A 53021-nucleotide genomic window follows, 5' to 3' on the forward strand; every position below is an offset into this window, starting at 1 on the left:
AGCGCGCGGCCTGACTCTGTGGTCAGATCCTGCACCCCGACCAACGCCCGGAATTGCTCCCGACTTTGGGGCATGGCGACATTCATATCGGCAAAGGTCGCGCGCAGTCGGCGCAACACCGTTTCGTTGCGCTCCGCTTCGGAATAGAACGCCTGCCAGTAGGTCGAGACACTGGCCGTCATCGCCTCAACACCACCGAACTGATCCACCAGCTGCGACGCCCGATCCGCGCCAGCCAACCCGGCAGTGAACAGCCGGTGCCCCAGCAGGTCCAGACCGTCGTTCGCAGCGCTCAGGCCGCCCGACAGACGGGTCAACGTGTCCATTGCCCCCTCACCTGCCCGGCTGAACTCTGTGGTGCCCAGGACAAGCATAGCCATGTCCTCAGACGCCGCTTCAACATGCGTGTTCAGTTCGGCTTGGATCTGCGCGGCGTCCTTGCCGTTCGTCCACAACGTAAACTGTTCATCGTTGAAATCGGCCAGTGCCGCAGACGATAGCCCCAACACAACCGCCGCCGAGGTCAGCCCCTTGGTGACACCGGACATGGCGGTGTCGAGCAGGGTCTGAACCTCGCCGGGAACATCCTTGAACACCGCCTTGTTGCTGCGGAACGCACCGCCTTTGTAGAAATCAAAGCTGGTGCCGTCGAACCCGTCGCTGCCCAATGTGCCGCGCAAGGCCGTGCCGGCATATTTCCGGCTGAACGCCTTGGACAACAGGGCAATGCCCCCCAGGACAATCCCAATCGCGGGCAACGCCGCGCCGATCGCGCCAGCACCGCCAACAGATCCGGTCGCCAAGCCGCCCAGATTGGCAAAGCTGGACCCGATACCACCACCGGACAACACCCCACCAATGCCCTGCCCCACGCCGCCCAGGAAGCTACCGCCGCCAAGCAAGCCGGAACCAACATTCCCCAGCAAACCGCCCAACAAACCGCCACCGGAACCACCGGAACCACCGCCAAGAACACCAGAAGCAACAGAGCCAGCCGACACGGTACCACCCAGACCAAGACCAACCATGATCCTGTTCCGGGCTGCTAGGCTGATCATTTGAGACAGCATGCGCTTGAAGCTGTTGAGAACCCCGTCCTTGAAGCTCTCAAAGTCATCAAAGCCGGAGACCACAAAGTCCCCCCAGGCATCAGTCACGCTCCCAATCCCACCGACAACATTGTTTTGCAAACTGTCAGCATAGGCTTGAGCGGCCTTCGCAGCGTCAGTCAGCTCAATCTTGTTCTTCGACAAGCCGCCGGTCAGGCCTTTCACTCCGTCGACAGAAACCTTGATCTGGCTGTTGAGCACCTTGCTCTTTTTCGTCATCACCTCAGTGTTCTGCATCACTCGGTTGGCGGCTTGATCCCGAGCAACTAGGGAGTTTTGATAGGCCTGTTCCGAAACTGTCAGGCGCGATTGTGCTCCATGCAGTTTGGCAGACATTTTGGCCTGCTCTTCCACGGTCAAATTGCGCAAATGGCCGTTGTCGACCATCTGTTGGACGCGTTCGGCTTCACCAGTCATAGTCGCCAGCTGAGCCGCGGCAGCTTCCCGGGCTGCTTTGGCCAACTGGAAATAATCGTTGGCAGCTTCGAGTGCCGCCTGACCAGCCATTGGCGCATAAGTTGCTGCAAAAGCAGCCAATTGCGTGTTGGCCGCATCTTGGGCCGCCCGCACTTCATCCATGGAAACCTCTGCAGTGTCCATCTGCGGGCCGAACTTGATCAGAGCCGCCCCGGCGGCTGCAACCAACCCCGCCAAAAGCCCCCATGGTCCCAGAGCGACCGTAACTGCGACGCCCATAGCGTAGGCCGAACTCGCTGCGGTCCCCATTAGGGTTACCATTGTTCCCAGAGAACCAATCATCATCGGGATCTGAGTGCCCACCAAGCCTGCGGCTGCAACAGTGATCAGATCAATGTTATCGGCAACAAAAGCCCCTGTGGTCACCACAGCTTCCAGTGCAGGCACAACAACGGTCAGTGCCGCGTTGCCCAACAGCAGTAGAGCATCCCGGCCGGCGGCTGTTGCCTTGGACCACCGTTGGTCAAGGCTGTTGCTCATCTTCTCGAACGCCGCAGCAGTCAGACCTGATTTATTGCTCATATCGTCAAGGATCTGGTTAAATGCCGCGCCCGCGCCGCCTGAGAACGCCAGAACAGCGTTCAGAGCCTCAACCGATCCGAACAGTTGCGCCAAGGCCGCCTCAGATCCGCCGGTCTTGGTGATCACATTTTCGAGGAAGCCGGAGAAACCTTGAGCCTTTAGAGCGTTCACATCGAACTGAATGCCCAATGCGGCCGCCACATCCGTTGCCTGCTTGGTAGGCGCAATCACTGACGCAATAGTTTGACGAATGCCCGTGGCGGCCATGGCAGTAGATTGACCTTGAGTGGTCAGGGCCGCCATTCCGCCGGTCAGTTCGTCAAAGGACACCCCAGCCGAAGAAGCAATCGGAACAACCGTGCCCAGGTTGGCCGACAGCTCTCCGATGGTGGTCTTGCCAGCGCGCATTGCTGCAAACATCGCGTCCGACGCTTGCAGGGCAGTCAGCCCCTGCGCTGAATAGGCATTGGTGGCAGTTGTGAGGGCATCGGTTGCAGTCACAACATCTGTCACACCGCCGATAGCAAGACGGTTTGATGCATCCAGCAACTGTGCTGCATCTTTGACTGTCCCAGCACCCGCCGAAATCGCTTGATAGAAGCCTCGCACCTGTACCGCGGCATCAGAACCATAGGCTACACCCATCCGGCGCGCCTCGGTTGTCAACAGGGCCATCTGTTGCGGTGTGCCTTTGATCAGGGTTGACGTCTCGGCCAGGGCAGAATTGAAATCCCGCGCCATAGTGACGCCTTGGCCGATGGTTTGAATGCTGGCATAGGCCGTGACCATTCCGACAACAGCTTGTGCGGCTTGTTTCATTCCGAGGCTCATAGCCTTGGCGTCAACACCCGCTGCCTTGAACTTTGGACGTGCGCGATCTGTGGCCTTCCCCGCCTTATCAACTCCTTTTGCAAGATCATCCGCTGCGTCATCCGCGCGGTCTGCTGCATCGGCAAGTTTGTCCAGGTCCTTTTCCGCGTCTTTGAGTTCCCGCGTTTCGGCCCCAAAGGAAAGTTCAGCGAAGTTCATGCACAATCTCCCGAGATTGCAGAAACGCCAAAAGACCCGTAGCTTTCGCTCACAGGTTGATTGGAGTTATTGATGTTTAGATTTTTAGGTGCCCTGTGTGGGCTGGTATTGGTCCCTGTCGCCCCAGTTTTTGGCGAAGACATGGAGCTGAAGCTGAAGTTCAGCGAGCGTTATCTTGCTTGTGCACGGGAAAACCTTGGTGATGATCCCGCTAGGCTGGCTTGCTTCGATGAGTTAATGCGCGACCTTCCCAAATGGCTCGAAGAAGGATTTGTGCCGGTTGCCTCGTGTGAGATTGAGGATTGGAAAATGCAGTTGCGAGGCAACCTGCCTTACATGACAGGGGCCACGACCTGTCCTTCGGGAAGACTCACTTACAGGATGTACGATGGCGAAACAGGCGAGTTTGTGACATCAGGTTTCACCTATTTCGAAGGATACGCTTTTCGCGATTACCCAGACACCGAAGCGTGGCCAAATTCAGTGGATCTGAAGTACACGATTTCTGATCGGTAAGAGCGGCCCAAGAGCCGCTCCTGTGGTTTTCTCAGGCGGCTCCGTCAGAATTATTTTGTATCACCTCTTGATACATGTATCTTGGCGTGATACATACTTCCGCATGATACAGAGCACCACTGGCAAGCTGATCGAGCAGGTAATAAATGGCAAACCCGGAAAAGGGTTCCCTGCTTCTATCTTCAAAGTAGCCGTTCGCAAGGTAAGCATGTTGAGCGCTGCGACGTCGCTAGAAGATTTACGATCCCCACCAGCCAATCGATTGGAGAAATTGGCAGGGGACCGGGCAGACCAATACTCGATCCGCATCAACGACCAGTGGCGTATCTGTTTCAAGTGGACCGATAACGGGCCAGAGGATGTCGAAATCATCGACTACCACTGAGTCTGGTTCACTCGGAGAAGGAGAGAACCGATCATGAAGATGATGAATGCCGCCCACCCGGGCGAGATACTACAGTCTGAATTTATTGAGCCATATGGCTTGAGTTCCGGCCGCGTGGCGAAGGCACTGAGTTTGCCTCGCACTCGGATCGAACGCTTGGTTAAGGAAGAAACCGGCATGACAACCGATACCGCTGTGCGTCTGGCTAAGTTCTTCAGAACCTCCCCTATGTTCTGGATGAACCTCCAAACCCAATTTGATTTGGCTAAGACCGAGTGCGAGATCGATGTATCGTCTATCCCTCGCTACGAGGGGGCAGCGGCCTAAACCGGCTATCGAATCCATGACCCAGTTCACCATAGGCACCAAGGTTCTTGTCACGCTCTACGGTGACCTGGGTGAACTGCCTGGTGAGATCATGGACGGCCCGATCCAAAAGGACGGTCGATTGGTTGTGAAAATCCAGCACTCCGATTTTGAGAACTGGTATCCAGTAGAGCGGGTGAAACCGTTTCTTTCGATTGTCCCAGACACCTGACGCATATTGCGATACGGGTAGTGGTAAGAGGTGCCTCCGATACCGCGTATCACATATGCCTCTTACCCCTCCCGTTCACTTGGCATGATGCTGAGAGGCTTCGCGCCTTCTTCCAGCCCTCGCAAATAGGCTTTGCTCATCAAGAGCACCGCCCGCGTTTCCCATGGTTCCGATATGGTTTCGGTCAGAGAGACGTAGGCAAAGATGTCCATCCATTCGAGGGAGGCCACCCCCCGCATTGGGTCGGATTTGAGCGGCCCTGCGTCGAACAAGGCATCAAACAGATATCCGCCGGCATGAATTGGCAGGTAAGGCGGCTCCTTTCCCGCCTCCCTGTATTCGCTTGCCCGGGAAACTCTTGGCCGATCCGCTTTGTCGCCATGATCGATACACGCGTCCAGCCAACCGGCCTGGTGCGCCGCGTCGATCAGCCGCCCGAGGTTTCGCCCAAAAAACGGGCGCCATCCTGTGCCGCGTCAATGACCTGTTGGGCAAACGTCTTGTTGGTGATGTCGAACTGAGGGGCCCGGGTTTCATTGCCCTCGTCATCCTTGACCACAACTTGACGAACGTTCCCGTCAGCGTCCTTGGCAAAATCCATCTGTGGGAACGTCATGTTCAGGATTTCGCGGATCTGCTCTTCGGTCTCGACCGGCTTGTCGCCAAGTTCCATATTGCGGGCACTGATGATGAACGGCATGGCACCTTCAATCTGGGCGCTGTGCATCGCTTCCATCAAGGCGTCCCGGTCTTCATCATCGTCGGCGCTTTCCACCTTCTTCTGCATTTCCTTCAGGCGGGCCTGAACGGAGGGTGCCGCCGATCCGCGGACAACAAATCCCACTGGTTCGCCCTTCTCTTCGATCGGTTCATCGGTGAACGGGTGGCGCAGCTGCAGAAAGATACCGTCTTCGGCGCGTTTACGACCGTTGAATACTGACATGTCCATGGTGAATTCCTTTGGTTCCAGGTTCCTGATGGGTTGGGGAAAGCGGAACCACCTCCCTCCCCAACCCTGTATCCGCCCCGAGGGGAGGCGAATTAAGCGGGCTCGGTGCCTTCAACTGTGAAGTTGTTCTGCTTGAACGAGCAGGTCGCGCCCTTGTGGGTGTTGTCCGTGCCCTGGTTCTCTTCATGGCTGTGCAAGTAGCCCTGCGCGTATTTGACGGCATCGCCGGTCACCAGTGCCGGACCATCGCCGCTGTCAGTGCCAGAGCCTTCAGCGATTTTCAGGGACACCAGACCGTCCTTGTCATTGGCTTGCGTTTTCACGTTGCCTTGGCCCGTGTCACCGGAGATTTCGCGGGTGGTGAACTGGCTTTCTCGGCCCGATCCCGCCCCTTTGGTACCGGAAGTGAAGCCAGTGGCCAGATCCGGAACATCAGTGTTGCTGTGGGTGACGCCAAACACGGGAAGGGTCTGGATGCCTTTCACCTGAACCCAAGTCAGGGCCTCAAACCCGGTGGTGTCATTACTGGCGGGCAGCGCAGTTGCCATCCAGAGTGTCTTGCCGATGTGATTGTCGGTCATTGGTATGTCCTTTCCATGCAGAAAGACCCCGCTCGCGGGGCATCATGTTGAGATTGTTGGGAAGACCCGCTTTGGCGAAGTGCCAGCCCGCGAGCGGAGGGCTCTTAACCGGCGTCAGCCGCCGGATTTGCGCGCTGCCAGCCTTTGGCCAGCCAAGCGTCAATATCTTTTTCCAGAACTCGGGCAGTGGTACCAAGTACACCGTTTTTCCGGTTTTGGTTCACCAGGTCGACGCGCGCAGGCTTGCGTGTTGCCCGTGCCTTCGGCTTCGGCTGCTTGTCCGTTTCATCACCCATCAGGGCCTCCTTTCAGTTGCTGGGAATGGCCTCAAGAGGCCTGGTAATGGATTTGCACGGGCAGACGCCACAGCGCCCCGTCCCGGTACCCCTGGCCGACGAATGGCGGCCGCATGATAGTGATCTTGCCACCGGTAACATCCAGCTTGGTTGTTTTCCTGAAACGCGCCGCGATCAGATCCCCCTGGCGTTCGTTTGGCCGGGCCCATTCGTTGAGTTTGCCCACCACAGACACCTGCAGGTAGCCCCGTTTTATCTCTCCGTCCCCATTCAGCGTTCGATCAATGGAAGGCATACGCACCAGCTCATAAATCAGATAGGGCGGCTCTGGGAACTCGGCGTCCTTGTTCTCCCACATAATCGGGTAAACATCGGTCATTGCCTCAAGATGGGCCCCGAGAACATCCGAGATATCGGTTTCGTTGATCATTTTCCCCGTACCTCTCGCACCCGAGCTTCGACAAACTCAGGGAACCGGGCCACATTTGCACCGACGAAATGACGCCCGGCTTGATTGAACTTGCGCCCCAGTTCATCCGTGCCGGTGAACCCATGTTCAACCCGCATGGCGTATTCCATTGGCCAGGCGAACCGCATGCTGTCACCAAGATCAAAGTTCGCGATTACTGTCGTGTAACCATCAGGCCCTTCGGTTTCGCCGCCCCCATTCAGTGAGCTGGTCAGGGAGTTCACCAGATCAGCCGTCAGACCGACAGGAATTTTACCCTCTTCGAAACCATCCGCTCCCCGGGTAACGCCCAGCTGGGTTGTCTGCGCCGCCTCAACCACGTCCTGAATGGCTTCGGTCGCCACATAGCGCATATCTTCCTTGGCCACGTCTACAAAGGCGCGGACCTGATTTGCAAATTTACCCATTTCGTTCAGAAGTCGAATTCACCGGCATCTTCTTGATGCGCAAGCATTTCAGAAACAGAAGATGCGACCAGAGATTTGTCGGATCCGGTGTATTTCTCCAGGAGCGCATCAGCCTTTGCGCGCCGCTCAGACAGCGGGGCTTTCAAAACTTCTGCAAAAAGATCATCAGCAGTCATTTTCATTTGGCGTCGAACTCCTTGTAGATGCTCAACAAATCCGGATGAATACGGAAGTGGTTTTCTTCCCCAAGCATATAGAGCGCAAAGGTTTCGGCCACATATTCATGCGAAACTTGGCCCCCATACTTGGAAACGAGAAGCGGCCAGCCGCTTTTCATGACATCAGACTGGGCCAGAAAGGCATCTATCCGAATAGATATGCGCTCATCGATAAGATGCAAGACATGGCCAAACTCGTGGTAGATCGTTGAACGCTTCTGCTCGGCATGATCGGCCAAGATATTGACGGTCCAGTTATAGTCCGCCTCATCCATTTTTGCCGCACGTTCTTCAACCCGATTGTCCAGGGCACCTTTTGCTTTGAGCCGCTCCAAAGCATCCTTACGCTGCTTTGCGTACACGGGCGCATTCTTCTTGGCTATGTCACGCTGCTTCTCAGCCTCGAACTTCGAACCAAACCGCAATGGCAGGTGCAGGAGCGCGGTCCTCTTGCCGTTTTTCCTGCCTGGGACAATTGCCGCTTCAGCATTCGGGATCGGCCCCATCTTGAACCGAGTTGACGGGCCCACTGCCGCTAACGGTGACAACCCAAACCGCTCTGTCACTTCCTGAGCCGCTCGAAGCCCTGGGTTCAATGCTGCAGTCGATATCCCCTTCAGGTTCGCAACTTCTGCAATACCGGAGGAGATTACGAACTTCTCTGCTTCCCCGTGATTTCTCAACGGGGTGAAGTTCTCATAATTGAACCGCGCTTTTGGGGTAGAAGGGGCCCGTTTCACCCGCACCCGATAGAACGCCATGCAGTTGCAGCCCAAGGTGTGTTTGGCCGGCGCATTCTCATCGTGGGGGTGGCGCATCTTTGTTCCGTCCTGAAACTCAAAGCGTTCTCCCACTTCAATCACTGTGCCATCCATTGCCAAGTGATCTTGGCGCGGTTCCTTGGACCGGTTGTGTTGCCAACGGGCCGTGACAGTCTCCACATCCGGGCGTTCAAGGATCTGCAGCATGCCTTCCTCACGCCCTGCAGCAATGGCCTGTCTGGATTCCTGTTTGGCAATCACCTTGCCCCGGTACCCGAGCGCCTTGGATTTGTGCGCGGCGATGATCTGATCCAGTTCTTTGCCCTTGATCGCGCGGCCTTCTTTGATGGCTTTGATCACCTGTTTATCGAACCGGCGGTCACTGAGCTTGTATCGCGGCTTCCAGCGCCCGGTCTTTTTGTCCTTCACAAAATAATCCCGGATCCGGTCTGGGTCGGACAGGATCGAGCGGGCGTTTAAAACATGGTCGGTCTGGTCCGAATTGAGCCCCAGGAACCCACCGACCCGACGCTTGCCAACCTTCCGCCCGGTGATCTCGCGGGCTACGGCCAATGAAGACCGACCTTCCCGCAATCCAGTTTCGATCACGCGGCGGGCGACTTGCACGTTTTCCTCTGAGATCGACTGAATCAACTGGGCACCACGTTCCCGCACCCAAGCTTCGGCCCGTTCATGCCCCCCGTTGAAGGCGTAGACACCGCGCAGGCCCCGATTGCCGATTTCCTCGGCCAACTGCCCCCCGGAGACAAACCCCGCCCTTTGGGCCTCGTGAAGCGGCCACAGGTAGGATTGATCAATGCGCAGGATCTCCGCGGCCTCTGCTATCCGGCCCGCCTCGATCAGCTTCACCAGCTGGCGTTCGTCAACTGCAGTTGAAGCATTGGCCAAGGCATCTTCAAACGCGCGACGGATCTTTGGTTCCAGCTTTCGGATCATATCGCGAAAACGGGATTGTTGGGTGGCCATGCGGACCTCCCTGATTAGGGTTCAGATTGTCGGGTTAGAGATCAGCTTTGAGCAGCAAGCCCAAACAACAGACCCCAATAGAAAGAGATCATCATGTCCTGATCGGGGCGGAAGAACATTTCGCGCGGAAATGCTGCGACCGTCTCAGCCTTGTGCAGATCGCCAAGCTGCAGGTGACGTGCAACGCAGTAAGCCTGCGAAGGGCTTTCCAGATCCGCGTAAAGGGATCGATGGGTTTCGGTCAGGTCAGTCAGGTTTCCAAATCCAGCTCGTACATCACAGCGACCCCACCGGGCGAAACGGGCCGCACTTCCATGATAAGGTCGAACCGAGTGTCAACGGTGACATCCACCGATGCAACCCCCACGGCAATTTCCTCGCCCTTCTGCGGCACGGCCCCGGTGGCGTTCACGGTCAGGGTGCGGAGGGTTTTCCCGATCAGGGCACCTGATCTGTCCCGTAGGTGCTTGTTGTCCTCGATCGCAGTCAGCTCATGCAGGGTCGGGTTAGGTTCCGGGGTTGCGTCGTGCGGCGACGTGGGGCCGCCTGAGCCGGGCTTTCGCAGCGTGCAGAGCAGTGGGCCGTTACCAACCGCTTCCCCCGCCTCTGCAAGCGCTGCGGCGATCTCTGATGCAATTTCGCTACCTGCGCTCATACCGTGAATGCTCCCGGCACCCGATTGATGTAGGGCGAAAGCATCGCCTCAATCTTGGTGCTGACCGGCGTTGCAGCTTCTGAACCAGTTGCGTCGCCAACGCGTTCCCACTTGATACCCTTCACCTCAACCAGCACCCTTTGCTCTGCCGGAGTGAAGGTCTTGGAGAAAAAGCCCGGGGTGGCCAATTCCAGCTTGGCCGCCTCGTAGGTTGCCTCATCAACATTCGGCGATGTGGCGTCATATCCTGCCATGAACCGGTTCACATGGTGAAATGTAATGTAGTCAGTGGCCCGGATCAGAGCCGACGCACTGGCTGCGTCATCCTCAACGACATCCCCGCGCGCCGCTGCATATGCAATCCAGTCTGTGACGGTTACTGCCATTGGTTAGGCTCCAATGAAAACGACTGACAACGCCTGTTCACGCAGCTTTTCTTCACCCAGGCGTTTGTTGACCTCGACCCCGTGCGCTTCGAGCAATTCGATCATTTCCGCTTTGCCCATCTCTGCGATGGATTCGCGGGTGGTTTCCAGAGACGGTTTCTTGTCTTCAACTTCAACGATCCAACCGTTTTCTTCCCATGCCTGAACAACCGGGCTGTTTGCCAGTTGTTCCAAGACGTCCTGATCAATTTCCAGCGTTCCGCCAGCCGGGACAACGTAGCCCTGCCCCAGCCCCAAATCGCCCTTTGTGGTGTTTCGAACTTCCATAATGGTTCCTCCTGTTAAGGGGGGTGAGGCCGGAGAACCCGGCCCCGCCAATCGCTTAGATGCCGTCGCCGTAGCTGACCGCCTTGGGGAGTTTGATATCCAGGCCACCCAATCGGAACATGCCCGGGATGGAGAACTGGAAACCCTCGACCTGTACCGGGAAGAACCGGTGCGGCATCGGAATGTGCAGTTTCAACACGTCCGGTGCCCGACGATAGGCGATCATCCGGGCTGTCGAGCCCGCGCCTTTGGTCAATAGGCCCCGTTTTGCGCGGATCGTTAGCGGGCGCCCAGTCTGTGCCGTGTACACATTGGCCTTCTGGATGAACTCCAAAATGGTCATGCTGGTGTCGGTCAAGCGCGTCGAGGCGATGTAATTGAACCGCTCGGTGGGCAGGATCAACGTGTCGGCCAGCTCGGTTTCCTTGGTCGCCGTAACAACCCCCGTCAACAGGTCGTTGACATCCCGGATAATCTGATCCGGCGTTTTGTTGGCCCAGAGCGTCGAAGAACCTGTGCCATCTGCAGCGACCGAAACTTGAGGGACACCGGTATAGCTGTAGAGCCCTTCGAAGTTCTTCTTCGTATCGCCATCGAACGAGACGGTGTAGACCATCTGCTCATAGGCACGACGAGCGATCCGGGCCTTCTCACCATCCAGGGCAACCCTCAACAAGCGAGCCTGGTTCACTTCTTCGTAGCCGTACCCATACCCGATGCCGGCACTATGGACCGCAGTCTCGTGCGATGCCATCTGCGCGCCAACCATGGGAACATCCTTCCCGTTGCCATTCAGCCAGTCAGCCTCGCCCGCTCCATCCATCGAATAGTAGGTGACGGACTTCACGAACTCGCCAGACGACGTGTCCACCGGGATCAGTTCAGCATAGTTCAGTTCGGGGTATTTGGTGCGATACACCCCCGCCTCAATGTGCGAGGTCTGATTTTGCGCAAAGCCCAACGAGGCCTGCATGGCATCATTGAACTGTTTTGTGGTCATTGCATTCATTGTTCAGACCCTTTTCTTAAGCGGTGCCAGCAACAGCCGGGACATCCAGGTTGACGCGAATTTTCGCGAGTTCACCGTTTGCAGCGCTGGTTTCCCAGCGGCACCCGGCCAGTTTCAGGGAGGCGCTACCACCTGCATCTGCGTTGGAGAACGTGCCATCGGCAACCAGCACCCATACGTCTTCACCAGCAGAGACACCGCCAGCATCAGTGACTGTCACCCACAGCACGCCCTTGCGCATTAGCAGCGCGGATTCGTATTGCGCGAACTTGTCGTCGGTTACCGATTGGTCACGCACCGTAATTCCGATCACCTGATCAGAGGCCGCGGCCACGGCACCACACTGATTGTCAGCGGTGCCCTGAATGACGGGAACAGCGAAACCGAAGCCTGCCGCTGGCTCAACATCCCGGGAAATCAGGGTGTTGGGTTCAGTGTTTGCGATCATGCCCAGAAAGGCGGCCGCCATATTGTCGGAGTAATTGGTTTGAACAGCCATTGATCAGGCCTCCTGCTTTGCAGTTTCGCCCATCCAGGCGTTGTTCATGTCGATCAGGCTCTCGGAATAGGCCTGGTCTGCGACGGACATGTCGGCTGTGGTGGTGATCACACCGGTTTTCAGCGCGTCAGCGAATGGGTCGGCTTCCTTGGTGTCGGCTGCGATCACTTTGAACATCCCGGAAACCTCGGCGTCCGAAGCGTCTTTGATCGCCTCGTCCCCCATCTTGGCCGCTACCGCTGCTTTGCGCAGATCGGCATCCGACAGACCGGTCGGCTTCACGTCCTTGGCGATCTTCGCCACGGTAGCGACCAGCGCCGCCCGGTCAGCCACCATCTTGTCCAACTTGGCCGGATCTGGCTGGGCATCCTTGGCCTTTTGGAGATCGGCTTTCAAAGTGCCGATTTCTTCGTCTTTGGCATCGATGGCGGCCTTATGGGCTGCTTCGGCATCCGAAAGGATTTTGGCCGTATCGACCTTGAATTGTTCGATGATAAGGGCATCAGAGGCCGCGACCTGCGCCGCCTTGTCGCCCAGCACCACCGTTTTGAGAGCATCGGACATGGTGTCCTCCTTTTTCCTGCTCGGGATGATTGGGCTTGCGCCCCATTGATCCGCACCGTCACCGATGCGGCATTCGCCACCCGCCCGGCCTTTCGGCACGATGGCGAGATGATTGATCCGGATGTTTCGCTGGATCGCGTCGTATGCTTCGCCACCAGGCGTCACACCATCCGTGAATTCGAGGGAACATGTGTACCCGGCTGATAGTTCCCGAGTGCCACCTTCGATCGCTGCAATGGCCTCGGCGTCTTTGACGATCAGGGGCAACTTGATCTTGTTGCCGTCCCATTCGGCTTCGGTCGATACCTCTCCCTTGGCCAGATCTTTCCAGTTGTCCGCCGTTACCTTCTCAGGGTGGCCCAGCGTTACAGGGGCATGGCTGAAAGTCCGAAGGCTATCAGGCGCTCTCACCTCATCTTCTGGACGCCAGACGCGCACCACGCCTTTGTCAGCAAGGCCCACCTCCGCGCCGGTATAACTCTGGATACCTGTACGGACAGCAAAGGCTTCGGCCACAAGGTAGCCGTCATCCGTTTTTCGTGTCCCGCTAAGGGTGGCCGCATCTGTGAAACGCTGCTCGGTCATTGTTCCTTCACTCCTTCAAACCACTTCGGGTTCACTTCTTCGAACACCTCGGGCCCAAGGATGATCTCCCCGGTATAAGGCTGGATTTCGTCCAGTTCCGGGGCATCTGCGGCGTAGGAAATGGTGACGTGGGGCTGGTACTCCGGATGATCCCATTTGGCCCCGGCCCGCTTGGTCTCTTCATGACGCCAGGACAGGTGCGATGATGCGAACAACAACACCCGGGCGTCGCCAAAGCGCTCCATCAAGCGCGGACCACCCGCGTTCACCTTGATCTCTTCGTCCCAGGCTTCACCCACCTTCATCCAGTCGACAGGCTCGCGGCTAAATGCGATTGTCACATGAAGGTCATCGGCTGGCAGAGTGGCTTTGAACCCCTGACCTTTTGCCCAGGCTAGGATTTCGTCTCCATTCAGAACCGGGCGACGAATGTACAAGGTTCGGGGCGCGGCATCGGCGGCGTTCAGGGTGTCGTCGCGGTCTTCATTCTCTTCGTTGTCACCATCAAAGCCACCCGCATCCTTGACATACCCCTCAAGGCCCGGGAATGCGCCGCTTTCAGTCGCCGCGTTCACAGCTGCTTTGACAACAGCCTCAATGGGGACCCCCAAGCGTTCCATCTTTTCCGCCGCAGTCATCAGCTTGTCGGCGTTTTCAGCGCGTTCCTTGTCACTGGGTTGCCAGAGAGGCTTCCAGTTGTAGTGAACATCCGCAGGGCGGTCGCCCAAGGCCGAACGGATCAGGCATTCGTCCAGGATGGTCAATTCCGGTTCGACATCGAGGGTTTGCCGCACTTTCACCCGGTCGTAGTAGCCGCGAGTGTCAGCATCACCAGTCGCGTTCAATCCGCCGGGTGACTGGCCATAGAGCAAGGTCAGGGGGATTTCTGCAGCAGCACTCACGCGCAGCGCAAACCTATCCATTAGGTCCGGAACACTGCCAAAGGACGCCTGTTTCTGTTCGTACTCTTCCTCGCTATCAAGGATGAATGCACCGTTGATGCCCTTGGCCAGGCTTGCAAGCTGGAACCTCTGCAAAAGCAACTTTTCATATTGCTCCCCACCGGAGCGCAGATTCTCGGTGAGGTTCTTCACCTTGAGAACATCGACCTTTGCCTCGAACAAAAGGCTGTCCGCATTGGCAGCGGCCCCATCGTCACGCTGCACCTGGGCCAGCACCGCGTTCAAAACGCTATCGCCCCACCATTGGCCGGTGATCTGCGAATGACCCGGCACCGTTGGCCCGCGAAACAGGACCAGTCGGGAATGATGGATGCGCAGGTTGGTATCAGCCGCAGTGATCGAAAAGAACTCGGGCCGCCCGTGGCCGCTTTCGCGCGGGTCGCGTTGGATTTCCTCCGGGTTGATTTCCCCTTTGTTGAGAACTGTCAGATACTTCAGGCCGCCTTTGCCCATTTTCGACGGGTCCAATGGTTCTTCGGTATCCGTGTCACCGGTTCCAATCATGATGGCAGAACCACCGCGGAAACGGGCAATGCGCAGCGCTTCGATCAGCTTGCCACGGGTATTCAGGCACTTCTCTTCGGCCTCAATCTTTGAGATATCAGCGCCTTCGGCTTGCCACTCTCGCCATTCGCGCCCGGCATCTTCCGCCGGCATATCGATAATCTTCTGTGCCAGCTTCGAAGTTCTGTATGCGGATTCGATCTGAACATCCGAAAGGAGATCCAGCGAATAGAACGAGTGAGACGCCTTGTCCCGGTCGGTCCCCATGCCGGACACAAGATTGCGCAGGCCATCACGCATGGGGATAGTCGCGCCGGTTGCCGTGCGGCGGAAATGCGGCTTGGTCAAAGAGCACCCTCCCAACTGAAGTTGCTGATGTTCAGTAATGTGTTGAATGCGCGACTGGTTGCGTCCGCGTCATCGTCGTGTGTGGCCTCTGGGAAGCCCTCTAATTCCGACAGCCACCGTTCATTCCAGGCTCCGCGCAGAAAGAATACGTTCCCAGCCTCGGCCTGAGCAGAGAAAGGGCTGAACCTGGTCACCTTGTCGCCGGTCTCTGGGCTTGATCGAACGTCATAGCCAACGAGCAGCTTGGTCTGGTAGCTCGTGACCTGTGATTTGCCCGCTTGCCCCGGATCTTGAGCGATACTGATTGTTGTTGCCCGTCCATCCTGTTCGGCGGTGTTCTGAACCAACCGCTCGACACCAGCCGGGCCTTGTCGGTCATAGGTATGATGCCCGACAATGAACCGACCATCAGGCGTTCGCCCCATCTTGTTCCCACAGGTCCAATCCGGGTCATTGCCTTCGATTTTTGGCGTTCCGGCCAAGTCCCAACCTCGGACCCACTTTGTACCCGCCGGCACTGCTTCGATCGGCTTCACCCATTCCCGCCGGAAATACAGTCCCGCGGCTGGCCGGATCTTCCAGTTTCCACCCAGAAGGCGTTCCCGTTCGACCAAGCTCAGGGCCATCAGGTTGGCCATATACTCCGGGTTAGCCGACATAAGCTCCTTATTGTCGGTCAGTTTGGCGGGAACGAACGTCACAGACTTTGGCGGGATCGGCACCTTGTTGCCGTTCTCGTCAATCATCGTGTGGTGTGCCAGATCTTGCGGCTTGTCTGCCCACATGATCGTATCACCGATCCGGACAAACCAGCGAAGCACCCCGCCCCGTTCGGGTATCGCGTAACCAGTGTCCTGATTGATCCACCATGCGATAAACCGGGCCACCCAGCTATCAGCATCCGGATTGCAGGTTGCGCGAATGTATGGCTTCACACCGCTCATGGAACGGTTCCGGCTGACCATGTAGAAGAACTGCTTTTCCGAGAAATGCGTCAACTCATCGAAGTTGATCAGCGGTATTTGCGCGCCTTGGTAATTTCGAACCGTCTTCTCATGCTCGAGGTGCGTGAACTTGATCTTGGCCCCCGATGGAAACCGCCATTCAAGCATGTGACTACGGGGCATTCCCCCGAGCATCGGGTAAAGCTCTGCGCTTTCATCCCACAAACCACCCTCGTTGGTGATCTGAGTTGTTGTGCGTCGAAAGAAAACCGCGCCAAACCTGCCATTGCTGACATGGCGCAGTGGCTCCATCAACAGCCCCCAGGTCTTACCGCCACCTGCGCTGCCCCCGTAGATCGTGATGTCGGCCGAACTTGCCAGGAATTGGGTCTGCGGTCCCTCCTGTGGCCGAATGATCCTACTAGCCGCGCCCATTGTCTGGCAGCTGGAAGGTGACAACTTGGCTCACCGGGGTCATTGATCCATCTGGCGATGTCACTTCGGTTTCGGATTTGTCAGTCTGTCCGAGCGTCTGCTTGCCCAACCAGATCTGCATGGTGACATTACCACCCATAGCCGACTTCCACTGTGCCCGGCGTAGGCTCACCTTTCCCCCGGAGGCATGCCTTTTATAGTACTCCGCAAAACCCTCTTCTCCTGCTTCTTTCAAACGCTTGTCGATCGTGTCCACTGAACAGCCGATGACATGGGCGCATTCCTCCGCGGTGCATTGGATTTCGACAAGGCTCTGCAGCTGTTCAAGATCGACATCGATACGAGGCCGACCGCCTTTATTCTTGGGGGGCATGGTTTTCGAGCCTCTACACAGTGATTGCGGCAATAACCGTGAATGTTGTGGCTAGGACCGTTTGAACCTCGGCACCGTTTGTGACCCGACACTGCAGGTCATAGGTGCCCGCGGCCCCTTGGAACGTTCCGGCCGCATATGTGACAGTGAACACACCACCCGCTGCGTTTGTGATCTGGGTTGTTCCTGCAATGGGGGCTGACGCACCGTTTTTACAAACCGCAGCGATGGAACACCCGGTCAGGTCATAGGCATTGCCGCTCTCGGTAACGGGGACCTCGATCGTCAGGCTGTCTGTTCCGTAAATTGAGGTCATGCAACATCCTCCCAGTGAGCGTTGGCGGTGTGGTGTGGCCATTCGGCTGCTTTTGAGTGCTGCGCCCAAACCCCGGGCTCTGCGACCTCCTGCCAGTCACCCGGCACAGCTGGAGTGGCGGGCCAAATTGCGGCTTCTACCGGTGTCGCCCGAAAAATTCCGTTTAGTAGATGAACAGCCCAGTCCCCGCGGACCGTCGGATTGTTCCAGACACCAGCCGCTGTCATTCGAATTTCACGATCAACTGTGATCTGCACAGCTGGCAGTTTTGGTGAAACCCAAAACCCAGTTGGGTGAAGCGATTGAATAAGCTGAGCGTGTGGTGAGCCCAGGGAGGGGGCCACAGACAGGCCATTCGCAACCAGTTCCGTTGGTCCGGAAGCGTCAGTAACGGCGAACTCATAGCCCGTGTCATAGGGCCATGAGGCGACTGAATAAGAATCGGTGGTTTCCCATGTCGCCCCGTCGTCAGACTTTTGAATATCAAAGCCTACCGGGGCCACACTTGTCAGCAAGGACCTAAGATAGACCTCCTGAACCGTTGTTTCGACACCAAAGTCCTGTTGAATCCAACAGGGATACCCCGCCTCGGCATACCAGCGAGTCGCGGTTGATGCGTCGAAGGCTCTTTCCGCAGAGTTGCCGTTCCAAACAGAGGATGCGCTTGCGTAAGCCTCAGACGTTTGATCCGCGCCGCCGGGGGTTGCTCGCATCTGAATGTCTGACAGTTGCGGCCTGGGACCGTTCCCGCTGGTAATATGGATGCGCCAATATCGGGCAGGCATTAGGCAGCGTCTCGAATGACGATATCAAAGGCGGCCAGATTGAACTGATTGCCGCTGGTAACACCAAGAGTGGCCGAAAGACTTCCTGTCGCAATCAATACCGATGATCCATCTGTAATTGCCCAGTGACTGGCATCTCCTGTTGCTGTCACGCTGGCCTCAGAAACAGCACTGACAGTGACTTTTCGTCCGTCCGGCGCATAATCGGCAGGTGCCACGACTGAAACCGTATCATTGCCCAGAGTATGGGTGCTGGTTGCCTCTGTGTAGGTGGTCGGCTCCTGCGAACAGATGTCGATCCGCGTTCCGTTGGTCTGGATCCAAGCAAGGCCGTTATCCAATACACTGTCGTTCAGATAGGCCATGCGAATTCACCTCCGGTCGCCCGGGCAGTGCCTCTTGTTGATTGAAAACAAAAAGCCCCAGCGTGAGCCAGGGCGGTTGGTTGCGGGCTTTCCACCCGCTGGGCCCAAATAGCCGGGCTGGCATTCACTTGTGTTCAGAAATGGGAGAACCCCAACAAAAAGGGGTGAACCGCTGTATCTCGCGAATCACCCCATTGTGTCATACATGACTCAGTAACTGACTCTCAGTCAAGGGCGTTATGAATTTGGTTCAAGTTTCTGACCTGAAACATGAGGCAAGGCACAACCAATTCAAAGGACTTCGATCACAGGGCGCGAGCCTGAGGCATAACACTAATATCCCGTCCGTGTATGCTCCACATATCCCCAGCTGACCCTGTACTTAGGAAAATCTTGGGGTGCTTCGAACAGATATAGCGCACACGATCTTCGGTCAGATTATTCCAACTCGCTATTGCCCGTGTGCTTCTAAACGCCTCCCCATCCTTGGGAGAAGTATTGTTTTCCATCCAAGAATAAACTCGCTCCTTTTCCTTGCGCTCTTGAAGACTTTTTGCTGCCCATCCCACCAGTAGAACAGTGAGGCCAGCAACAGCACCACCAGCTCCACCAACAATAATTCCCTCAATAGCACTCGTCATCTACCAAACCTATTTCTGCCGGTCTCATGTCGCAGGATCCAATCCGGTCGTTTCGGTGTCAATAACTGCATAACGCATATCTTTCTCCTATCTGCTGACCACTGTGAAAAACTGGTGTGGCACCGGGTATTCCCCATCGGTCCAGGCGTCATTGATGATGTCGATCGTGGTGCGCAGATGTTGTGCGAGGGCCTTCCTTTGCCGGTCTGGGACTGTTGGCCGCTGAAACTTGCCATCCTTGACGGGGATGCGGGTCCAGCCGTTATCAATGGCGACGTTTGAAAGGGTCTGTTGGTTCACGCATACCCGATAGGCCAGCCAAAAGGGCCGGATCCGGTTGTGCGGACCAAGGATACAATCGCCGCGGGGCTTCCCCTTAGGGTAGGTGAAGGCTTTGGCGGTTTTGAGGGCATTCATCGCGCATGTGATCATTCTGACCTTGTGCAACCGGGCAACGGATACACCGCCCCCATCTGTGGGCGAACTGTCGACATACTCACGAATGGCGACCTTGCCGCCCCCGGAAAGGGCTTCCTCATAGAACGCCCCAAAACAGTTTCCGACAGCGCGCTGGGTGTCAGTCAGGTCAAGCCGCGGATCTAACAGCTGGTGGACGTTTGTTTTCATGCCTGCGCCGGTCTGACGTTCCAGGCGGGAGCCTTGCCGGTCAAAGATTTCGGCTTCGGCCTGCTGAAAAACGCGCTGACCGCCTTCGCGAAGCTGGCGTTCGACGTTCTTTTTGGAAACTGCCATCAATTGCCCTTCCGCTTGCCATACATGCCGGTTGCGATGCTTTGAACATGCTCGCGGTCGATGTCGTTGAAAACCTGAGTGGGGTCGATCACAGCAACGCCCAATTGGTGCCAAAGCTGTTTCCGGGCCTCAAAATTGCGGCGCTGCGCTTCCTGTCCAACCGGTGCCGGGCTGTTGGCCTGATGGTAAATGCTGCTGATCTTGGCGTGTTTCATTCCACCACCTCATCATTCTCAGGATAGTCGGACGACAGCTCTAAAAGCTTCCGGCATGGCGGTATCCAATGAAACCTCGTGCTGCCCCTGTTGTCGTACTTGTTCCAGACCAACCAGCAATAGGCTGTCGCAGTGGAGCCCTTTGCGGAAAGCTTGCCCTTGTGCATGACAACACGCTCAGAAAATTGAAGAATGTCCGTCGGGGGGCACACGTTGAATAGTTTGTTGTACCGCCCCACGCCCTCAAGAAACGCGCTCCGGACAATAACAGCAGATCCGATGCGGCTAGTTTGCAGCGCGCGGTCGATGAACTGCGCCGCCAACCGAAAAGGAGGGTTTGTAATCGTCCAGTCAACCGCGGCTGGCGGTGGCCCAAAGAGATAATCAACCACCGGAAACCCGGCGCCGTAATCATGTACATCAGAGGCTTCAACGGTCCTAAAATACTCTAGAAGCGGGACAACCATATGCCCCCGGTTCGCCGCCGGTTCGCGACAGGTCAATTTGTACGGTTCGCCACCTGTGTGACTGATCCAATCACAAAGCGCGCGTGTAGCCCAAGGCGGTGTGGGGAAGTCGTCCAAGCTGCTGTTTGGCTCTTTCCGATTTTGCATGACTGCCATGCTGGTGTTCTGGACCATCACGCGCTCCTTTTCTGGGCTCTGGGTAGGTGGAGGTCTATCAAGTAGATCTTGAGTAGTGCGATCTGATGAAACATGGCCCCAGCGTCCCCAGGACCGACTTTCATCGCCGTAACGGCCTCTCGCTCTTCATTGGATACGGCTTCAACCGCTTCGACGGTCTGGCAAGCGCGCAGGCGGTCCTTGATGCGAGTGGCTTCCTTTAGAACAGAGGTCAAAACTCAAGTTCCTCCTGGTTGGCGGGGGCTTGCAGATCCCAGAATTGGTTTGTCGAGATTGCACAGCCGATCCGATCGGACCCAATGGCGCCCATTCGCTGCTTGGCAGTGATGACTTCCATGACGTTTTTGGATTGCTCGATTGCCCGCAGCTGGGCGTCCCGTTCTTCCAGGTCTTCTTTCGCGCGTTCCCTGCTCAGGTAGTAGCTCTCGCGGTAGCAGAACAGCACAACATCCGCGTCCTGTTCGATCTGACCGCTATCTCGCAGGTCAGACAACATCGGCCGCTTGTCTTCCCGGTTTTCAACCTGACGGCTCAGCTGAGACAAGGCGATCACCGGGCATTCCAAGGTCTTGGCGATGTTCTTGAGGCTGTTGGATACGTCGCCAACACGTTCATTCAGGCTGTTACCCTTGCCTTCGGCCAGCTGCATATAGTCAACGACCACCAGGCCGAGCCCACCCATGTTGGCAAACTGCCGGTCAATTTTCTTGAGGGCAGAGAATATGCCCCGAATATCGCGAACATGCGGCGGAACGATCTCGATCGGCAGGGAGATGTTTTCCTTTGCCGCGTCTACGGTCTTGCGGAAATCCTCTTCGCTCATTTCATGGGCACGGCGATAATTGAAGTATTCGACCCCGGACAACTCGGACAAGATCCGATGTGACAACCCCTCGGCGTCCATCTCGACAGAGACGATTCCCACCGGCACGTTTTGCCGCGCGGCGCGGATTGCCAACGAGGTTGCCAGCGAGGTTTTGCCCATCGACGGACGGCCGGCCAAAACGATCAAATCCGGAGAAAACAGCCCGCCCAGGCGTTCATCAAGCGCGGTCAGGTTGGTTTGAATGCCGGTCGGCTTGTCACCGTGGTATGCCTCATCAATTTTTGCGATCGTGTCGCTGAATGCTTTGAGTAGAGAAATAGAACTGTCTTTTCCGTCAGTGCTAACGCCGCTCAGAACTTCATCGACGTGGGATTTCACCTCCCCCAACGGCTTGCGGCTCCGGATCGCTTCCATGCCGTGCCGGAAGGTCTCATAGACCCGACGTTCTTCGGCAATCTGAATAACCTCTCGGGCGTAATCCTTGACCGCGAATGTCGATATGGCGAACCCGACAAGTTTGACCAGGTAATCGGCACCGCCGAGTTCCCCAAGCCCCTCATCGCCTTCAAAGTCCGATCGCAGCGTCACCGGGCTGGCAATCTTTTCACCTTCGACCCTGGCCGCAATCGTCTCCCAAATCTTTGCGTGAATCGGATCATAAAAATGATCTGCATTCAAAATCGCAGAGACTTCATGAAACCGATCGTTGTTGCTCAGAACTGCACCAAGCACTTGCTGTTCCAGCTCCACATTGGCGGGGACGTAAATTGGCTGCTGGATGTTCATGCGTTGCTGCTCCCGGCTTGAAATTCCTGCAACCGGCGGGCCGCAACACGAACGCATGACGTTTTCTTGCGGGCCAATTCAGCAATGTCACCGGGCATCGGGCGTTTGCGCCGATCTCCGTTCTCGGCACCCATCCACCAGCGGCAGGCGTCCTGGATGGCCCAGGCCGGGAAGTCTCTCAACTCGGCGTACCAGTCTTCTGCGATAGCCTGCATCATTTCAGCTGGAACCGACGACACGAAGTATTGGCTGAGAAGGGTCGCCACCCGCCCACAGATCCACTGTTTGCTGGCCGGGGTCGAAAGTTGGTTCACAATCGCTTGCTTGGTTTCCGCCTCCTGCATCGTCTGAATGGGCACATGCGGCGAAGCCATCAAGGAGGCTACCATGCGCTGAATTTGATCTTCCGTTGCTGGGTGACGGGCTTCGGTCAGGGCGGTTGTCATAGTTCCCCTCAATCAGTTTGGTGAAATTTGCGGGCTTGACCAGCCAATCGAAACAGAACCCTGTCCAATTGTTCTGGGATCGACCGCACAGGAAATCGGATTTTGCTGCTGATCGGAGAGCATTCTTCCAGCCCTCGATTCCCCCGCATTCTTTCAATCGGGCTCGAAGAGAGCGGGAACGGCTGGCTGTCAGCTTCTGCACCTTTGGCCAGCCGACGTGATTTGCAGCGATGTTGTAGGCTGAGACAGCTTCGGATGTCTGGCAGTTCTCGGCATTCGATTTGGGCGGGTCAGATTTCTGATCTGACAAGGATACGTCAGTATCCTTATTCTTATATGGTTCTGGTTCTGGTTCTGTATGGCTTAACTGTCGTTTTGCTAAGTTATTGTTTTTCCGTGGACCAGAGGCATTTTCACGCTTTTTATCTTGGAGTTTCGAGAGAGTTTCGAGCTCCGAAACTGCGCGTTTATTCGAAAGAAACTCGCCCGAGACGGTGATTTTCCCCCCGTCTATCAGCGTTTGACGGATGCTTTTCCACTTGCGAATTGAACACCCAAGAAGCCCGGAAATGTACCGATCATCATCAGGTAATTCGCCCCCTTGCATGTAGATCAGATCCAGGACCACTCGATACGCGCACTTGACCTCAAAAGGCATGCCAATTGTGCCTTCGATAAAGTCTCGCGGATAGGCTTTGTAATACGGCAGGCCATTCATTTCGCCCACCCCGCGATCTGATTGGGTTTCTGTTTGATCAGCTGCGCAGCGCCTGTTCTGGCGGCCGCACACAGGGGCCCAAGCCATCCATTGGCCCGTAGGTCGGAAATCTCGCCTCTGACGTCCTGCACGGGCCGCTCAAGGCGGATAGCGATGTCTTCGGCCCCTAGCCCCTCAAGCAGCAAGATACGGACCTGTGAGCGCCAATGCAGTTTCGGTTGACCGTTCATCCCTCGGCCCTCCTGTAGAGGAACCGACCGGGGGATTTCGGATCCCGCTCACGGGCTACCTTACCGGCCCGGGATAACAACATCAGATCCTGGCCACATGTTTGAATATGGTACCCAGTCTTCTCAGACATTTCCCGTGAGGACATGGTGCCTTTCAAGGCTTCAAAAATGACGTCTACTCGATGTGGCTTTGGGTCTGCCACTTTCTGGGGTATCGCCCGATATTCCCTTTCGTTCGTACCGCCTCTGGCCTCCAGATGTTTGCGCTTGAATAGCAGCGCAGCGCGCTTGCGCATGTGGGGCCTATTCCAGCCCAGCTTTTCGATAAGCTCCCTGACCGGGGTCCAATCTGCACAAAGGGCAAGAAGATCACGGCAGTTCTCTTCCGTAGACCCCAAGACTGGGGCCTTGCTCTCGGACCGGGGGGTGATCCCCATTCCTGCGGTCAGTCGATCTTCCCTCGCGCGGGATTCTTCGGGCGTGTACCGGCGAATCTTGAAGATCGGCGCGACCCCGCGCCCCTTGTCTGGGTTTCGAACACTGGCGATCTGTTGACTAGGTAGGCTCATCCTGTCCTCCGAGAGAGTAGAAGGCCGCTCTGGGCGGCATATGATGGGGATTGGTGGGCGCACATGATGTCGAACACGGCGCCCGCGTCGGATTCATCAAAGGACTGGGGGTTCCAGCCGAGCATTTGACACCGGCCCATGATCGCGCGCTTGCGGTTGTCTCGCCCGATCAGCTTCGCACCGACGAAATGCTTGTCGATGGTGCCAACCTCAAAGGTCACGCACGGCACACCTTTCAGCGCCGCCCAGCCTTGGATCGAAGAGACCAACCCAAACAGCAGGCGCAGCTTTTCCTTGCTGTCGCGCTTGGGATTGATGATCGGTTCTTCGATTCCGATAGCTTCGACACCGTGATCAGAAATCAGTTCATGGGCCAGCCGCATGGCATTGGAGAAACGAAGCTCGTGGGGCTTCCCTTGCCCAAGATCACGCGAAAGGAATTGTGGTGTCTGCCCCGGTTCCCCGAGACAGACGCCAGTTGTTGTTGCCACATCAAGTCCAGCGACAATCATGCCACTTTCCAGCCGCGGGTCGCGTGGAGTTGGAGCGTCTTGCCGGTTTGAGACTTCTTGAAACGGTTAAGACGCCGCTTCCCCCAACCTTCCTGAGACGTTTCACGGATTTTCCCGTAGAAAGATTGATCGGCATCTGGAAATTCCGGGAATTCAGGCACGGCAACTGAATTGAGGATCTTGAACATCAGCCCATCGCCCCTTCCATTTCGCCAGCCTGCTCATTGGCCTTGTCCACCATGTCTTTGAACTCGCCTTCCCACTGGGGCAGCAGAGCAGAGAACATCGGGGAGAAAGAGCGCAAGAAGTCAGCCTTTTTGTCCGGGCTCATCTTGTCGATCCGCTCGACAATCGACAGTGCGTCCTTGTGGCAATCCAAGCTTTCAGCTTCCTGTTTTCGGGCCTGAGCAAGGCTCGAAGAGCTTTCCGAACTGGATGTCGCTTTGCCGTGTATCCGATCCAGCGCGCCGCGCAGTTTCTGAGTGTCTACCGTGAATTCTTCGGTGGCTTTCGCCATGTCTTTGGGCATTCTGGTTCCTTTTCTCAAAAAGAGACCCGACCGCCTAAGCAGCCGGGCCAAATTCAACAGGGAGTGTTGATTGCGGGGCAAGTGCCGGCCCCGCGCCGGGGTCTTGCAGGAACGAAGCTGTAGCCCCGGCCCCATTGGGTTTTGACTTGGGCGCTCAAGGAACTCATTCACCTGCCCTCTGGTGCAGAGCCGCCCGGTAAGCCATGGCTGCTTGAACAAGCTCATCGACTTCCTTGATCGCGGCCTGGGCTTCCAAACGAGTGAAGTCATCCGGGTTCGATGAAACCTCTGAATGCGCTTTTGCGTGAACGCTCAGGACGTCCGAGAACTCTTTCGTCAGATCGTGAATATTTGAACGCAAAGCACCTTGGACCGGCAGCGGCTGAAACACCCCGCCGGCCAAACGCGCAAAATGAACAGCCACCGGTTCCGCGGACTGCGGGACGATCCGGCCCAGGCGATGCAGGTGATTAACCCCCAATCCCCCTGGCCGGTCCTCATCACAACTGGACGCGCGCGAAAGGCTGGACACCGCCAAGCCAAGATCATTGCTGGCACATTCAAGCCCGCCTGCCACCGAAATGGCATCGCGCACGACCTCCTGAATGGAGCCGGGTTTAACCGCCCTCATGGCAATATTCTCCGTGAGATTTGCCGTGCATTCCCGACGCCCTTGACGGACATTTGGTGCACAGTTGATTGAGTGAAAAGTGATGTTGAACAGAGGTCAGGCAGAGCCATTGAAGCGCCGACACATCCCGGTCGGGCTACCTTCCGCCGAATTGGGCCAAACCATGGGCCGGGGGTTTTTGAAAGTCCCGGCCCAATTCGGCAAGTGGCGAAGGAAGCGGCCCTGGTCATTGGGCCGCCTCCGGTTGGCTGTGCCGCAGATCTTCGGGCGAGGTTACTTCCTTGAAGCTAAACAGCCGCCGGAAACGGTCCTCATCGACTTCCAATCCGTCGCGTTCAACGATTTCTTGGCAAACAAAGAACCAAGACGAAGGCAGTTGCCCTCGCTTCTTCTGGTTCGAAATCTGGCTCTCGCTGACGCCAAGTTCAGTCGCTAACTTCGCCCGTCCTACATTCTCGATGAAGGTTGTGACATCTTGGTCAATGTGTGTGGAAACATCAGTCATGTTTCCCGTATCTCACATTTTGTGAGTTATTTCAAACCCACAAAATGAGATTTGTCACAAAAAGTGAGATGGCGCATTAATAACCCATGAGCGATTCAGACAAATATCCCCATGCGCAGATAGGCGAACGACTGAAGGCCATCAGGCTTTCTAAAGATTTGAATGTAAAAGAATTTGTCTCATTAATCGATGTAAACTACACCCGCTACATCAACTGGGAAACAGGGGCTCGCCGCCTGATGCCAGAAGACGCGGTAAAGTTTTGCGATCTGTTCGAAGTGGACCTGGATTTCATATATCGCGGTAAGCTGGATGCGTTGTCAGATAAAATTCTGAAAGCCCTGTCATCCATGCCACGGGACAGCGCCCACAAAACATCCAAAGACAACCCTGACACCTCCGCTAGATCAATAAGCTGATCAAGCTTTTCATCGTTATTCATACTACTCCCCGGCGTAAATTCGCTGGCCGGTTGACCTTTTCACATGCGGCTTGTTGCAGTCAACATTTACGTGCATTGTGTCAATATATTAGCGCAGAGGGTGAGTTGTGGACAAAACTCAGATCGCAAAACTCAAAGCATCATGGCGCGAACTCATTGATAACAAAAGAGTTCCGGGGGGTCTTGAGAAGCTATCAGTCTTAATCGGGAAAAGCCCCTCATACCTCAGAAATCACCTGAACAACTCAAGCGTTCCAGGTGTTGACGTAATAATGGGGCTATCAGAACACCTCAAAATACCCCCCAATGAGCTTCTGAACTACCACCCCTCAAAGCTACATCACGAATCAAACCTGGATGCGATGCAGATTGCCGACAGCATTGCTCAAGAGGTCTGGGGAATAGTAGTCAACAAGCTCACACAGGGCACAGACCGCCCAACCGGAAGAGATCTGATGCTCTGGTGGAAGAGTAATAACGGCAGACTGGAAGCATCCGACGCTTTTGCCGAATGCTTCGACTTGTACTACGAGCCCAAAGGAGAGACGCGCGAAATCAGGGCCCTCTCTCTAGGGCAGAGAAGTTTGGCAGCTGTTTCCCTAGGAGTTCATTCGCCGGAGGTTCTGAGAAACACCCTCGCTCCGCTCGGAACGGAATTCGCCCACCGGATCCTTCTTTCCCATTCCCAGTCGATCCAAGAAGGCCCTATTTCCACCCTTGAAACGCTGGACGTTGCCCACCCGAACGGCCTCAACAGAATTACCATAGAGTACATCAGAACCCTACTTCCGGTCACTGCTCCGGACGGAACGTCTTGTGTCCTCAATTACTCGGAGCTTCTCGGGAAACCTGGAATAATGTCTGGCCATATCCGTTAGGTCCGATCGGCTATTATAGACACAGAATTCCTTACTGCTTCTGGTCGGGGTTTCCACCAGCCACTCCTGCGGGCCCGGGCTAACTCTGGAAAACCCATATGACCAAGCACCTCCATTTTCGGCGCGGTTTTCACCTATGAAGCTGTACGCCCAGTTGCTGTTCCATTTGATGGCCGCCAGCATCTGCGCATACATTGTGAAGCATCTCAGGTGAGTTCCCCAAAGGCGATATTCCTTCTTCAGAATGAGATCACCGAAGTAGGTTACATCTCCCCTGACTTCCGCATCAATCGTTTCTGACATCGCTCTAACCCTCTCCCCCAAATCCTGGCCGTACTGACGTCGAAGGGAGCGCTGCCAGAAGGAAGTCAAAGATTCCTCTCCGATCCTATCCCGTCTGGCCGCTATCCCCCCAATTGGGTCCCCCTCATGATGGAGGATAAGCCAGAAGCAGTTATCTGACGAAAAATCATTATAGAACGGGGACATATTCGGTGTGAGGTACGTCTTCCCAGACGTCAAAAGAGTTTCGACAGCACGCTCAAAATCAACAGTTTCCTCAACTGAAAACTCTTCGTCGCTCAACGCTGCAAGGCAGAAATGTAGCACCTTCACTTTGGGAGTAATGAGCATAAAGCCCTCCTGTCATGTTTTCCAATTCGGACAATCTTACAGACACGCCAATCCCTCAATCTAAGTTTCCACATTTCAAGCCAGCCGGTTTAAAGAAACTCACATTTTGTGATTTTTATCTTGCAAGCTCACAATTTGTGATTTATCTTCATCCCCAGAAACGGGAGATGAGACATGCTTACCACCATCGAAACACTGCTTCCCAACAGCGGGTTTGACCGGAAGGCTGAAATGCGCCGGATCGCCATCCTGGGGGACGTTCAGCACATTGCCAAAAGCGTGTGGTCTTGGGGTCTGGGAGCAAGCAAGACACCCACGATGGAAGCAACCGTGAATTACTACGGGAATTCCCGGTGTGCCCCTCACGAACGTGTTCTGGCGGTTCATGACTACTTTGCGGACTTTGTTCCAAGTGGTCGGTTGGAAGACCTTTCCAAGTACTCCCGTGATGATCTGCGCGCGTTGATGATCACCATCCGCGATGCATCGGCAAAGCAGGAGAAGGCTGTCCGGGCCCGTATGTCCGACGCACGTTTTCTCGACCTTCTCCCTTTGGCAGCGGAGTGATTGACATGACACCCAGCGAACACAACGAAATCGCCATGACGATTGCCGCGGTTCTCATCGAAACTCAGGTGGACCCGCAGGACGTCGAAAACATTCTGGCAAACGCCGAACTGGATTTTGAGGCTTTGTATTCGAAGCGCGAAGCGGGACTGATTGAAGCCGCTGGCGACGACAGAGCCCATGCAGCGCGCGACCGCGCAAGGGGGCTGTGATGAGTGACCGATTGAAAACCTTCACCGAAATCCAGAAGCTTTGCAACAACGCCAAAGAAACAGAGACATTTTGGTCGAGGTACCGCGAGACCACGGCGAAAGACAACATCGACAAATACAAAGCTGGGTTCAGTGTTGATGACCGGAATACAAGCTTCACCGTGAAAACCAGTTTTTCCAGCTACACCGGCACATATGGGAGCTCATCTGTCTACCGCTTTGACGGAATGGATAGAGATTTGCTGCCGAAATACATGGTTCGCGCCATGAATGAGCTTTCGGAAGAGCTGTTCGCCAAGGCCGCGGAACTGATGCGCAATGACGCAGCTGCAAAGCTGGATAAGGCTCAAGAAGAAGTATCGGCCATGCAAGCGGCACTTGATTCGGTTGTTGCCGAAACATCCGGGGAGGCTTCCTGATGTACTCCGGCCCCGAACACAGACGTTTCAAGGCGACTGTCGAGCAGTTGTCGACCATGCGGTGCCCTCAAGCTCACGGAGCCGCAGAACCGGCGGGCGGGGGCAAGTCCTCCCTCCCTGCCCGTCGGAAGAACATCGAGATCCCCACGCAAGGTGGCGGAGGCCGGGAAGGAGACTACCGGCAATCAGAGACAGGTGTCTGGCATTCACCTGTTTCGCAGACAGCGGACGCCGAATGTTGTTGCAGCGACGTTCAACAAGGCCAAACCGCGCGGTGTGCCAGCACTCCCAGCGCCGAAAGCGTAGAGGGCCGTTTGATCGGCTCCCAGAGGGTGGGAAGCCCTCGCTTTCAGAAGATGTTGGAACGCCACAATTCGCAACAGATCCGCAAGGATGACTTGGACTGTTGGCTGACATCCAAGGAACCTCTGCTGCTGCTGCTGATTCTGGTGGTGTTCATTCTTGGCTCTTTGGCTGTTGCTCATGCTGGATTGCTCTACGCCCTGGCGTTGTCGTCATGATCCGCAGCATCCAGATAGGCGGCCCCAATGGCCCCATAGTGCAAGGCGAGTTGCGTCGCGAGTGGTCCGCGCCCCACCGACAGGCTCCAAACTGGACTGTCACGAGCGAAACCAGAGCCGTGATCGACGTCGACGGGAAACCACACGTCGGTCGGCTGATCGAGAGTTACCGAACACTCCCTGGGCGGGTCTCTTCCTGAACCTGCCCTTACTGCCCCGGCGGGCGCTGCTCGCCCTGCCGGGGGCTTTTAATCCCCAAGGAGATTGAAATGCCAGACCTACATGACGCTCTTAAAGCTCTCAACAAAGCCGCATATCACGCGATCCGGGCGGGCAGTGACACCACAATGCACCCGGATCTTGACCGCCAGTCACTGCGCGAAATCGCATGGGCCACAGACAAGCTTGTCGATGACAACGCGCCGACAGTCGAGACCACCTAACACCCCCATTCTGGCGCACCCCGTTTCATCCCTGCGCCAGATAACCCCGGCGGCCACGTCCTATCCAAACGCCTGTGTCGCCGGGGATCTATCAAAAGGAATGACGATATGTTCGATGTATCAGAATTTGAAATCCGAGTGTTGAAGCCGGACCAAATCATCACGGAACCTGGGTTCTATCAGATGCCTTTGGACCGCCACCATTCCCAGCCTTGCGACGGTCCCTCTGTCACCTCTGGTGTATTGCGCAAAATGGAGCTGGATTGCCCTGCCGTCGTCTGGGAACGCCATCTGTTGAACCCAAACCGGACAGAAATGAAACAGACCGACGCCTTGCGCTTTGGGCGCATCATGGCGGCCTATATCGAACACGGGCCGGAAGGCGTTGAAGATCATGTTTTGGTGACACGGAGCGGCCCGCCAAGCTTGCCAGTCACTGAAATGATCCAGTTGGTCGAAGATGGTCACACATTCACCAAAGCCCCACCCAATCGCCCGTCTGCCGAAGCTGTGAAAAGGTACGTCGAAGGGACAGCGACACCAGCCATGGCCAAGGCGGTGGAATACCATTTGGAACTGGAAAAAGACCCGCGCGAAAAGATCAGCGAAAACGATTGGGAAATGATCTGCGCCATGGGCAAGGCACTGGCCAACAACCCCGACGCAACCGCAGCTATGGACGGAACCCCGGAAATCAGCATGGCGTGGCAGGATGAGGCAACCGGCCTTTGGTGCCTCGCGCGTCCTGACACAGTGTCGTTTTCGGGCATGACAACCGATTACAAAAAAATGTCGTCCATGGGCCGTGAATTCAACGCCCGCTTGGTCGATAGCAGGATCACAATCCACGGCTATGACATGCAAGGCGGTTTTGCCTGTGAGGGCTTTGAACAGCTGACCGGCCACTGGCCGTTGTTCGGCATTATCGCCCAGCACGACGTCGCGCCTTTCAGCGCAATCGTTCGAGAGATCCCCGACGAAGACCTGAAAATCGGCAAGTTCCGTAACCACCGCGCCCTGCGCCGATTCCGCGAATGTCTGGACAGCGGGCATTGGCCCGGGCCTGGCGAGAACATCGGAGCATATCAGCGGCCAAACTGGCAACGTGAACGGCTTTTGGAAGAAATGAACAATGCAGGGGAAGCCCCATGAATACTGTTACAAACGTATCTGTCGCTAAAGAGGTTCAGGAAATCAGGTCTTTTGATCCGGGCCTTGGCGCATACAGCTTTGAAAATCTTGGGCAAGTTGTTCAATTTGCTGACCTGATGTCTGCAGCTGGTGAAATGCTGCCAGTACACCTCAGGAAAAAGCCCGCGCTTTGTTTGGCTGTAACCATGCGCGCAATGCAATGGGGCTTCGATCCTTTCGCTTTGGCGCTGGAAACATATCAAGTGAAAGATGGGGGAATTATTGGCTACCAAGCCAAGGTATTCACGGCCGCTTTGCGTCAAGCCGCTGGGATTACGTTGAAATACCGATACACCGGAACAATCAAAATGTTGGACAAGCCGGTCACGAGTAGCAAAGGCAGAGAGATTGCCAAAAGAACCGCAACTGGCGACAGGAAGTGCATTGTATACGCCGAAATGGGTGGGGAAGTATTCGAATATGAAACCCTCACTTTGGACGAAATCACCATAAAAAATAGCCCGCTCTGGCACAACGACCCGGATCAACAGTTGGCGTACTATGGCGGGCGCGGGTGGGGCCGCCGGTTTCGTGCTGATGTTATGATGGGGGCCTATTCGGCTGATGAGGTCGAAGAGATGAGGGACGTCACCCCCAAGCCCGCCACCGGCGCATTTGCGGCCCGGGTGGCCCAAGCACGTCAGGCGCAGGAAGCCCCTGCGATCGAAAACGCGCCAGAGCCAACAACAGGAGAGGTTGTGCCGGATCAGGACGCTGAACCTGTCCCGGCTGAGAAGACCGCAACCGCGGAACTGCCCCTTGATGATCAGGAAGCTGACACCTCGGCTCACTGGACCGATGACATTGACTTGGCCGACGCCTTCCCGGGCGACGATGATTTCAGCGTCGGTGCCAAGGCGCACGGGGCCGGGGAATACCGGACAGACTGCCCGCATTTCGATGATCACGAGCGCGCGGCGCAATGGCTGGGAGGCTGGGATCAGGCGGAAAAGGCCAAGTCATGACCCGATTTCGCAGGCCAACACATCGTTGCCCCGAATGCCATCTGACCTTTTACAGCGCCGAGGCTGTAGAGGGCCACCGGGCAACGGCGCAAGGTTCATGCTTTGACAGCCTGCCAAACATCATGCGGGCGAGGGTCAGAGATTTCAAACAAAGGCACAGCATCACACCGCCTCCATTACCAGAGCCGGAACCCGAATTTGATGTCTTAGAGGATTTGTAATGACCCGTCGCAAGCGAACCACCCTGCAGCGCGCCAAGATATTCGATGATCACAAGGGCAAGTGCCACATTTGCGAGGAAAAAATCGACGGCACTCGGGAAGCCTGGGAACTGGAACACGTCATTCCCTACGAAATGACCAGAGACGACACCGACGAGAACTTAGCCCCGGCGCATGTGTCCTGCCACAGGGGGAAAACCCGGGCCGACAAGGCCGATATTGCCAAGGCCAAGCGGGTCAGCGCCAAACACAACGGCGCTCGCATGAGCAAGAACCCCCTGCCTGGTGGCAAGAATGATCGCCGAAAAAAGAAAATCGACGGGACCGTTGTTCCCCGCTGAAACGAAAGGAATTCAGATGAAAGACCAAGCCCCCGAGTCGACAGAATTGGCCCTACCGGAACCGACAGCGCTCAAAGAGTTGTTTGGAAAGCCGGAAGGCATCACTGGGATCATTGAACGCATCGAAAAGGATGTGCGGTCGGAAGTCCCTGACTTGACCACCAAGAAGGGCCGGGACCGGGTTAAATCGCTGGCCTACAAGGTGTCTCAGTCCAAAACGACCCTGGACGGTGTTGGAAAGGAACTGAACGACGCAACACGCAAGTCACTTGAAAAAGTCGATGAGCAACGCCGGGATATTCGATCCCGCCTTGATGCCCTGCGCGATGAGGTTCGCAAACCGTTAGAAGACTGGGAAGCTGCCGAAAAGAAACGGGTTGAAGGGCACAAGGAAAACCTGCGGACATTTGACGTCTCCCGGGTCGATCCGACCATGACCAGTGAAACCATCAAGGCTGTGATTGATGAGGTCTCAACCGTCGCCATTGATGAAAGCTGGGAAGAATTCCAAGAATTTGCCGAAGCATCCAAGGCCGAATGCCTGGCCGCATGGAAAATCCACCTGACGATCGCCATTGATCGCGAGGAACAGGCCGAAAAGATCGCCCGCTTGGAAGCCGAAGCCGCCGAGCGGGACCGCAAGGAAGCCGCCGAGCGCGCCGAGCGGGAAGCCGAAGAGAAAAAACGGCATGACAAGGAAATGGCCGAACGCCGGGAACGTGAGGCGGCCGAGGCCGAAGAGCGCCGCCAGCAGGAAGCGCGCGAAGCCGAAGAACGTCGATTGGAAGAACTGGAAAAAGCCAAGGCCGAAGCCGAAGAACGGGCCAAACGGGAAGCCGACGCCGAAGCCAAACGGAAACAAGAAGAACACGAGCGCGAACTTGCCGAAGCCAAACGCCGGGAAGAACAGGCCGCCGAACGTGAGCGTCAGCGCATGGCCCAAGAGCGCGAAGAGGAAGAGCGCGCCCGGGCAAAGCGCGAAGCCGACAAGGCCCACCGCGCCCGGATCCAAGACGAAATTGCAGCGGCTCTTTCCCCCTTGCCCCGCGAGGCAATCCCCGCCGCTCTTATGGACGGCCGGATCCCTCATGTTCGCATTCTGATTTGAACAAAGGTGGGCATTCTGCCCTCCTCCCCCTTCTCCACCGTGAGTGAGATCAAAAGGAATTGGAGAAGGGGAAACCAAGCAACCACTACCGACGAAGGACCGTCAAATGAGAGACCTGCGACCCTGTGAAAGCTGCGGCGGATGGCGCGAAAAATACTGCGCCTGCGACAACTGCGGACACGCTCCCGAGACCGATTTCGCGCCCACCGAACTACCAAAACCCGAGGGCAACAGCCGCAGCCTGCGGCGAATGCTCAAGAACAAGAAACGCAAATAATTGGACACCCAATCATGACCGCACTACCGATTAAAGAAGCCAAGGGGATCGCAGACCGGCACGGCTGGGATCAGGTGGTCGTAATTGCCCGCAAGGTGGGTGACGATGGCTATGAACATGTCGTGACCTACGGCAAGGACGCCGCCCACTGTGAGGCCGCATCGCGGGCTGGGATGGCCATCAAACATCACCTGATGAAATGGCCCGCCTCGCTTTTCGACAGCGCCTTGCGGGTGCTGGGCGTTGGCCGAGACGCAGACAACGGGCGCGCCCTGTCCGTCATGCTGTCTGAGGAACCATCCGACAATGACGTGCGCATGATCCACGACTTTCTGAAACCGCCAACCTGCTCGCCGCGCCAAGTGGCCGAAGGCAAGTGAGAGGACCCTTTTTTGTCACCCCTCCCACCACTAGCCCGCACGTTTTGAAGGAACCGATTGATGCTCGACCAAACCAAGATTGAATGGTGTGATTACACTGTGAACGCCTGGGAAGGCTGTCAGAAGGTCGGCAAGAAAGCCGCCGGCCGATTTCTCGACGGTCGCGAGTGGAACCAGTTCCCGGAGGAGATCAGGTGACATGGCAGCACGTCCCAAAAACGGACTCTCCTTGTGTGCAGGAGGCGGTGGATTGGATATGGGCCTCATGCTCGCAGAACCGGGCTTCCACACCCGTTGTTTTGTCGAATGGGAGGAACACCCAAGAAAGACGCTCATCGCCGCCCAGAGGGCCGGATACCTCGCCCCCGCGCCGATCTGGGACGACGTCACCACCTTTGACGCCAGACCATTCGCTGGGGCCTTCGACACCCTCCTTGCAGGATACCCCTGCCAACCTTTCAGCGCCGCGGGACAGCGCAAAGGGGAAGACGACGAACGGCACCTGTGGCCCGACATTGAACGAATTATCGGGGAACTCGGGCCAGACCTTGAATGGTGTTTCTTCGAAAACGTCCGGGGGCACGTCTCCCTTGGCCTTGAAACCGTGCTGCGAAGCCTTCGAAAATTGGGCTTCGCGGTTGGCGCTGGCATATTCTCAGCGCAAGAAGTTGGCGCGCCGCATGAACGGCAACGAATTTTCATCGTGGCCCACCGCGAAGGCCGTGACAGGGGGGGCGAACAGCAATCGGAAAGCGCGCGGCGCGGGCGGGCCGGATTTGCAGGAGGCGGTGCAGAACTGGGGAACTACGAGAGCATCCGACGCGGAAAAGGGCGGCCCGAACCAGAGTTTTGGAGCGGGGGGGACGCCTCTACCGGCGCAGGCGGCCAATTGGCCCACACCGATGGCGGGAACGCCAGCGCAGAACGGCAACAACGCAGCGGGAAACAACGATTTCAGCGGGCGGGCGGAAGAATTGGCTATGGCGATCCCCCTGCCACCGAACTGGCCCACACCGGCGGCGCACGAACCCCGCCTTGGAGTGCAAAACCGAAGCGAAAACAGCAAGGGTTCGCAGTTGAGTCTCTCGACTATAGCAGACCGATTTTCCCACCCGGACCCGGTGCAACAGCCGACTGGCAAACCGTCTTGGAAGGACCGAACAGTGATCTTGCGCCTGCTGTGGGTGTCGATGAAATCTTGGCACGGGCACTCCGTAGCGAAACGCTTGTTCAAGAACCGTCGAAAGAGACGCTTGAACCCGTTGTTCGTAGAATGGCTAATGGGCTGGCCGCCCGGTCACGCGCTTTGCGATTGCTCGGAAACGGAGTTTGTCCATTGGTTGCGGCGTATGCGTGGCGCACTCTCAGCTCTGCCCACGGCCTCCGGGTCTTGGATCTGGGAGCCACCTACGCACACCCCGACCACACCAGTTCAAGGGAGCCTGTTTGATACCCTTTGAACCCCACGCAATCGAAGAACTGAGGAACGCAGCATGACCCGCCACACTTGCTGCATTCCGTTTTGCAATCGGACCACCAAGGCGACACCCGATCTGCGCGAGTGGATCTGTCAGCCTCATTGGTCGACCACATCCCGCAAATGGCGTCGGATATACAACGCCCGCAAGCGTCGGTGCGAACGCGGGGATACATCACAAATCCCGGCTCTCGCCCGGATTTGGGAGGCCTCAAAAAACAAGCAATGGAAGGAGCTATGTTCCAATGACCGTATCCAAAAACGAATACCGGGCCGCGCGCAAAGCATCAGTCGAAGCTTGGCAAGCTCTGTCAGCTACGCCGGAACACAAGGCCTATGAAGCCGCGAAGGCACGTTCGGATAAAATGGAAGAGGAACTGGGCGAGATCGAAACCTGCGACGGATGCAATGCCCCAGTTTTTGAAGGTGATCCCCGCACACATGACCACGAAAACTCAGCGACTTATTGTGTTGATTGCTCTCCGACGTGGGCAGATTTTCAACAGGAACCGGACAGCTTCTACGAGAACAACCCCGAAGGCGAACTGAGATACTACACCTTGGAAACAGCCAAGCCACTAATCGACGCACATCTGGCTTCCGGTGGCACCCTTTCGGACACGATGGCAAAGGTTCCGCAATGACCCGCGACATCCCAATAACCGAACTACCCGAACGCGCTCTGTCGATCCGCCAACCCTGGGCTTGGGCCATCTTGAACGCTGGAAAGGACGTCGAGAACCGCCCGCGCCGGTCCCACTACCGCGGGCCAATCTGCCTGCATGCGAGCCGATACAGTAGTATGAAAGGCTTCAATGAGTTTGTCGATTTCGCGCGAGGAATGGAGCCCGAGGATTGGCCTGATGGGGTTTGGGTTCCTGACCCGGATGACTTCCAGCGCGGAGGCATCATTGGCACGGCTGAAATCGTGGATTGCATCGAGATCAGCAACAGCCCTTGGTTCTTAGGCCCCTATGGGCTTGTTCTCCGTAACGTAACACCCGTTCCCTTCATACCCGTCAAAGGTGCTTTAGGGCTTTTCCGGTGGCGCGAGAACTTGGAGCAAGTGTCATGACTGACCCAAAGCGCATTCAGAGAAAGCGAACCAAAGATTGGCGAATGCCTAAGGGGGCTGTGAGCGTATGCCGCCCCGGAAAATGGGGAAACCCATTCGCCATCGGGAAGTATGTTTGCGACACAAAAGGGCAGATCGCCATTGAAACTCCGGCGCAAGCGGTTGCAGCCTTCGAAGACATGCTGGCGATTGATCCCAGAAATTTCCCAGCATTGTCCGAGATCATTGAACACCTTCGCGGCAAGGATCTGGCCTGCTGGTGCCCTCTCGATCAGCCCTGCCATGCGGATGTGCTGTTGAAAATCGCCAACCCTGAGGGAGCAGCCATGACCCATCAGGTACAAGGGGAGAAGCAAGGATGACAGAACCAGCCCGCCCATTCACACCCGACCAGCTTGCCGATCGCTGGGGTTGCTCCGGTGAAACTATTCGCGCCATGATTAGACGCGGGGAATTGTCAGCGTTCCGAGTCGGGGGAAAGTTGCTCAGGATCGCACAGGCAACAGTGGAGGAATACGAATGCGGGACTACAGAATCGGTCGCCTCAAAGGACGATTTGTCGTCATGTGGAACGAAGATGACGGGCGACGCCGCCGTTACCGTCTTGAGGCACACACGGCAAAAGAAGCCGAGCGAGAAGCCCGCGACCTGATCCTAAGGACTACTGCGCCTGACGTCGGTATGACAGTCGCGCAGATCTGGGACGCCTATCAGATCGAAATGGGACAACGCAGACAGGCGCGGAAGCTTGATCAAACCGGCAAAAATGTCCTTCCCGTGTTCGGGCACCTGGCGGCCTCACAAATCACAAAAGACGATTGCCGGTCATATGTTGAGACACGTCGCGCCGATGGTCGGAAGGATTCCACGATCAGAACAGAGCTTGGCTGTCTTCGATCGTCTTTGCTTTGGGCCCACGCTGCAGAACTGATCCGCAAGGCACCTGCTATCGAAATGCCCCCAGCGCCACCCCCGCGTGAACGGTATCTGACCCGCTCAGAAGTAAATGCGCTGATGGCATCGGCCATCGATCCACATATTCGCTTGGCCATTCTGTTGATGCTGACAACCGCCGGTCGATCGGGTGCGATCCTTGAATTGACTTGGGACCGGGTAGACTTGGACCGCCGGATCATCAAGCTTTCCAAAAATGACATCGGGCCCCGAAAAGGTCGCGCGACGGTCCCAATTAACGATTCCCTGATGGCCGCCTTGCAGGACGCCCGCAACGCCGCTCTGAGCAACTATGTTGTTGAATGGGGTGGGGGCCAGGTGAAGTCGATCAAGACCGGGTTCAACGCCGCTGTTAAGCGCGCAGAGATCGAACATTGCACACCGCACGATCTGCGAAGAACCGCCGGCCGATTTATGGCCGAAGCCGGTGTCCCTATCGAAGAAATTGCCCAATACCTGGGGCACACGAACCCGAACGTGACCCGCTCAACATACAGCCAATTTTCGCCGGATTACCTGCGGCACGCAGCAGGTTCGCTCGAACTCGATGGCCCGCGCTTGGTTCAACGAACCAGAGGGAAAACCCTAAAGTAACTGAGAAACCCCTTATTTTTATGGTGACCCCGGCAGGATTCGAACCTGCAACCTGCCCCTTAGGAGGGGGCTGCTCTATCCAGTTGAGCCACGGGGCCGATGACCGCTATTTAGACCAGCTTTGCCTGCATGTCACCGGAATTTCTGTAGCATTGTATTGCCCGATGTGGTTGCGTTAACGTGGTAGCGTAATCAACAAGAAGGCAGAGCTTCGTGACACTGGATACCAAACGGCCCCTGACCCTGCGTGATGTTTCCGAAGCGACAGGTGTTTCTGAGATGACGGTCAGCCGCGTATTGCGCAATCGAGGTGATGTATCCGACAAAACCCGGCAAAAGGTGCTCGTTGCGGCCAAGGAATTGGGGTACGTGCCCAACAAGATCGCAGGCGCGTTGGCATCCAGCCGGGTCAATCTTGTTGCCGTGATCATCCCGTCACTGTCGAACATGGTGTTCCCCGAAGTTCTGACCGGGATCAACAGAATCCTCGAAAACACCGAACTTCAACCAGTCGTGGGCGTTACAGACTATATCCCTGAAAAGGAAGAAAAGGTTCTGTACGAGATGTTGTCCTGGCGGCCCTCGGGTGTGATCATCGCCGGGTTGGAGCATTCCGAAGCGGCCAGGGCCATGCTGAACGCAGCAGGCATCCCGGTGGTGGAAATCATGGATACCGATGGCAAACCGGTCGACGCAATGGTTGGGATCTCGCACCGTCGTGCCGGGCGCGAGATGGCCAAGGCGATCCTGAAAGCAGGTTATCGCCACATCGGCTTTATGGGCACCAAAATGCCACTGGATCACCGCGCGCGCAAACGGTTCGAAGGATTTACCGAAGCGCTGGCCAAGGAGGGTGTCGAGATTGAAGATCGCGCCTTCTATTCAGGTGGTTCGGCGTTGGCCAAAGGTCGGGAAATGACCCAGGAAATGCTGGAACGGTCGCCAGATCTGGATTTCCTGTATTACTCCAACGACATGATTGGTGCTGGTGGACTGCTCCACTTGCTGGATCAGGGCATTGATGTGCCGGGGCAGATCGGGCTGGCTGGATTTAACGGTGTTGAACTTCTCCAAGGCCTGCCACGTCAGTTGGCCACAATGGATGCCTGTCGTCAGGAAATCGGTCGCAAGGCAGCTGAGATCATAGCAGCCCAGCTGGATGACCCCGAAGCAGACATCGAAACCCGGATCACCCTGACACCCACCATCTCATATGGCGACACGCTGAAACGGCGATGACGGCGACGCTCGACAATCGCAGCGCGCGGCGGCTGTTTCTGGATCGGCACGCGCTGTTGGAACAGCCAACCGGGACAGCCCGGGGGCCGGCTCTTTTGGGCCTGATTGAACGGTTGGGGTTTGTGCAGCTGGACAGCATCAATACGGTTGCGCGGGCCCATGATCTGATCCTGTTTTCGCGCCGCTCGACTTATCGGCACGAGAACCTCAAGCGGCTCTACGAACGGGACAAGAGCCTGTTTGAACATTGGACACATGACGCCGCGGTCATCCCCATGCGGTTTTTCCCCCATTGGCACCTGCGCTTTCAGCGTGACGCGACCCTCCTGCGCGACCGGTATCGCAACTGGAGGCGTGACGGGTTCGAAGACCGGTTTGAAGCGGTTCTGACGCACATCCGTGATCACGGGCCAGTCAGTTCGTCAGATGTTGGTACAGACGAGAAAAAGGGGTCCGGTGGGTGGTGGGATTGGCACCCTTCAAAGACCGCACTTGAATACCTGTGGCGATCCGGCGCGCTGACCGTGATCGGACGGCAGGGGTTCAAGAAAATCTATGACTTGACCGACCGGGTGATCGAAGAATCCCTCTGCCCTGGTGCCCTGCCCTGCGATGCGGAACAAACGGTGGATTGGCTTTGCAACGCAGCCATCGATCGGTTGGGCTGCGCAACTCCGCGCGAAATCGCGGCCTTTTGGGACACCGTTTCAACACAGGAGGCCCGAAATTGGTGCATGGTTCAGCAGGCGTCCGGCGCGCTGCAACCGATCGAATTGACTTGCTGCGATGGCACACTACACAAGGTTCTGGCACGTCCCGAAACCCTGATGCAGGTCAAGGAACTGGGCCCTGCTCCTGGGCGCATGCGGGTTCTCAGCCCATTTGACCCGGCCCTGCGGGACCGCAAGCGAGCCGAACGGCTTTTTGGATTCCATTACAGGATCGAGGTGTTCGTTCCCGCCCCCAAACGCACATACGGTTATTATGTTTTCCCGCTGCTCGAAGGCGAACGTCTGGTTGGCCGTATCGATATGAAAGCATTTCGGGACCAGGGATGCCTGCGGGTCACCGGCCTGTGGCCGGAGGCGGGCGTGAAATGGGGAAATGCCCGCCAATCGCGATTGGAATCCGAATTGGACCGTGTCCGTCGGTTTTGCGCGCTCGAATCCGTTGAGTTTGCTGATGGATGGCTGAAAGGGAGCTGAAATTTTGATAATCTGGTCGCTGCTCAGTATATTAAATTTTAAATTATTATATATTTTCAGGGTGTTAAATATAATTTCCAATGGCGGTCCCTCTTACACTTTCTGTGCAGGGCACGCTGATGCACTCAGAGACATCTGTTTCCGATAATGGAAAATCACGTCGCATTTGAATGTCAAACCGCCGAATTCTGACATTTTTGCAGTTGCAGCATCAGGCTGACCCGACTACGTCTGTGCGTGGGACACCTCTCCCCAACGAGAGGCAGATATCTGTAAGGATAGCATTTATGGCTACTCAGCAACCGGCAACGCGGCCGGCCAATCCGCGTTTTTCTTCTGGCCCCTGCGCCAAGCCCCCCACATTTGATGTCACCAAACTCGCCGACGCCGCTCTTGGCCGCTCGCACCGTGCCGCCGTTGGCAAGGACAAGCTGAAGGCCGCGATTGAAGGCACGCGTGAAGTTCTGGGCATCCCGGCCGACTATCGTATCGGCATCGTTCCCGCCTCGGACACCGGAGCCGTGGAAATGGCGCTGTGGTCGCTTTTGGGTCAACGCAAGGTCGAAATGCTGGCCTGGGAATCCTTTGGGTCCGGTTGGGTCACTGATGTTGTCAAGCAACTGAAACTGGATGCCGAAGTTAAAACCGCCGACTACGGTCAGATCGTTGACCTAGCGTCGGTCGATTTCAACAATGATGTCGTATTTACCTGGAACGGTACCACCGCCGGCGTTCGTGTTCCCAATGGCGACTGGATCGCAGATGACCGCATCGGATTGACCATCTGCGACGCGACCTCGGCCGCCTTTGCAATGGATCTGCCCTGGGACAAGCTGGATGTGACCACCTTCTCCTGGCAGAAGGTTTTGGGCGGCGAGGCTGCGCACGGCATGCTGATCCTGTCACCCCGCGCCGTAGAGCGCCTGGAAAGCTATACCCCTGCCTGGCCGCTGCCCAAGATATTCCGCCTGACCAAGGGCGGGAAACTGATCGAAGGCATTTTTACCGGGGCAACCATCAACACCCCGTCAATGCTCGCTGTCGAAGACTATCTGTTCGCGCTCGATTGGGCGCGTTCGGTTGGCGGCCTTCAGGGGCTGATCGCCCGCGCCAATGCAAACGCTCAGGCGGTCTTTGATTTCTGTTTTGAAAACAACTGGATCGCCAATCTGGCCGAAGATGAGGCGACCCGATCCAACACCTCGGTGTGTGTCAAATTCACCGACGCCCGCATTCAGGACGGCGCGGCCTTTGCCAAGGCGGTTGCCAAAAGGCTGGAAGCGGAAAACATCGCGCTCGATATTGGAGCCTATCGCGATGCACCTGCCGGTCTGCGGATCTGGTGTGGCGGTACAGTCGAAACCACTGACATCCAGGCCATGCTGCCCTGGTTGGCTTGGGCGTATGAGGCTGAAATCAACGCCCAGACGGTCGCCGCATAATCCAACAGCGTAGGGTGCGTGTTCACACGCACCCCTCCCCCGATCTTCCAAAAGGACCAAAACAATGGCTCCCAAAGTACTCGTCTCTGACAAACTGTCCGAAACCGCCGTCCAGATTTTTCGTGATCGCGGCATCGACGTCGATTTTCAGCCCGATCTGGGCAAAGACAAAGACAAGCTGGCCGAAGTAATCGGCCAATATGACGGGCTGGCCATTCGCTCGGCCACCAAAGTCACCGAAAAGATCCTCGCTGCAGCAGACAATCTCAAAGTCATCGCACGCGCAGGTATCGGGACGGACAACATTGACAAAGATGCTGCCTCGAAAAAAGGGGTAATCGTCATGAACACACCCTTCGGGAACATGATCACCACCGCCGAACACGCGATTGCCATGATGTTCGCCGTTGCCCGGCAGATCCCCGAAGCCTCTGCTTCGACCCATGCCGGCAAATGGGAAAAGTCCAAATTCATGGGGACCGAGCTGACCAACAAAACTCTTGGCGTCATTGGCGCGGGCAATATTGGCGGTATCGTTTGTGATCGGGCGCGGGGCCTGAAGATGAAGGTCATCGCCTATGACCCCTTCCTGGGCGAAGAAAAGGCCGACCAGATGGGTGTCGAAAAGGTAGAGTTGGATGATCTTCTGGCTCGTGCCGACTTTATCACACTGCATGTGCCGTTCACCGACGCCACCGCCAATATCCTGAGCCGCGAAAACCTGGCCAAGACAAAAAAGGGCGTGCGCATCATCAACTGTGCCCGCGGCGGTCTGGTCGACGAAGAGGCGCTGGCCGAAATGCTGCAATCTGGCCATGTGGCCGGGGCTGCCTTTGACGTTTTCGCCGTTGAACCGGCCAAGGAAAACGCCCTGTTCAATTTACCGAACGTTGTCTGCACCCCGCATCTGGGGGCCGCCACGACCGAGGCACAGGAAAACGTCGCGCTTCAGGTGGCTGAACAGATGTCGAGCTATCTGCTGACCGGTGCCGTCGAAAACGCGCTGAACATGCCATCTGTGACTGCCGAAGAAGCCAAGGTCATGGGGCCCTGGTTGAAATTGGCCAGCCACTTGGGCAGCTTTGTTGGTCAGATGGCGGATGAGCCGATCCAGGCGATCAACATTCTTTATGACGGTGTCGCATCCGAGCTGAATTTGAATGCACTGAACTGTGGCTTGGTTGCAGGCATCATGAAGAAAGCAAACCCGGATGTGAACATGGTCAGCGCACCAGTTGTGGCCCGAGAACGCGGTATCCAGATCAGCACCACCAATCAGGATAAATCTGGCACCTTTGATGGGTACATCAAGGTGACCGTCGTGACCGACAAACGCGAACGATCGGTTGCCGGCACCGTGTTCAGTGACGGCAAACCGCGCTTTATCCAGATCAAAGGCATCAATATCGACGCCGAAATCGGTGCGCATATGCTGTACACAACAAACGAAGATGTTCCCGGTATCATTGGAGCATTGGGGCGGACCATGGGCGAATTTGGCGTCAATATCGCGAACTTCACCCTTGGGCGTTCCGAAGCCGGCGGCGAAGCGATCGCCCTGTTGTATGTGGACGAACCGACTCCTGCCGAAGCCCGCGCCAAGCTGGCCGAAACCGGGTTGTTCACCCAGATCAAACCATTGCAGTTTGACGTCGCCTGACCTGGCAACATTACCCGGCCAAACCGGGCCGGAACCAAACATCAAACGCGCTGCGACCCTGTCGTGGCGCGTTTAACGTTTCTCAGGGTGCCTTGAACTTGCCCCAATTCCGGTAAATTGCTGCCCAGATCAACAGTCAGTTTCCAAATTGTAAACAAACAACTTGCAGGAGAAAGAAAATGGCACTGGCAGAAACAGCAGGACATATGATCGACGCAGGCATCCTGGAGCTACTGCGTCACGAACGCACCCAGGCACTGAGCAACCGGGAATGGAAATTTCGTCTGGGCGCGCATGGGCTGGCGGTCAAGGACGTTCAGGGCAAACAGATCGTAACACGCCTGCCCCAAGGTATTGAACTGGGCGTTATCCCGGCAGATGTTGCATGATGCGATCCAAATGGATCGCGTCGTTTGACGCTATTTTTCACGACCAGGTAAACTATCACGGGGCGGTGCAGGTTCCCAATTCTCAATGAGCGCCATCGCCTCCTGAGCCGTATCAACAAAGCGGAACAGGTCCAGATCCTGATCGGAAATTGTCCCCGCATCCGCCAGGGCATCCCAGTTGATCACCTTTTCCCAGAATTCCCGACCAAACAGCAGGAATGGCACCCGCTCCATCCGGCCTGTTTGAATCAGCGTCAGGGATTCAAACAATTCATCCATCGTCCCGAATCCACCCGGAAATACGCAAATCGCCCGCGCCCGCATCAGGAAGTGCATCTTGCGGATTGCAAAATAGTGGAAGTTAAAGCTGAGTTCCGGCGTGACATATTCGTTCGGCGCCTGTTCGTGTGGCAATACGATGCTCAGACCGATGGAACAGCCCCCCGCATCCGCGGCTCCGCGGTTCCCCGCCTCCATCACACCAGGGCCACCACCGGTGACGATCACATTCTCCCGACATCCACTGAGCTTGGATTTTTCGGTCATCAGCCGGGAAAATTCGCGGGCTTCGTCGTAGAAGGACGACAGGTCGGCCAAAGTCCGGGTGCGCGCCTTGTCCTTGTTGACCGGATCTGGAATACGCGCCCCCCCGAACAATACAATGGTCGAAGTGATTTCGTGTTCTTCCAACAACAGCTGCGGTTTCAGCAACTCCAATTGCAACCGAACCGGACGCAGTTCATCCCGACACAGAAAATCCTCGTCAGCAAAAGCCAACCGATAGGCCGGTGATTGGGTTTGGGGCGTCAGCGGAACATGTTCGGCGGTATCCCTATCGGAATGTGCGTCCCGAAATCGGCTGCGGCGATCGTCTTTCATGAACATGTTCCCTATTTGCCTGTTTCCTTTCAGCCTATAAGGTCGCCATCCGGAACACTAGGCACAGGCGCGTGAAATGGCTTTTAAATCAGATATTCAATCCGCGGCGAAACGTGTGTTGGGGCACGTTCAGGTGACACCGGTGCTGATCACACAGGGGTTTGATTTGCCCTATCCCATCGAATTGAAGCTGGAGCACATGCAACATACTGGCAGCTTCAAGGCCCGTGGGGCGTTCAACACGCTGCTCAGCCGTCCGGTTCCAGATGCCGGGCTGGTTGCCGCATCGGGAGGAAATCATGGTGCGGCTGTTGCATATGCCGCGCGAACATTAGGGCACAAAGCACGGATATTTGTTCCTGAAATGGCTGGGCCATCCAAAATCGCCCTGATCCAGCAAACCGGCGCTGACCTGGAGGTCGTTCCGGGAGCCTATGCCAATGCGCTGGAATTGGCACAGCGATTTGAACAGGACACGGGGGCCATGCAAGTGCACGCTTATGACGCCGCCGCAACTGTTGCCGGCCAGGGGACTTGCTTTGCCGAATGGGAGGGGCAGGGATTGAAAGCCGACACCATTCTGATTGCCGTTGGCGGTGGCGGATTGATCGCAGGGGCTCTGAGCTGGTTTGAGGACAGCCGCAAAATTGTTGCTGTCGAGCCCAACACCTCCTGCGCGCTACAGGCCGCGTTGAAGGCCGGGGCACCTGTAGATGTTGATGTGTCGGGCATTGCCGCCAATGCCCTGGGCGCAAAACGGATCGGACAGATCGGTTTTAATCTTGCTCAAAAGTCAAACCTGACATCGGTGACGGTGTCGGACGACCACATCGCCCGTGCGCAGCGTGCGCTGTGGCTGGAACACCGGATCCTGGTCGAACCCGCCGGCGCTACTGCGCTGGCCGCATTGATGAGCGGCGTCTATCAACCAGAAGACGGCGAGCGGGTTGCTGTATTGGTGTGCGGCGGCAACATCGCTCCTGACCCCTTTGGGTGATGAGACTGGGGTACGGTTGCGGAACCCCAGCTTTGAAACTATCGATAATCCATGACCGCAACCATCGTCGACACAATCTATCAGGCGCTGAGCCAAAGGATCATCCAGGGCGATCTGCCTGCTGGTGAAAAGCTGCGTCAGGATCACATCGCCCGCGAGTTTTCCGCCAGCCATGTGCCCGTGCGCGAAGCATTGCTGAGGTTGGAAGCGCATGGGTTGGCCAAATCCCAACCCCGACGTGGCATGCGGGTAACAGCGTTGAACCCGACCGAAGTGCGCGAAATCATTGAGATGCGTGTGGCTCTGGAAATTTTGGCGCTGCAAAATGCCGCTTTCAACATGACATCCCAGGATCTAAGGGATGCCGAAGCCGCCCGCGTCGCCTGCGACGAGGCAACAGACATGGTCACCTGGGAAAACTGCAACCGGCGGTTTCATCGGGTAATCCTCGCGCCATGCGCTATGCCCCGTCTATTGGCAACGATTGATGACCTACACATCGCCAGCGCCCGCCATCTATTCGCTCATTGGCAGCATCAATGGACCCAACGTATTGACACGGATCACGCCGCGATCCTGCAGGCACTATTGCGTCAAGACGCCCCCGCCGCCTGCGAAATCCTGCGTCGCCACCTGCGTCGGGTCCGCTGAACCCGTAAAAGGCCGCCCCCGAGGGTGTTTTCGCCGCAAACAGGGAATGACGCCTGCGCCCTTTGCCGTTATGTAGTCCCGAATCCAACCGCATCCGGAGCACCGCACAATGTCCAACGCCCAGCTGGAAACCGCAATCGAGGCCGCGTGGGAATCACGCGACACCATTACCCCTGCCACCACCGGCGAACAGCGCGAAGCCATCGAAGACACGTTGAACGCGCTGGACAGCGGATCGCTGCGCGTGGCGGAAAAGCTGGACAATGGCGACTGGCATGTAAACCAATGGGCAAAAAAGGCTGTTCTGCTCGGCTTTCGCATCAAGGACATGGAAATCCAGGATGGCGGCCCGCAGGGTGGCGGCTGGTGGGACAAGGTCGACAGCAAATTTGTCGGCTGGGGCGAAAACCAGTGGAAGGCTGCCGGCTTTCGTGCTGTGCCCAACTGTATTGTCCGCAAATCTGCCTATGTTGCGCCAGGCGTGGTTCTGATGCCGTCATTCGTGAACCTGGGTGCCTATGTGGACGAAGGTACGATGGTTGACACCTGGGCCACCGTCGGCTCCTGCGCACAGATCGGCAAAAACGTGCACTTGTCAGGCGGCGTCGGCATCGGCGGCGTTCTTGAGCCCATGCAGGCCGGCCCGACCATCATCGAAGACAATTGCTTTATCGGTGCACGCTCTGAAGTGGTCGAAGGTTGCATTGTCCGCGAAGGTTCCGTTCTCGGTATGGGCGTGTACATCGGTAAATCCACCAAGATCGTGGACCGCGAAACCGGTGAGGTCACCTATGGTGAAATCCCGCCCTACTCTGTGGTCGTTTCCGGCTCGATGCCGTCCAAGAACGGCATCAGCCTGTATTGCGCCGTGATCGTCAAACGTGTGGACGAGAAAACCCGTTCCAAGACCGGTATTAACGAACTCCTGCGCGACTGATCAGGTTCGGCTACTGCAAGTATTCTGGCCGCAGCTTTGCTACGCTGCGGCCTTTTTCGTTCCACGCCTGTGGTCAGGATATGCGCCAACTTCTGGACACCGACCCTCATATCGCGGCGAGCAAAACACGACTTTCATGCGCCCTGAGCGTCACCCGTGCCGTGGGACCATAGGAAGCTGTATCCAGATCGGGCATCAATTCCAGGATTTCATCTCTCGTTGCTGCATCAAAGGATTCGATGGTCTCGATTCCCGGATGATAGCTTTCGCTATCCAACCCATTGCCCCGGACAATTTCATGCTGATCAAACAGCAAATGGAGGTAGGTTATCGGCGTTCCATCGTCCCGCTGCCGTATCGACCTGCCATTGACCAGATACAGTGCCTTTACCAGAACTTCGGGTTGATCGAACATCAGCTCCGCTGTTTGTGATGTCAGCAAAATCCGATGGTTTGGCGATACTTCCAACCGACCGTGATGCCCCAAGGCATTTTTTTCGATTCGGACCGGCGCATGCCGCCCTTCGGCTCGGCGTTCGCTGCGACCAATCCAACGCAAAGGTTGCGCCCCATGGTCGCGTGTCAAAACCATTTCTCCCGGCTTCAAGTCTTCCACCGGGATTGAGCCCAAAGTAGTCTCGATCAATGTTCCGGCAACAAAGCAAGCCGTCGTTATCAGTTCGACAAAGGCGGTATCCGTATTTCCGTCTTCATCAGCGACGGTGTAACTGAATACATTACTCCCTTCTTCCCCGTCCGAAGTGACTTCAAAGCTCCCGTCCATTGCCAGGGTAATCTGCTCTCCGGTCGCCAATGTCACCGAATCCCCTGCTGACACAGGCTGACCGTTGATATGGGTGATCGTCAGTTCCCCGCCAACAGATGAACTGTCATTGGCCAGAACATCAACATTGCCAGATGCGAGCCCCTGAACGCTGATTATGTCATCTTCAGCAACTAACGCCGTTTGGATCGAATCCCCGGCGATCAATAGATTGCTATCGTAGTATTGGTCGCCACCATCCGCGATGGCGATCTTGATCGTATTAGTCTCGCCAGGATTGACCGGTGCCTTGAGCGTCAGTTTGACGGTGAATCCATCCATCTCCGTATTTGCCACTTCGGCGTCTGCCGGGTTGTCGACATACAGGTTGGCGTTACTCTCGTCGTTGATATTGTTGATGGTAATATCGCCGTCGCCAACACTCAGAGTCGCCGGTTCGCCATTGACCCAGACACCAACCGCGTCATTGAACCCTGAGTTCACGTATTCCAGGTATTCCTCCGAAGCAAACGTGATCTGCATGGTCAAAGTTGATCCCTCCGGGATGAACTCGGCCTCAAAAACAGCGGCGTCATAGGTTCTGGCCCCTGCCATGTCATCCAGATCATCGTCACCGCTTGTTCTGTTTACGGTTGATGTATGTGCCCGAACATTCGCATCGCCGCTGCTGTTTGTGATATCCGTTGCTCTACCTGTCGACAGAATGACCCCAGTATCTGATGGGGTCAGTTCGGGTGCCACGTCGTCCCCTTCTGAATAGATCCCCGACGCCCGTGCAGCCCCGGTATAATCAGCACTGACGATTTCGATACCCGAGCCAAACATGGCCTCGGCCATGTCGGTCGCAGTCGCGGAAGTATCAATTGGCAGTTCAGAAGCAGTCGGCATTGCAGTCCCCAGAAATCATCATCGCCATTCAGCAATACGGCCCAGGGTCTTGGGATTTCCTTTCCACCGTGCGTCAAAACACACAGCATTCATGTCAAATCGGCTCAATCTCGGCTTTGGCGTCGAATCTGGTCGGAATTCGACCGTCAGAGCAGGCAGCAGGGTTGAGCTTGGGCCACAGTTAACGGTATGCGAAAGCCGGATCGTCACGAGAGGCCCGGCAATGGAAAAGAAACCCAAACGCGTGCAGCAGGTTTACACCTTGCTCGTTCAAATTGGCCGCAAGGATGGTGATGGCCTCCCAAAGGGAGCCACAGGTGCCGCGCTGATGATCTTTGCTTCTGGCGTTGACGAGGCCGAAGCCGTACGCGAGACCGTCGCAATCCTGAAACAGGCAGATACCGCTCCGCTGGATGTTACCGGATATGGTACATTGGAAGAGCGAGAAGCCGAAGGTCACGAGATCGAAGCCGATGAACGCGCGCTGATGCAACGTGCGCTCGACGAGAATTCAGTAATCGTCGCACAGATGACGCCATTTTTTGACGAGCCCGGCAAAACTGTTCATTGATGGCAGGCCGTCAGTTCCGCCATCCGAACCACTTGCGATAGATGGTTTCATACGTCCCATCTTCGCGCAGGGACAACAGTGCCTGATTAAAGGGTTCGACCAAATCCGAGCCGGTCGAGAAGGCGATCCCATAGTTTTCGGACAGAAAGATCGGCCCCACCAGCCTGCCATGCTCAAATCCATGATGGCTGGTATAATAGGACAGGATCGGAGCATCGAACACCACGGCCTGCAAGTTGCCCGCTTCGAATTCGGTCAGCATTGGTTCCAGCCCACCAAATCCCTGATAGTCGATTTCACGCCGTTCCAAAAAGCCCGCCGCCGTCGATCCACTGATCGTACCGACGCGCTGACCATATAAGTCATTTACCGAATTCACCGACCCTGTGATGGCTTCGACAGTCATGGCGGCGGTGATTTTCGCAACAAAGACCGACACGACAAATAGCGATGACACCACAAGCAGCACACCAAAGATCCTGCCAAAAAAGGTGCGCGGCATCCGCTCTTCGAACCCTCCGTTGACCACCAGGTTGAGCGCCCACCAAAAAGACGGAAACCAGGCTTCCTTCAAAGGACGTTCAAAATAGGGCTGCGACCGACGTTCCAGCAGCCACATCAACATGCCACCCACAAACAAGACCAAAAAGGCAACACCCAGGGCGACCATGATATCCGCGGAAAACAAAGTGTGAATCAGCAGCGGCCGCCCGGAATCAGTCACCGGCACCATGATTTGCAGACCCGACGCAAAGATCGGCTGGCTAAAATCCATCTGCGCTTCGCGCGCCGCCGTGATCGAAATATTTGCAATCGCCAGATCAGCAGCCCCGGAGCGCACAGCATCCAGCATCTCCGGGAACTGATCGACCCGATCTATTGTCACTTCCAACCCCTGTGCGTGGGCCAAAGCCCCGAGCAGATCCATCGAAAACCCGGTTTGCGCGCCCTGATCCGTCATCGAAAAGGGAGCACGTGTGACAGTCGCTACATTCAGCGTCTGGGCTGCGGCCTGTTGGGCCGCAACAACGACCAAGGCCGCCAGAACATAGAATATCCGGTTCAGCATTGAAAACATGAGGTCCGCCATTTTCACCCGATTACGCAGAATTTGCAGGTCAGGCAAGCATCGCGGTCAGGCCACACGCCGCTCGGCCAGAATGGTGGCGTCAAAAGCACGCAATACCGGGTGCACCGGCTTGGCGTGTTCCGGCAGGCTGTTGCGGTCCAGATCGGCCAATAGGCTTCGGGACAACACATCCCGGTTACGACGCAGCCGTCCAATGAAAAGACTGTCGGCCATGGTCCCCGCAACTTTCATGGCTTCGTGGCCGGGCAGGACCAGCTGTTGATATGTGATCAGCTGCCCAACGGGCGGAATATAGGCCCGCGGAGTTCCCGTCAGATGACGCGTCGACAGCAGAACCGCCTGACATCCGAATAAATATTCCACCTCGGAACCGGTCAGAAGCAGCCGTTGGGCTGGGGACACATCAATATCACGCCACAGCCCAAAGAAAGGGGCCCGCAACCTGACAGGCCGGAATGATCCCCGCGCAGGGACAACGCGCGAGATTTTGTGCAAGATCGGAACCGCGCAATCGTTTTGCGTCAAAACCACATCGCCCCGGCGCAGTTTGGAAATCGGCCGATAGCCGTCTGGCGTTGCGATTGGCGTGTCCATCGCCAGCGATGGCATTGGACCGATGGGTTCGATACCCGCTGACAGCGCCAGGTATCGCACTTCGCGCGACACATACCGTTCTGGCCCAGGCATTAACAAAGCTCGTGCATCCATGACTCGCAAGGGGCGTGGCGACGAGACCGGCACCGAAATCACGCAATCATCCTGTGGTCGCTCGACCGTCAACCGTGCCCAGCGCCGTGGTGCATCCCAGGCATAGGTAATCCGCAGAGTTTCCGTACGTCCCCCTTCGGAATGATTGATTGTCTGATGCAATGGAAGTCCACCCTGGTTCAATACCAGACTCAACCCGCCGCCGGGAATCGCGTGCAACGCCAAATGCAATGGCCATTCGCCCTGTTGATCATAGATGAACAGGGGTTCCATCCTGGCCGTCGCCGGAACATTCGTTTCGACGACCAGAGATCCTCGTACCATCAAGGCATCAGGACCGGATTGGACCAGTTTTGCCGCGCCTTTGGGTTGCCCCAGTCCCTGAGGGGCAAACCAATGCCCGTCATGATCGGACAAGGCGATCCAGTTGGCCATTATGCAGCCTGTTCTCGGTTGAACAACAACTGGGTTTCATAGCTGCGCAATGTAGGCCTGGCTGCAGGTCCATAGCCTTCACCTGTGTGCGGGTCCAGTTCTGGAAACAGGGTACAGATTTCGTCGATAATCGGTTGCTCGA

At 56.5% G+C, this 53021-nt stretch carries 70 protein-coding genes and 1 tRNA gene (2 of these 71 cut by a window edge); 32 read left to right on the forward strand and 39 right to left on the reverse strand.

Annotated features, from left to right (window positions below):
- Positions 1–3137 carry the 5' portion of a phage tail tape measure protein gene (locus QEZ52_RS00250; protein ID WP_406646844.1) on the reverse strand. 2728 nt of this gene lie to the left of the window's left edge, so 3137 of the gene's 5865 nt are visible here — the first part of the coding sequence; its start codon is at positions 3135–3137; the stop codon falls past the left edge of the window.
- 72 nt (positions 3138–3209) lie between these two features.
- Here QEZ52_RS00250 and QEZ52_RS00255 point away from each other — a divergent pair, with 72 nt between their 5' ends.
- From QEZ52_RS00255 to QEZ52_RS00270, 4 genes are all read left to right on the forward strand, one after another.
- Entirely contained in the window at positions 3210–3653 is a 444-nt protein-coding gene (locus QEZ52_RS00255; protein ID WP_406646846.1) for a hypothetical protein, read from the forward strand.
- A 103-nt stretch (positions 3654–3756) separates the two neighbouring features.
- The gene (locus tag QEZ52_RS00260; protein ID WP_406646848.1) at positions 3757–4038 is read left to right on the forward strand and encodes a type II toxin-antitoxin system RelE/ParE family toxin; all 282 of its coding nucleotides are present in this window, start codon (positions 3757–3759) and stop codon (positions 4036–4038) included.
- 33 nt (positions 4039–4071) lie between these two features.
- Positions 4072–4365: a HigA family addiction module antitoxin gene (locus QEZ52_RS00265; protein WP_406646850.1), complete on the forward strand. Its 294-nt coding sequence runs from the start codon at positions 4072–4074 to the stop codon at positions 4363–4365.
- Positions 4366–4381: 16 nt separating this feature from the next.
- Positions 4382–4576, forward strand: coding sequence for a hypothetical protein (locus QEZ52_RS00270; RefSeq protein WP_406646852.1), 195 nt, complete (start codon positions 4382–4384; stop codon positions 4574–4576).
- Positions 4577–5003: 427 nt separating this feature from the next.
- Here the strand turns inward: QEZ52_RS00270 and QEZ52_RS00275 are convergent, their stop codons facing one another.
- The 32 genes from QEZ52_RS00275 to QEZ52_RS00430 all read right to left on the reverse strand — a co-directional run bounded on the left by QEZ52_RS00275 (position 5004) and on the right by QEZ52_RS00430 (position 26306).
- Positions 5004–5525 carry a hypothetical protein gene (locus tag QEZ52_RS00275; protein ID WP_406646854.1) on the reverse strand — a complete coding sequence of 174 codons (522 nt, stop codon included), beginning with the start codon at positions 5523–5525 and terminating at the stop codon, positions 5004–5006.
- Between the two features lie 92 nt (positions 5526–5617).
- Positions 5618–6106: a hypothetical protein gene (locus QEZ52_RS00280; protein ID WP_406646856.1), complete on the reverse strand. Its 489-nt coding sequence runs from the start codon at positions 6104–6106 to the stop codon at positions 5618–5620.
- A 104-nt stretch (positions 6107–6210) separates the two neighbouring features.
- The gene (locus QEZ52_RS00285; protein ID WP_406646858.1) at positions 6211–6402 is read right to left on the reverse strand and encodes a hypothetical protein; all 192 of its coding nucleotides are present in this window, start codon (positions 6400–6402) and stop codon (positions 6211–6213) included.
- 31 nt (positions 6403–6433) lie between these two features.
- A complete protein-coding gene (locus tag QEZ52_RS00290; RefSeq protein ID WP_406646860.1) occupies positions 6434–6832 on the reverse strand; it encodes a phage tail terminator-like protein in 399 nt (132 codons plus the stop codon).
- Positions 6829–7278: a hypothetical protein gene (locus QEZ52_RS00295; RefSeq protein ID WP_406646862.1), complete on the reverse strand. Its 450-nt coding sequence runs from the start codon at positions 7276–7278 to the stop codon at positions 6829–6831. Before QEZ52_RS00295 ends, QEZ52_RS00290 begins: the two co-directional genes overlap by 4 nt.
- 5 nt (positions 7279–7283) lie before the next feature.
- Positions 7284–7460: a hypothetical protein gene (locus QEZ52_RS00300; RefSeq protein ID WP_406646864.1), complete on the reverse strand. Its 177-nt coding sequence runs from the start codon at positions 7458–7460 to the stop codon at positions 7284–7286.
- Positions 7457–9244, reverse strand: a complete 1788-nt coding sequence (locus QEZ52_RS00305; RefSeq protein ID WP_406646866.1) for a hypothetical protein — start codon at positions 9242–9244, stop codon at positions 7457–7459. The genes QEZ52_RS00300 and QEZ52_RS00305 overlap by 4 nt, the downstream gene beginning before the upstream one ends.
- Positions 9245–9494: 250 nt before the next feature.
- Positions 9495–9899, reverse strand: coding sequence for a hypothetical protein (locus QEZ52_RS00310; RefSeq protein WP_406646868.1), 405 nt, complete (start codon positions 9897–9899; stop codon positions 9495–9497).
- Positions 9896–10285 (reverse strand): hypothetical protein, encoded by a 390-nt coding sequence (locus QEZ52_RS00315; protein WP_406646870.1) that lies wholly within the window; start codon positions 10283–10285, stop codon positions 9896–9898. The genes QEZ52_RS00310 and QEZ52_RS00315 overlap by 4 nt, the downstream gene beginning before the upstream one ends.
- A 3-nt stretch (positions 10286–10288) precedes the next feature.
- Positions 10289–10612 (reverse strand): hypothetical protein, encoded by a 324-nt coding sequence (locus QEZ52_RS00320; protein WP_406646871.1) that lies wholly within the window; start codon positions 10610–10612, stop codon positions 10289–10291.
- A gap of 55 nt (positions 10613–10667) precedes the next feature.
- The gene (locus QEZ52_RS00325) at positions 10668–11621 is read right to left on the reverse strand and encodes a DUF2184 domain-containing protein (RefSeq protein WP_406646873.1); all 954 of its coding nucleotides are present in this window, start codon (positions 11619–11621) and stop codon (positions 10668–10670) included.
- A gap of 16 nt (positions 11622–11637) precedes the next feature.
- A complete protein-coding gene (locus tag QEZ52_RS00330) occupies positions 11638–12120 on the reverse strand; it encodes a hypothetical protein (RefSeq protein ID WP_406646875.1) in 483 nt (160 codons plus the stop codon).
- Positions 12121–12123: 3 nt separating this feature from the next.
- On the reverse strand, positions 12124–13269 hold the full coding sequence (locus tag QEZ52_RS00335) for a DUF2213 domain-containing protein (protein WP_406646877.1): 1146 nt from the start codon (positions 13267–13269) through the stop codon (positions 12124–12126).
- On the reverse strand, positions 13266–15083 hold the full coding sequence (locus QEZ52_RS00340) for an anti-CBASS protein Acb1 family protein (protein WP_406646879.1): 1818 nt from the start codon (positions 15081–15083) through the stop codon (positions 13266–13268). Before QEZ52_RS00340 ends, QEZ52_RS00335 begins: the two co-directional genes overlap by 4 nt.
- On the reverse strand, positions 15080–16462 hold the full coding sequence (gene terL, locus QEZ52_RS00345; RefSeq protein ID WP_406646881.1) for a phage terminase large subunit: 1383 nt from the start codon (positions 16460–16462) through the stop codon (positions 15080–15082). The genes QEZ52_RS00340 and terL overlap by 4 nt, the downstream gene beginning before the upstream one ends.
- Positions 16449–16835, reverse strand: a complete 387-nt coding sequence (locus QEZ52_RS00350) for a hypothetical protein (protein WP_406646883.1) — start codon at positions 16833–16835, stop codon at positions 16449–16451. The genes terL and QEZ52_RS00350 overlap by 14 nt, the downstream gene beginning before the upstream one ends.
- Positions 16836–16848: 13 nt before the next feature.
- Positions 16849–17151, reverse strand: coding sequence for a BppU family phage baseplate upper protein (locus QEZ52_RS00355; RefSeq protein WP_406646886.1), 303 nt, complete (start codon positions 17149–17151; stop codon positions 16849–16851).
- On the reverse strand, positions 17148–17936 hold the full coding sequence (locus tag QEZ52_RS00360; protein ID WP_406646888.1) for a discoidin domain-containing protein: 789 nt from the start codon (positions 17934–17936) through the stop codon (positions 17148–17150). Before QEZ52_RS00360 ends, QEZ52_RS00355 begins: the two co-directional genes overlap by 4 nt.
- Entirely contained in the window at positions 17936–18301 is a 366-nt protein-coding gene (locus QEZ52_RS00365; RefSeq protein WP_406646890.1) for a hypothetical protein, read from the reverse strand. The genes QEZ52_RS00360 and QEZ52_RS00365 overlap by 1 nt, the downstream gene beginning before the upstream one ends.
- Before the next feature lie 305 nt (positions 18302–18606).
- Positions 18607–18942, reverse strand: coding sequence for a hypothetical protein (locus QEZ52_RS00370; RefSeq protein ID WP_406646892.1), 336 nt, complete (start codon positions 18940–18942; stop codon positions 18607–18609).
- Between the two features lie 87 nt (positions 18943–19029).
- The gene (locus QEZ52_RS00375; RefSeq protein WP_406646894.1) at positions 19030–19695 is read right to left on the reverse strand and encodes a hypothetical protein; all 666 of its coding nucleotides are present in this window, start codon (positions 19693–19695) and stop codon (positions 19030–19032) included.
- Positions 19695–19910 (reverse strand): hypothetical protein, encoded by a 216-nt coding sequence (locus QEZ52_RS00380; protein WP_406646896.1) that lies wholly within the window; start codon positions 19908–19910, stop codon positions 19695–19697. The genes QEZ52_RS00375 and QEZ52_RS00380 overlap by 1 nt, the downstream gene beginning before the upstream one ends.
- Positions 19907–20551 (reverse strand): hypothetical protein, encoded by a 645-nt coding sequence (locus QEZ52_RS00385; protein WP_406646898.1) that lies wholly within the window; start codon positions 20549–20551, stop codon positions 19907–19909. Before QEZ52_RS00385 ends, QEZ52_RS00380 begins: the two co-directional genes overlap by 4 nt.
- A gap of 214 nt (positions 20552–20765) precedes the next feature.
- The gene (locus QEZ52_RS00390; RefSeq protein ID WP_406646900.1) at positions 20766–22166 is read right to left on the reverse strand and encodes a DnaB-like helicase C-terminal domain-containing protein; all 1401 of its coding nucleotides are present in this window, start codon (positions 22164–22166) and stop codon (positions 20766–20768) included.
- Complete coding sequence (locus tag QEZ52_RS00395; protein WP_406646902.1) at positions 22163–22384, reverse strand: hypothetical protein; 222 nt, start codon at positions 22382–22384, stop codon at positions 22163–22165. Before QEZ52_RS00395 ends, QEZ52_RS00390 begins: the two co-directional genes overlap by 4 nt.
- Position 22385: 1 nt before the next feature.
- Positions 22386–23330: a DUF1376 domain-containing protein gene (locus QEZ52_RS00400; protein WP_406646904.1), complete on the reverse strand. Its 945-nt coding sequence runs from the start codon at positions 23328–23330 to the stop codon at positions 22386–22388.
- Positions 23327–23560, reverse strand: a complete 234-nt coding sequence (locus QEZ52_RS00405) for a hypothetical protein (RefSeq protein WP_406646906.1) — start codon at positions 23558–23560, stop codon at positions 23327–23329. Before QEZ52_RS00405 ends, QEZ52_RS00400 begins: the two co-directional genes overlap by 4 nt.
- Positions 23561–24125: 565 nt before the next feature.
- Entirely contained in the window at positions 24126–24641 is a 516-nt protein-coding gene (locus QEZ52_RS00410; RefSeq protein ID WP_406646908.1) for a hypothetical protein, read from the reverse strand.
- Positions 24638–24829 carry a hypothetical protein gene (locus QEZ52_RS00415; RefSeq protein ID WP_406646910.1) on the reverse strand — a complete coding sequence of 64 codons (192 nt, stop codon included), beginning with the start codon at positions 24827–24829 and terminating at the stop codon, positions 24638–24640. Before QEZ52_RS00415 ends, QEZ52_RS00410 begins: the two co-directional genes overlap by 4 nt.
- Entirely contained in the window at positions 24829–25170 is a 342-nt protein-coding gene (locus tag QEZ52_RS00420) for a hypothetical protein (protein ID WP_406646912.1), read from the reverse strand. Before QEZ52_RS00420 ends, QEZ52_RS00415 begins: the two co-directional genes overlap by 1 nt.
- A gap of 163 nt (positions 25171–25333) precedes the next feature.
- The gene (locus QEZ52_RS00425) at positions 25334–25801 is read right to left on the reverse strand and encodes a hypothetical protein (protein WP_406646914.1); all 468 of its coding nucleotides are present in this window, start codon (positions 25799–25801) and stop codon (positions 25334–25336) included.
- Positions 25802–26027: 226 nt separating this feature from the next.
- Positions 26028–26306: a hypothetical protein gene (locus tag QEZ52_RS00430; RefSeq protein WP_406646916.1), complete on the reverse strand. Its 279-nt coding sequence runs from the start codon at positions 26304–26306 to the stop codon at positions 26028–26030.
- A gap of 86 nt (positions 26307–26392) precedes the next feature.
- On the opposite strand from QEZ52_RS00430, the gene QEZ52_RS00435 reads away from it, so the two are divergent.
- The 19 genes from QEZ52_RS00435 to QEZ52_RS00525 all read left to right on the forward strand — a co-directional run bounded on the left by QEZ52_RS00435 (position 26393) and on the right by QEZ52_RS00525 (position 39004).
- Positions 26393–26725: a helix-turn-helix domain-containing protein gene (locus QEZ52_RS00435; RefSeq protein WP_406646918.1), complete on the forward strand. Its 333-nt coding sequence runs from the start codon at positions 26393–26395 to the stop codon at positions 26723–26725.
- Between the two features lie 130 nt (positions 26726–26855).
- The gene (locus tag QEZ52_RS00440; RefSeq protein WP_406646920.1) at positions 26856–27626 is read left to right on the forward strand and encodes a hypothetical protein; all 771 of its coding nucleotides are present in this window, start codon (positions 26856–26858) and stop codon (positions 27624–27626) included.
- 807 nt (positions 27627–28433) lie between these two features.
- The gene (locus QEZ52_RS00445; RefSeq protein WP_406646922.1) at positions 28434–28826 is read left to right on the forward strand and encodes a hypothetical protein; all 393 of its coding nucleotides are present in this window, start codon (positions 28434–28436) and stop codon (positions 28824–28826) included.
- Between the two features lie 5 nt (positions 28827–28831).
- Positions 28832–29038, forward strand: coding sequence for a hypothetical protein (locus tag QEZ52_RS00450; protein ID WP_406646924.1), 207 nt, complete (start codon positions 28832–28834; stop codon positions 29036–29038).
- Positions 29038–29457: a hypothetical protein gene (locus QEZ52_RS00455; protein ID WP_406646926.1), complete on the forward strand. Its 420-nt coding sequence runs from the start codon at positions 29038–29040 to the stop codon at positions 29455–29457. Before QEZ52_RS00450 ends, QEZ52_RS00455 begins: the two co-directional genes overlap by 1 nt.
- Positions 29458–29813: 356 nt before the next feature.
- Positions 29814–29978, forward strand: coding sequence for a hypothetical protein (locus QEZ52_RS00460; protein ID WP_406646928.1), 165 nt, complete (start codon positions 29814–29816; stop codon positions 29976–29978).
- Positions 29979–30247: 269 nt separating this feature from the next.
- Entirely contained in the window at positions 30248–30421 is a 174-nt protein-coding gene (locus QEZ52_RS00465; protein ID WP_406646930.1) for a hypothetical protein, read from the forward strand.
- A 108-nt stretch (positions 30422–30529) separates the two neighbouring features.
- On the forward strand, positions 30530–31573 hold the full coding sequence (locus QEZ52_RS00470) for a PD-(D/E)XK nuclease-like domain-containing protein (RefSeq protein ID WP_406646933.1): 1044 nt from the start codon (positions 30530–30532) through the stop codon (positions 31571–31573).
- Entirely contained in the window at positions 31570–32577 is a 1008-nt protein-coding gene (locus QEZ52_RS00475) for an Rmf/CrpP family protein (protein WP_406646935.1), read from the forward strand. Before QEZ52_RS00470 ends, QEZ52_RS00475 begins: the two co-directional genes overlap by 4 nt.
- Before the next feature lie 220 nt (positions 32578–32797).
- A complete protein-coding gene (locus QEZ52_RS00480) occupies positions 32798–33139 on the forward strand; it encodes an HNH endonuclease (RefSeq protein WP_406646937.1) in 342 nt (113 codons plus the stop codon).
- Positions 33140–33155: 16 nt separating this feature from the next.
- Positions 33156–34247 (forward strand): hypothetical protein, encoded by a 1092-nt coding sequence (locus QEZ52_RS00485; protein ID WP_406646940.1) that lies wholly within the window; start codon positions 33156–33158, stop codon positions 34245–34247.
- A gap of 291 nt (positions 34248–34538) precedes the next feature.
- The gene (locus tag QEZ52_RS00490; RefSeq protein WP_406646942.1) at positions 34539–34904 is read left to right on the forward strand and encodes a hypothetical protein; all 366 of its coding nucleotides are present in this window, start codon (positions 34539–34541) and stop codon (positions 34902–34904) included.
- A gap of 60 nt (positions 34905–34964) precedes the next feature.
- Positions 34965–35102: a hypothetical protein gene (locus QEZ52_RS00495; protein ID WP_406646944.1), complete on the forward strand. Its 138-nt coding sequence runs from the start codon at positions 34965–34967 to the stop codon at positions 35100–35102.
- A 1-nt stretch (position 35103) separates the two neighbouring features.
- Positions 35104–36354 (forward strand): DNA cytosine methyltransferase, encoded by a 1251-nt coding sequence (locus tag QEZ52_RS00500; RefSeq protein WP_406646946.1) that lies wholly within the window; start codon positions 35104–35106, stop codon positions 36352–36354.
- 272 nt (positions 36355–36626) lie between these two features.
- Entirely contained in the window at positions 36627–37025 is a 399-nt protein-coding gene (locus QEZ52_RS00505; protein WP_406646948.1) for a hypothetical protein, read from the forward strand.
- Complete coding sequence (locus tag QEZ52_RS00510) at positions 37022–37456, forward strand: ASCH domain-containing protein (RefSeq protein WP_406646950.1); 435 nt, start codon at positions 37022–37024, stop codon at positions 37454–37456. Before QEZ52_RS00505 ends, QEZ52_RS00510 begins: the two co-directional genes overlap by 4 nt.
- Positions 37453–37818, forward strand: coding sequence for a DUF4326 domain-containing protein (locus QEZ52_RS00515; protein WP_406646952.1), 366 nt, complete (start codon positions 37453–37455; stop codon positions 37816–37818). Before QEZ52_RS00510 ends, QEZ52_RS00515 begins: the two co-directional genes overlap by 4 nt.
- Positions 37815–38108 (forward strand): helix-turn-helix domain-containing protein, encoded by a 294-nt coding sequence (locus QEZ52_RS00520; protein ID WP_406646954.1) that lies wholly within the window; start codon positions 37815–37817, stop codon positions 38106–38108. The genes QEZ52_RS00515 and QEZ52_RS00520 overlap by 4 nt, the downstream gene beginning before the upstream one ends.
- The gene (locus QEZ52_RS00525) at positions 38021–39004 is read left to right on the forward strand and encodes a tyrosine-type recombinase/integrase (protein WP_406646956.1); all 984 of its coding nucleotides are present in this window, start codon (positions 38021–38023) and stop codon (positions 39002–39004) included. The genes QEZ52_RS00520 and QEZ52_RS00525 overlap by 88 nt, the downstream gene beginning before the upstream one ends.
- Before the next feature lie 21 nt (positions 39005–39025).
- Here the strand turns inward: QEZ52_RS00525 and QEZ52_RS00530 are convergent.
- Positions 39026–39102: transfer RNA gene (locus QEZ52_RS00530), tRNA-Arg, on the reverse strand.
- 115 nt (positions 39103–39217) lie between these two features.
- Between QEZ52_RS00530 and QEZ52_RS00535 the strand changes: the two genes are divergently transcribed.
- The 5 genes from QEZ52_RS00535 to QEZ52_RS00555 all read left to right on the forward strand — a co-directional run bounded on the left by QEZ52_RS00535 (position 39218) and on the right by QEZ52_RS00555 (position 44939).
- Positions 39218–40243, forward strand: a complete 1026-nt coding sequence (locus QEZ52_RS00535; protein WP_406646958.1) for a LacI family DNA-binding transcriptional regulator — start codon at positions 39218–39220, stop codon at positions 40241–40243.
- Complete coding sequence (locus tag QEZ52_RS00540; protein ID WP_406646960.1) at positions 40240–41448, forward strand: winged helix-turn-helix domain-containing protein; 1209 nt, start codon at positions 40240–40242, stop codon at positions 41446–41448. The genes QEZ52_RS00535 and QEZ52_RS00540 overlap by 4 nt, the downstream gene beginning before the upstream one ends.
- A gap of 287 nt (positions 41449–41735) precedes the next feature.
- Positions 41736–42890 (forward strand): phosphoserine transaminase, encoded by a 1155-nt coding sequence (locus QEZ52_RS00545; protein WP_406646962.1) that lies wholly within the window; start codon positions 41736–41738, stop codon positions 42888–42890.
- Between the two features lie 64 nt (positions 42891–42954).
- The gene (gene serA, locus QEZ52_RS00550) at positions 42955–44550 is read left to right on the forward strand and encodes a phosphoglycerate dehydrogenase (protein WP_406646964.1); all 1596 of its coding nucleotides are present in this window, start codon (positions 42955–42957) and stop codon (positions 44548–44550) included.
- Between the two features lie 179 nt (positions 44551–44729).
- Complete coding sequence (locus QEZ52_RS00555) at positions 44730–44939, forward strand: hypothetical protein (protein ID WP_406646966.1); 210 nt, start codon at positions 44730–44732, stop codon at positions 44937–44939.
- A 30-nt stretch (positions 44940–44969) separates the two neighbouring features.
- Here the strand turns inward: QEZ52_RS00555 and QEZ52_RS00560 are convergent, their stop codons facing one another.
- On the reverse strand, positions 44970–45818 hold the full coding sequence (locus tag QEZ52_RS00560) for an LOG family protein (RefSeq protein WP_406646967.1): 849 nt from the start codon (positions 45816–45818) through the stop codon (positions 44970–44972).
- 76 nt (positions 45819–45894) lie between these two features.
- Here QEZ52_RS00560 and QEZ52_RS00565 point away from each other — a divergent pair, with 76 nt between their 5' ends.
- The 3 genes from QEZ52_RS00565 to dapD all read left to right on the forward strand — a co-directional run bounded on the left by QEZ52_RS00565 (position 45895) and on the right by dapD (position 48403).
- Positions 45895–46815 (forward strand): threonine/serine dehydratase, encoded by a 921-nt coding sequence (locus QEZ52_RS00565; RefSeq protein WP_406646969.1) that lies wholly within the window; start codon positions 45895–45897, stop codon positions 46813–46815.
- A 51-nt stretch (positions 46816–46866) separates the two neighbouring features.
- On the forward strand, positions 46867–47466 hold the full coding sequence (locus QEZ52_RS00570) for a GntR family transcriptional regulator (protein WP_406646971.1): 600 nt from the start codon (positions 46867–46869) through the stop codon (positions 47464–47466).
- A 109-nt stretch (positions 47467–47575) separates the two neighbouring features.
- Positions 47576–48403, forward strand: a complete 828-nt coding sequence (dapD, locus tag QEZ52_RS00575; protein WP_406646973.1) for a 2,3,4,5-tetrahydropyridine-2,6-dicarboxylate N-succinyltransferase — start codon at positions 47576–47578, stop codon at positions 48401–48403.
- A 106-nt stretch (positions 48404–48509) separates the two neighbouring features.
- On the opposite strand, the gene QEZ52_RS00580 is transcribed toward dapD, so the two are convergent.
- Positions 48510–50075, reverse strand: coding sequence for a choice-of-anchor L domain-containing protein (locus QEZ52_RS00580; RefSeq protein WP_406646975.1), 1566 nt, complete (start codon positions 50073–50075; stop codon positions 48510–48512).
- A gap of 223 nt (positions 50076–50298) precedes the next feature.
- Here QEZ52_RS00580 and QEZ52_RS00585 point away from each other — a divergent pair, with 223 nt between their 5' ends.
- Complete coding sequence (locus tag QEZ52_RS00585; RefSeq protein WP_406646977.1) at positions 50299–50646, forward strand: hypothetical protein; 348 nt, start codon at positions 50299–50301, stop codon at positions 50644–50646.
- Positions 50647–50656: 10 nt separating this feature from the next.
- Here QEZ52_RS00585 and QEZ52_RS00590 read toward each other — a convergent pair whose 3' ends face one another.
- The 3 genes in view from QEZ52_RS00590 to QEZ52_RS00600 are tightly spaced (at most 57 nt apart) and all read right to left on the reverse strand, a layout consistent with a single transcriptional unit that may run on beyond the window.
- Positions 50657–51724, reverse strand: coding sequence for a transporter substrate-binding domain-containing protein (locus QEZ52_RS00590; protein WP_406646979.1), 1068 nt, complete (start codon positions 51722–51724; stop codon positions 50657–50659).
- A 57-nt stretch (positions 51725–51781) separates the two neighbouring features.
- On the reverse strand, positions 51782–52879 hold the full coding sequence (locus QEZ52_RS00595; RefSeq protein WP_406646981.1) for a Hint domain-containing protein: 1098 nt from the start codon (positions 52877–52879) through the stop codon (positions 51782–51784).
- Positions 52879–53021: the 3' end of a Hint domain-containing protein gene (locus QEZ52_RS00600; RefSeq protein ID WP_406646983.1), read on the reverse strand. It continues 1432 nt past the right edge of the window; 143 of the gene's 1575 nt are visible here — the last part of the coding sequence; its start codon lies beyond the right edge, outside the window; its stop codon occupies positions 52879–52881. Before QEZ52_RS00600 ends, QEZ52_RS00595 begins: the two co-directional genes overlap by 1 nt.

Source organism: Aliisedimentitalea scapharcae (assembly GCF_045277565.1).
Taxonomy (GTDB): domain Bacteria; phylum Pseudomonadota; class Alphaproteobacteria; order Rhodobacterales; family Rhodobacteraceae; genus Aliisedimentitalea; species Aliisedimentitalea scapharcae.

Excerpts from the sequence above, each read along its gene's own strand:
- QEZ52_RS00385 (WP_406646898.1), bottom strand. The coding sequence starts at position 20,551 with ATGGTCCAGAACACCAGCATGGCAGTCATGCAAAATCGGAAAGAGCCA.
- QEZ52_RS00420 (WP_406646912.1), bottom strand. The coding sequence starts at position 25,170 with ATGCCCAAAGACATGGCGAAAGCCACCGAAGAATTCACGGTAGACACT.
- QEZ52_RS00285 (WP_406646858.1), bottom strand. The coding sequence starts at position 6,402 with ATGGGTGATGAAACGGACAAGCAGCCGAAGCCGAAGGCACGGGCAACA.
- QEZ52_RS00515 (WP_406646952.1), top strand. The coding sequence starts at position 37,453 with ATGACTGACCCAAAGCGCATTCAGAGAAAGCGAACCAAAGATTGGCGA.
- QEZ52_RS00485 (WP_406646940.1), top strand. The coding sequence starts at position 33,156 with ATGAAAGACCAAGCCCCCGAGTCGACAGAATTGGCCCTACCGGAACCG.
- QEZ52_RS00460 (WP_406646928.1), top strand. The coding sequence starts at position 29,814 with ATGTTGGAACGCCACAATTCGCAACAGATCCGCAAGGATGACTTGGAC.
- QEZ52_RS00265 (WP_406646850.1), top strand. The coding sequence starts at position 4,072 with ATGAAGATGATGAATGCCGCCCACCCGGGCGAGATACTACAGTCTGAA.
- QEZ52_RS00315 (WP_406646870.1), bottom strand. The coding sequence starts at position 10,285 with ATGGCAGTAACCGTCACAGACTGGATTGCATATGCAGCGGCGCGCGGG.
- QEZ52_RS00565 (WP_406646969.1), top strand. The coding sequence starts at position 45,895 with ATGGCTTTTAAATCAGATATTCAATCCGCGGCGAAACGTGTGTTGGGG.
- QEZ52_RS00590 (WP_406646979.1), bottom strand. The coding sequence starts at position 51,724 with ATGTTTTCAATGCTGAACCGGATATTCTATGTTCTGGCGGCCTTGGTC.
- QEZ52_RS00310 (WP_406646868.1), bottom strand. The coding sequence starts at position 9,899 with ATGAGCGCAGGTAGCGAAATTGCATCAGAGATCGCCGCAGCGCTTGCA.
- QEZ52_RS00395 (WP_406646902.1), bottom strand. The coding sequence starts at position 22,384 with ATGATGCAGGCTATCGCAGAAGACTGGTACGCCGAGTTGAGAGACTTC.
- QEZ52_RS00360 (WP_406646888.1), bottom strand. The coding sequence starts at position 17,936 with ATGCCTGCCCGATATTGGCGCATCCATATTACCAGCGGGAACGGTCCC.
- QEZ52_RS00450 (WP_406646924.1), top strand. The coding sequence starts at position 28,832 with ATGACACCCAGCGAACACAACGAAATCGCCATGACGATTGCCGCGGTT.
- QEZ52_RS00505 (WP_406646948.1), top strand. The coding sequence starts at position 36,627 with ATGACCGTATCCAAAAACGAATACCGGGCCGCGCGCAAAGCATCAGTC.
- QEZ52_RS00520 (WP_406646954.1), top strand. The coding sequence starts at position 37,815 with ATGACAGAACCAGCCCGCCCATTCACACCCGACCAGCTTGCCGATCGC.
- QEZ52_RS00405 (WP_406646906.1), bottom strand. The coding sequence starts at position 23,560 with ATGAACGGTCAACCGAAACTGCATTGGCGCTCACAGGTCCGTATCTTG.
- QEZ52_RS00480 (WP_406646937.1), top strand. The coding sequence starts at position 32,798 with ATGACCCGTCGCAAGCGAACCACCCTGCAGCGCGCCAAGATATTCGAT.
- QEZ52_RS00555 (WP_406646966.1), top strand. The coding sequence starts at position 44,730 with ATGGCACTGGCAGAAACAGCAGGACATATGATCGACGCAGGCATCCTG.
- QEZ52_RS00305 (WP_406646866.1), bottom strand. The coding sequence starts at position 9,244 with ATGGCCACCCAACAATCCCGTTTTCGCGATATGATCCGAAAGCTGGAA.
- QEZ52_RS00275 (WP_406646854.1), bottom strand. The coding sequence starts at position 5,525 with ATGGACATGTCAGTATTCAACGGTCGTAAACGCGCCGAAGACGGTATC.
- QEZ52_RS00375 (WP_406646894.1), bottom strand. The coding sequence starts at position 19,695 with ATGGCAGTTTCCAAAAAGAACGTCGAACGCCAGCTTCGCGAAGGCGGT.
- QEZ52_RS00445 (WP_406646922.1), top strand. The coding sequence starts at position 28,434 with ATGCTTACCACCATCGAAACACTGCTTCCCAACAGCGGGTTTGACCGG.
- QEZ52_RS00365 (WP_406646890.1), bottom strand. The coding sequence starts at position 18,301 with ATGGCCTATCTGAACGACAGTGTATTGGATAACGGCCTTGCTTGGATC.
- QEZ52_RS00330 (WP_406646875.1), bottom strand. The coding sequence starts at position 12,120 with ATGGCTGTTCAAACCAATTACTCCGACAATATGGCGGCCGCCTTTCTG.
- QEZ52_RS00455 (WP_406646926.1), top strand. The coding sequence starts at position 29,038 with ATGAGTGACCGATTGAAAACCTTCACCGAAATCCAGAAGCTTTGCAAC.
- QEZ52_RS00465 (WP_406646930.1), top strand. The coding sequence starts at position 30,248 with ATGCCAGACCTACATGACGCTCTTAAAGCTCTCAACAAAGCCGCATAT.
- QEZ52_RS00510 (WP_406646950.1), top strand. The coding sequence starts at position 37,022 with ATGACCCGCGACATCCCAATAACCGAACTACCCGAACGCGCTCTGTCG.
- QEZ52_RS00400 (WP_406646904.1), bottom strand. The coding sequence starts at position 23,330 with ATGAATGGCCTGCCGTATTACAAAGCCTATCCGCGAGACTTTATCGAA.
- QEZ52_RS00545 (WP_406646962.1), top strand. The coding sequence starts at position 41,736 with ATGGCTACTCAGCAACCGGCAACGCGGCCGGCCAATCCGCGTTTTTCT.
- QEZ52_RS00475 (WP_406646935.1), top strand. The coding sequence starts at position 31,570 with ATGAATACTGTTACAAACGTATCTGTCGCTAAAGAGGTTCAGGAAATC.
- QEZ52_RS00325 (WP_406646873.1), bottom strand. The coding sequence starts at position 11,621 with ATGAATGCAATGACCACAAAACAGTTCAATGATGCCATGCAGGCCTCG.
- serA (WP_406646964.1), top strand. The coding sequence starts at position 42,955 with ATGGCTCCCAAAGTACTCGTCTCTGACAAACTGTCCGAAACCGCCGTC.
- QEZ52_RS00255 (WP_406646846.1), top strand. The coding sequence starts at position 3,210 with ATGTTTAGATTTTTAGGTGCCCTGTGTGGGCTGGTATTGGTCCCTGTC.
- QEZ52_RS00435 (WP_406646918.1), top strand. The coding sequence starts at position 26,393 with ATGAGCGATTCAGACAAATATCCCCATGCGCAGATAGGCGAACGACTG.
- QEZ52_RS00560 (WP_406646967.1), bottom strand. The coding sequence starts at position 45,818 with ATGAAAGACGATCGCCGCAGCCGATTTCGGGACGCACATTCCGATAGG.
- QEZ52_RS00335 (WP_406646877.1), bottom strand. The coding sequence starts at position 13,269 with ATGACCGAGCAGCGTTTCACAGATGCGGCCACCCTTAGCGGGACACGA.
- QEZ52_RS00355 (WP_406646886.1), bottom strand. The coding sequence starts at position 17,151 with ATGACCTCAATTTACGGAACAGACAGCCTGACGATCGAGGTCCCCGTT.
- dapD (WP_406646973.1), top strand. The coding sequence starts at position 47,576 with ATGTCCAACGCCCAGCTGGAAACCGCAATCGAGGCCGCGTGGGAATCA.
- QEZ52_RS00495 (WP_406646944.1), top strand. The coding sequence starts at position 34,965 with ATGCTCGACCAAACCAAGATTGAATGGTGTGATTACACTGTGAACGCC.
- QEZ52_RS00390 (WP_406646900.1), bottom strand. The coding sequence starts at position 22,166 with ATGAACATCCAGCAGCCAATTTACGTCCCCGCCAATGTGGAGCTGGAA.
- QEZ52_RS00585 (WP_406646977.1), top strand. The coding sequence starts at position 50,299 with ATGGAAAAGAAACCCAAACGCGTGCAGCAGGTTTACACCTTGCTCGTT.
- QEZ52_RS00430 (WP_406646916.1), bottom strand. The coding sequence starts at position 26,306 with ATGACTGATGTTTCCACACACATTGACCAAGATGTCACAACCTTCATC.
- QEZ52_RS00280 (WP_406646856.1), bottom strand. The coding sequence starts at position 6,106 with ATGACCGACAATCACATCGGCAAGACACTCTGGATGGCAACTGCGCTG.
- QEZ52_RS00410 (WP_406646908.1), bottom strand. The coding sequence starts at position 24,641 with ATGATTGTCGCTGGACTTGATGTGGCAACAACAACTGGCGTCTGTCTC.
- QEZ52_RS00580 (WP_406646975.1), bottom strand. The coding sequence starts at position 50,075 with ATGCCGACTGCTTCTGAACTGCCAATTGATACTTCCGCGACTGCGACC.
- QEZ52_RS00470 (WP_406646933.1), top strand. The coding sequence starts at position 30,530 with ATGTTCGATGTATCAGAATTTGAAATCCGAGTGTTGAAGCCGGACCAA.
- terL (WP_406646881.1), bottom strand. The coding sequence starts at position 16,462 with ATGGGCGCGGCTAGTAGGATCATTCGGCCACAGGAGGGACCGCAGACC.
- QEZ52_RS00540 (WP_406646960.1), top strand. The coding sequence starts at position 40,240 with ATGACGGCGACGCTCGACAATCGCAGCGCGCGGCGGCTGTTTCTGGAT.
- QEZ52_RS00525 (WP_406646956.1), top strand. The coding sequence starts at position 38,021 with ATGTGGAACGAAGATGACGGGCGACGCCGCCGTTACCGTCTTGAGGCA.
- QEZ52_RS00295 (WP_406646862.1), bottom strand. The coding sequence starts at position 7,278 with ATGGGTAAATTTGCAAATCAGGTCCGCGCCTTTGTAGACGTGGCCAAG.
- QEZ52_RS00595 (WP_406646981.1), bottom strand. The coding sequence starts at position 52,879 with ATGGCCAACTGGATCGCCTTGTCCGATCATGACGGGCATTGGTTTGCC.
- QEZ52_RS00380 (WP_406646896.1), bottom strand. The coding sequence starts at position 19,910 with ATGAAACACGCCAAGATCAGCAGCATTTACCATCAGGCCAACAGCCCG.
- QEZ52_RS00290 (WP_406646860.1), bottom strand. The coding sequence starts at position 6,832 with ATGATCAACGAAACCGATATCTCGGATGTTCTCGGGGCCCATCTTGAG.
- QEZ52_RS00300 (WP_406646864.1), bottom strand. The coding sequence starts at position 7,460 with ATGAAAATGACTGCTGATGATCTTTTTGCAGAAGTTTTGAAAGCCCCG.
- QEZ52_RS00500 (WP_406646946.1), top strand. The coding sequence starts at position 35,104 with ATGGCAGCACGTCCCAAAAACGGACTCTCCTTGTGTGCAGGAGGCGGT.
- QEZ52_RS00415 (WP_406646910.1), bottom strand. The coding sequence starts at position 24,829 with ATGTTCAAGATCCTCAATTCAGTTGCCGTGCCTGAATTCCCGGAATTT.
- QEZ52_RS00570 (WP_406646971.1), top strand. The coding sequence starts at position 46,867 with ATGACCGCAACCATCGTCGACACAATCTATCAGGCGCTGAGCCAAAGG.
- QEZ52_RS00370 (WP_406646892.1), bottom strand. The coding sequence starts at position 18,942 with ATGACGAGTGCTATTGAGGGAATTATTGTTGGTGGAGCTGGTGGTGCT.
- QEZ52_RS00350 (WP_406646883.1), bottom strand. The coding sequence starts at position 16,835 with ATGCCCCCCAAGAATAAAGGCGGTCGGCCTCGTATCGATGTCGATCTT.
- QEZ52_RS00270 (WP_406646852.1), top strand. The coding sequence starts at position 4,382 with ATGACCCAGTTCACCATAGGCACCAAGGTTCTTGTCACGCTCTACGGT.
- QEZ52_RS00260 (WP_406646848.1), top strand. The coding sequence starts at position 3,757 with ATGATACAGAGCACCACTGGCAAGCTGATCGAGCAGGTAATAAATGGC.
- QEZ52_RS00490 (WP_406646942.1), top strand. The coding sequence starts at position 34,539 with ATGACCGCACTACCGATTAAAGAAGCCAAGGGGATCGCAGACCGGCAC.
- QEZ52_RS00425 (WP_406646914.1), bottom strand. The coding sequence starts at position 25,801 with ATGAGGGCGGTTAAACCCGGCTCCATTCAGGAGGTCGTGCGCGATGCC.
- QEZ52_RS00320 (WP_406646871.1), bottom strand. The coding sequence starts at position 10,612 with ATGGAAGTTCGAAACACCACAAAGGGCGATTTGGGGCTGGGGCAGGGC.